Origin of the sequence: Tessaracoccus sp. (genome assembly GCF_016714275.1) — a bacterium.
Taxonomy (GTDB): Bacteria; Actinomycetota; Actinomycetes; order Propionibacteriales; family Propionibacteriaceae; genus Arachnia.
This window is the reverse complement of the sequence record NZ_JADJNP010000004.1, coordinates 114,030-171,700: the sequence shown is the minus strand read 5'-3', so window position 1 is coordinate 171,700 and position 57,671 is coordinate 114,030. Positions and strand designations below refer to the sequence as shown.

Annotated in this window: 44 protein-coding genes (2 of these 44 cut by a window edge); 14 read left to right on the top strand and 30 right to left on the bottom strand. The window is 68.5% G+C overall.

Features of this window, described 5'->3' with window-relative positions; all coding sequences use genetic code 11:
• The 9 genes from IPJ61_RS14985 to IPJ61_RS14940 all read right to left on the bottom strand — a co-directional run.
• Nucleotides 1-956, bottom strand: partial view of an Hsp70 family protein gene (locus IPJ61_RS14985; protein ID WP_297109253.1) — the 5' portion only. Its footprint begins 796 nt before the window's first position; the window shows 956 of its 1,752 coding nt (coding positions 1-956); it begins with the start codon at nucleotides 954-956; its stop codon lies off the left edge, out of view.
• A gap of 42 nt (nucleotides 957-998) precedes the next feature.
• Nucleotides 999-1,658, bottom strand: coding sequence for a 4'-phosphopantetheinyl transferase family protein (locus tag IPJ61_RS14980; protein ID WP_297109250.1), 660 nt, complete (start codon nucleotides 1,656-1,658; stop codon nucleotides 999-1,001).
• Entirely contained in the window at nucleotides 1,655-5,446 is a 3,792-nt protein-coding gene (locus tag IPJ61_RS14975) for an amino acid adenylation domain-containing protein (protein WP_297109247.1), read from the bottom strand. Before IPJ61_RS14975 ends, IPJ61_RS14980 begins: the two co-directional genes overlap by 4 nt.
• A complete protein-coding gene (locus IPJ61_RS14970) occupies nucleotides 5,443-5,721 on the bottom strand; it encodes a phosphopantetheine-binding protein (protein ID WP_297109244.1) in 279 nt (92 codons plus the stop codon). Before IPJ61_RS14970 ends, IPJ61_RS14975 begins: the two co-directional genes overlap by 4 nt.
• 4 nt (nucleotides 5,722-5,725) lie before the next feature.
• A complete protein-coding gene (locus IPJ61_RS14965; RefSeq protein ID WP_297109241.1) occupies nucleotides 5,726-7,408 on the bottom strand; it encodes a (2,3-dihydroxybenzoyl)adenylate synthase in 1,683 nt (560 codons plus the stop codon).
• Between the two features lie 105 nt (nucleotides 7,409-7,513).
• The gene (locus IPJ61_RS22300) at nucleotides 7,514-9,721 is read right to left on the bottom strand and encodes an ATP-dependent DNA ligase (RefSeq protein ID WP_366505730.1); all 2,208 of its coding nucleotides are present in this window, start codon (nucleotides 9,719-9,721) and stop codon (nucleotides 7,514-7,516) included.
• Between the two features lie 223 nt (nucleotides 9,722-9,944).
• Nucleotides 9,945-10,742: an AAC(3) family N-acetyltransferase gene (locus IPJ61_RS14950; RefSeq protein WP_297109238.1), complete on the bottom strand. Its 798-nt coding sequence runs from the start codon at nucleotides 10,740-10,742 to the stop codon at nucleotides 9,945-9,947.
• Nucleotides 10,743-10,756: 14 nt separating this feature from the next.
• A complete protein-coding gene (locus IPJ61_RS14945) occupies nucleotides 10,757-12,457 on the bottom strand; it encodes a glycoside hydrolase family 13 protein (protein WP_297109235.1) in 1,701 nt (566 codons plus the stop codon).
• Between the two features lie 147 nt (nucleotides 12,458-12,604).
• A complete protein-coding gene (locus IPJ61_RS14940; protein WP_297109232.1) occupies nucleotides 12,605-13,684 on the bottom strand; it encodes an ROK family protein in 1,080 nt (359 codons plus the stop codon).
• A 111-nt stretch (nucleotides 13,685-13,795) separates the two neighbouring features.
• On the opposite strand from IPJ61_RS14940, the gene IPJ61_RS14935 reads away from it, so the two are divergent.
• Nucleotides 13,796-15,985, top strand: coding sequence for an alpha-galactosidase (locus IPJ61_RS14935; RefSeq protein WP_297109229.1), 2,190 nt, complete (start codon nucleotides 13,796-13,798; stop codon nucleotides 15,983-15,985).
• Here IPJ61_RS14935 and IPJ61_RS14930 read toward each other — a convergent pair.
• Nucleotides 15,933-17,195, bottom strand: a complete 1,263-nt coding sequence (locus IPJ61_RS14930; protein ID WP_297109226.1) for an ROK family transcriptional regulator — start codon at nucleotides 17,193-17,195, stop codon at nucleotides 15,933-15,935. The genes IPJ61_RS14935 and IPJ61_RS14930 overlap by 53 nt on opposite strands.
• A gap of 105 nt (nucleotides 17,196-17,300) precedes the next feature.
• Between IPJ61_RS14930 and IPJ61_RS14925 the strand changes: the two genes are divergently transcribed.
• From IPJ61_RS14925 to IPJ61_RS14895, 7 genes are all read left to right on the top strand, one after another.
• Nucleotides 17,301-18,590, top strand: coding sequence for an ABC transporter substrate-binding protein (locus IPJ61_RS14925; RefSeq protein WP_297109223.1), 1,290 nt, complete (start codon nucleotides 17,301-17,303; stop codon nucleotides 18,588-18,590).
• Nucleotide 18,591: 1 nt separating this feature from the next.
• Complete coding sequence (locus IPJ61_RS14920) at nucleotides 18,592-19,500, top strand: carbohydrate ABC transporter permease (RefSeq protein ID WP_297109220.1); 909 nt, start codon at nucleotides 18,592-18,594, stop codon at nucleotides 19,498-19,500.
• Nucleotides 19,500-20,360, top strand: a complete 861-nt coding sequence (locus IPJ61_RS14915; RefSeq protein ID WP_297109218.1) for a carbohydrate ABC transporter permease — start codon at nucleotides 19,500-19,502, stop codon at nucleotides 20,358-20,360. Before IPJ61_RS14920 ends, IPJ61_RS14915 begins: the two co-directional genes overlap by 1 nt.
• 198 nt (nucleotides 20,361-20,558) lie before the next feature.
• The gene (locus IPJ61_RS14910; RefSeq protein WP_297109215.1) at nucleotides 20,559-22,277 is read left to right on the top strand and encodes a glycoside hydrolase family 13 protein; all 1,719 of its coding nucleotides are present in this window, start codon (nucleotides 20,559-20,561) and stop codon (nucleotides 22,275-22,277) included.
• Nucleotides 22,278-22,394: 117 nt separating this feature from the next.
• Entirely contained in the window at nucleotides 22,395-24,836 is a 2,442-nt protein-coding gene (locus tag IPJ61_RS14905; RefSeq protein ID WP_297109212.1) for a glycoside hydrolase family 31 protein, read from the top strand.
• A gap of 70 nt (nucleotides 24,837-24,906) precedes the next feature.
• A complete protein-coding gene (locus IPJ61_RS14900; RefSeq protein WP_297109209.1) occupies nucleotides 24,907-25,569 on the top strand; it encodes an ATP-binding cassette domain-containing protein in 663 nt (220 codons plus the stop codon).
• Nucleotides 25,562-27,502, top strand: a complete 1,941-nt coding sequence (locus IPJ61_RS14895; protein WP_297109206.1) for a YhgE/Pip domain-containing protein — start codon at nucleotides 25,562-25,564, stop codon at nucleotides 27,500-27,502. The genes IPJ61_RS14900 and IPJ61_RS14895 overlap by 8 nt, the downstream gene beginning before the upstream one ends.
• 108 nt (nucleotides 27,503-27,610) lie before the next feature.
• Here IPJ61_RS14895 and IPJ61_RS14890 read toward each other — a convergent pair whose 3' ends face one another.
• Both IPJ61_RS14890 and IPJ61_RS14885 read right to left on the bottom strand, forming a co-directional pair.
• Complete coding sequence (locus tag IPJ61_RS14890; protein WP_297109203.1) at nucleotides 27,611-28,222, bottom strand: TrmB family transcriptional regulator; 612 nt, start codon at nucleotides 28,220-28,222, stop codon at nucleotides 27,611-27,613.
• Between the two features lie 103 nt (nucleotides 28,223-28,325).
• Nucleotides 28,326-28,823 carry an Lrp/AsnC family transcriptional regulator gene (locus tag IPJ61_RS14885; protein ID WP_297109200.1) on the bottom strand — a complete coding sequence of 166 codons (498 nt, stop codon included), beginning with the start codon at nucleotides 28,821-28,823 and terminating at the stop codon, nucleotides 28,326-28,328.
• Nucleotides 28,824-28,899: 76 nt separating this feature from the next.
• Between IPJ61_RS14885 and IPJ61_RS14880 the strand changes: the two genes are divergently transcribed.
• Nucleotides 28,900-29,523: a YitT family protein gene (locus tag IPJ61_RS14880; RefSeq protein ID WP_297109198.1), complete on the top strand. Its 624-nt coding sequence runs from the start codon at nucleotides 28,900-28,902 to the stop codon at nucleotides 29,521-29,523.
• Nucleotides 29,524-29,805: 282 nt separating this feature from the next.
• Here the strand turns inward: IPJ61_RS14880 and IPJ61_RS14875 are convergent, their stop codons facing one another.
• From IPJ61_RS14875 to IPJ61_RS14805, 15 genes are all read right to left on the bottom strand, one after another.
• Entirely contained in the window at nucleotides 29,806-30,267 is a 462-nt protein-coding gene (locus IPJ61_RS14875) for an RrF2 family transcriptional regulator (protein WP_297109196.1), read from the bottom strand.
• A 14-nt stretch (nucleotides 30,268-30,281) separates the two neighbouring features.
• On the bottom strand, nucleotides 30,282-31,289 hold the full coding sequence (locus IPJ61_RS14870; protein WP_297109193.1) for a sulfate/molybdate ABC transporter ATP-binding protein: 1,008 nt from the start codon (nucleotides 31,287-31,289) through the stop codon (nucleotides 30,282-30,284).
• The gene (cysW, locus tag IPJ61_RS14865; RefSeq protein ID WP_297109190.1) at nucleotides 31,286-32,122 is read right to left on the bottom strand and encodes a sulfate ABC transporter permease subunit CysW; all 837 of its coding nucleotides are present in this window, start codon (nucleotides 32,120-32,122) and stop codon (nucleotides 31,286-31,288) included. The genes IPJ61_RS14870 and cysW overlap by 4 nt, the downstream gene beginning before the upstream one ends.
• Entirely contained in the window at nucleotides 32,119-33,000 is an 882-nt protein-coding gene (gene cysT / locus IPJ61_RS14860) for a sulfate ABC transporter permease subunit CysT (RefSeq protein WP_297109187.1), read from the bottom strand. Before cysT ends, cysW begins: the two co-directional genes overlap by 4 nt.
• Complete coding sequence (locus IPJ61_RS14855; protein WP_297109184.1) at nucleotides 32,997-34,040, bottom strand: sulfate ABC transporter substrate-binding protein; 1,044 nt, start codon at nucleotides 34,038-34,040, stop codon at nucleotides 32,997-32,999. The genes cysT and IPJ61_RS14855 overlap by 4 nt, the downstream gene beginning before the upstream one ends.
• Before the next feature lie 172 nt (nucleotides 34,041-34,212).
• On the bottom strand, nucleotides 34,213-36,615 hold the full coding sequence (locus IPJ61_RS14850) for a beta-glucosidase (protein ID WP_297109181.1): 2,403 nt from the start codon (nucleotides 36,613-36,615) through the stop codon (nucleotides 34,213-34,215).
• Between the two features lie 121 nt (nucleotides 36,616-36,736).
• Nucleotides 36,737-37,399, bottom strand: coding sequence for an RraA family protein (locus IPJ61_RS14845; RefSeq protein WP_297109178.1), 663 nt, complete (start codon nucleotides 37,397-37,399; stop codon nucleotides 36,737-36,739).
• An 18-nt stretch (nucleotides 37,400-37,417) separates the two neighbouring features.
• Complete coding sequence (locus IPJ61_RS14840; protein ID WP_297109175.1) at nucleotides 37,418-38,800, bottom strand: alpha-amylase family glycosyl hydrolase; 1,383 nt, start codon at nucleotides 38,798-38,800, stop codon at nucleotides 37,418-37,420.
• 16 nt (nucleotides 38,801-38,816) lie between these two features.
• Nucleotides 38,817-40,058, bottom strand: coding sequence for a mandelate racemase/muconate lactonizing enzyme family protein (locus tag IPJ61_RS14835; RefSeq protein ID WP_297109172.1), 1,242 nt, complete (start codon nucleotides 40,056-40,058; stop codon nucleotides 38,817-38,819).
• A 36-nt stretch (nucleotides 40,059-40,094) separates the two neighbouring features.
• Nucleotides 40,095-40,913 (bottom strand): SDR family NAD(P)-dependent oxidoreductase, encoded by an 819-nt coding sequence (locus IPJ61_RS14830; RefSeq protein ID WP_297109169.1) that lies wholly within the window; start codon nucleotides 40,911-40,913, stop codon nucleotides 40,095-40,097.
• Nucleotides 40,910-42,634 (bottom strand): glycoside hydrolase family 13 protein, encoded by a 1,725-nt coding sequence (locus IPJ61_RS14825; protein ID WP_297109166.1) that lies wholly within the window; start codon nucleotides 42,632-42,634, stop codon nucleotides 40,910-40,912. The genes IPJ61_RS14830 and IPJ61_RS14825 overlap by 4 nt, the downstream gene beginning before the upstream one ends.
• A gap of 49 nt (nucleotides 42,635-42,683) precedes the next feature.
• Nucleotides 42,684-43,343: a YesL family protein gene (locus tag IPJ61_RS14820; protein ID WP_297109163.1), complete on the bottom strand. Its 660-nt coding sequence runs from the start codon at nucleotides 43,341-43,343 to the stop codon at nucleotides 42,684-42,686.
• 19 nt (nucleotides 43,344-43,362) lie between these two features.
• Entirely contained in the window at nucleotides 43,363-44,322 is a 960-nt protein-coding gene (locus IPJ61_RS14815; RefSeq protein WP_297109160.1) for a carbohydrate ABC transporter permease, read from the bottom strand.
• A gap of 14 nt (nucleotides 44,323-44,336) precedes the next feature.
• A complete protein-coding gene (locus IPJ61_RS14810; RefSeq protein WP_297109157.1) occupies nucleotides 44,337-45,308 on the bottom strand; it encodes an ABC transporter permease in 972 nt (323 codons plus the stop codon).
• A 105-nt stretch (nucleotides 45,309-45,413) separates the two neighbouring features.
• The gene (locus IPJ61_RS14805; protein ID WP_297109154.1) at nucleotides 45,414-47,108 is read right to left on the bottom strand and encodes a type 2 periplasmic-binding domain-containing protein; all 1,695 of its coding nucleotides are present in this window, start codon (nucleotides 47,106-47,108) and stop codon (nucleotides 45,414-45,416) included.
• A 75-nt stretch (nucleotides 47,109-47,183) separates the two neighbouring features.
• Here IPJ61_RS14805 and IPJ61_RS14800 point away from each other — a divergent pair, with 75 nt between their 5' ends.
• Nucleotides 47,184-48,404 carry an ROK family protein gene (locus tag IPJ61_RS14800; protein WP_297109151.1) on the top strand — a complete coding sequence of 407 codons (1,221 nt, stop codon included), beginning with the start codon at nucleotides 47,184-47,186 and terminating at the stop codon, nucleotides 48,402-48,404.
• A gap of 27 nt (nucleotides 48,405-48,431) precedes the next feature.
• Here IPJ61_RS14800 and yddG read toward each other — a convergent pair whose 3' ends face one another.
• Both yddG and IPJ61_RS14790 read right to left on the bottom strand, forming a co-directional pair.
• Complete coding sequence (yddG, locus tag IPJ61_RS14795) at nucleotides 48,432-49,328, bottom strand: aromatic amino acid DMT transporter YddG (RefSeq protein ID WP_297109149.1); 897 nt, start codon at nucleotides 49,326-49,328, stop codon at nucleotides 48,432-48,434.
• A 60-nt stretch (nucleotides 49,329-49,388) separates the two neighbouring features.
• Entirely contained in the window at nucleotides 49,389-50,024 is a 636-nt protein-coding gene (locus IPJ61_RS14790; protein ID WP_297109146.1) for a LuxR C-terminal-related transcriptional regulator, read from the bottom strand.
• 129 nt (nucleotides 50,025-50,153) lie between these two features.
• Between IPJ61_RS14790 and cycA the strand changes: the two genes are divergently transcribed.
• Nucleotides 50,154-51,578 (top strand): D-serine/D-alanine/glycine transporter, encoded by a 1,425-nt coding sequence (cycA, locus tag IPJ61_RS14785; protein WP_297109143.1) that lies wholly within the window; start codon nucleotides 50,154-50,156, stop codon nucleotides 51,576-51,578.
• A 126-nt stretch (nucleotides 51,579-51,704) separates the two neighbouring features.
• Here the strand turns inward: cycA and IPJ61_RS14780 are convergent, their stop codons facing one another.
• Entirely contained in the window at nucleotides 51,705-54,314 is a 2,610-nt protein-coding gene (locus IPJ61_RS14780) for an alpha-L-fucosidase (protein ID WP_297109140.1), read from the bottom strand.
• Nucleotides 54,315-54,597: 283 nt separating this feature from the next.
• Between IPJ61_RS14780 and IPJ61_RS14775 the strand changes: the two genes are divergently transcribed.
• The 3 genes in view from IPJ61_RS14775 to IPJ61_RS14765 are tightly spaced (at most 41 nt apart) and all read left to right on the top strand, a layout consistent with a single transcriptional unit that may run on beyond the window.
• Complete coding sequence (locus IPJ61_RS14775; protein ID WP_297109137.1) at nucleotides 54,598-55,518, top strand: carbohydrate ABC transporter permease; 921 nt, start codon at nucleotides 54,598-54,600, stop codon at nucleotides 55,516-55,518.
• A gap of 5 nt (nucleotides 55,519-55,523) precedes the next feature.
• Nucleotides 55,524-56,483: an ABC transporter permease gene (locus IPJ61_RS14770; protein ID WP_297109135.1), complete on the top strand. Its 960-nt coding sequence runs from the start codon at nucleotides 55,524-55,526 to the stop codon at nucleotides 56,481-56,483.
• Between the two features lie 41 nt (nucleotides 56,484-56,524).
• Nucleotides 56,525-57,671, top strand: the 5' portion of a protein-coding gene (locus IPJ61_RS14765) for an extracellular solute-binding protein (RefSeq protein WP_297109131.1). The gene runs 617 nt beyond the window's last position; the window shows 1,147 of its 1,764 coding nt (coding positions 1-1,147); it begins with the start codon at nucleotides 56,525-56,527; its stop codon lies beyond the right edge, outside the window.

Here is a 57,671-nt window from a genome sequence, read left to right as displayed (position 1 = left end):
GCCCGGATCCACGATGACCCGCCGGTCAGGAACACGTCGTGGAGTTCGTGGGCGCCGACGCCAGCGTCGCGCAGCGTGGATTCGACGAGGCCGCGCACCCTCGCGATCTCACCGGCCGTCAGAGCCTCGAACTGCGCGAGGGTGACGGTCACCGTCGTCCCCAACACGCCGATGTCCGCGTCCTGGTAGTGGCTGAGTGCCTCTTTGGCGGCGCGGACCTGGTCGCGGAGCGTGTGCTGGGCCTGCGTGTCGCCCTGCAAGGCCGCCGCGAGATCGGGGTGAGAGACGGCCAGCTGGTCGCGCGCCCAGGCCTGGAGGATCTCGTCGATCCTGATGCCGCCCAGGTCGTCCTTGCCCCTGGAGGCGACTACCCGGTAGGGCATCTCCGGTTCGCCCGTGACCCTGAGGACGGCGACGTCGCAGGTGCCGCCGCCGTAATCGACGACGGCGAGCATCGCGCCCTCCGGCGCCTCGCTCGCCCGGGCGAGGCGCGACACGGCCGCGATGGGCTCGCTGACCAACCGGGGTTCGACGGGCACGCCCGCGTGCGCCCACGCCTCCCGCAGCGCGACGAGCTTGCCCCCCTTCCACGCAGCCGGGTGGGTCAGGATCACCTCCGTCGGAGGCGTCCCGCCCGCCACGCGCTTGGCCACGTCGACGACATGCATGAACACCCTGCCCACGAGCTCGGTGCCGGGAACCTCGACGTCACCGAGCAGCCGCGGTCGGTCACCGAGGTCCTTCTTCGGCGAGCCGACGAACAGCCAGGGCTTGACGGCGCGCGAGTTCCGCGCCGCCTCGCCCACCTTCATGCCCGCGGGATCGGCTAGCACGCAGGAGGGCAGTTGGTCGGCATTGGGAGAGAGCTTCACCGTCGTCGGCGCGCCGCCGACGGGCGCCCATGCCGCTGCCGTGTTCGATGTCCCGAAATCGATCGAAAGAACCCAGTCCCGCATCACCCGCTCCATCCCCCTGACCACTCCTTCGTGCCCTTAGAGTCATCTACCGACTCCCTTGTTCCCGACAGATGCGGTCCGCGTCGCGAACCCGACGGTGAAAGCACCGACGGCGTAGGCACCGGCCCAGTCCGTGACGGGCACGGGCGGGGCGAGGGTGTCGAGGGAGCGCGGGTCGTCGAGGGTACCGAAACCGGCCTTTACCAGGGCTTCCTTGCGGACCCAGAGCCGAAGGAAGCTCGCCGACAGGTCGGGCTGGTCCGCCAGCCAGGCCTGCTCCGGTGCCGTGAGCACCCGGGCGATCGGAGAGATCGAGCACCGGGGTTCGACGTCGATCCCGCACGGCGACCACGCCGCCGCCGCGGCCACCACGCCCCGGGAATGGCTCAGGCTCACGTGAGCCTCCGGAAATCCTGCCACCGTCGGCCGGCCGTGCGGGCCGCCGCAGTCCGTGCAGCGCTGCACGACAACAACCTCCCGGACGCCGACCCCGAGCAGCTCGGCCGCGCACTCCCGCACCAGCACGCGGGCAGCGACGAACGCGGCCCTGTCGTCCGCGCGGTGGAGACGGTCGCGTCGTTCGATCTCCAGGTCCGTGAGCAGCGCCGCGTCCTCCGCTCCCGTCACCGGGAGGAACCGGACGACTCGCGCAGGCCATCCTGGTCGCGCCGAAAGGTCCGTCTCGCAGGCCGGAGCGCTCATCGCAACAGCCCGGCCAGGATCGCTCCCACATGGTCGGCGACCGGACGGCGCACCAGGTCGCCGTGCGTGGCGTCGACCGGGTGGACGGTGACCGTTCCCGAGACGTAGGGATGCCAGCCGTCGGCGTCGAGCCAGCGCTCCGGGCGCGGGGCCGTCGCGACGACGACATCCAGGTCGCCGTCGACGATCCCGTGGCGCGAGGTCCGCACGATCCGGCTGGCCTCGATCACGCTCGCGATGCACCCGTCGAGCACCGGCTCGGGCACGGCGGCGAGCGCGCTGCCGCCGCGGCGCAGGACATCCGCGACCGTCGCGCGGTCCACCGCCGCGTCGTCGGGCAGCAGGCCCTCGACGCCGCCGAGCCGCAAGATGCCGACGAGCGCCTCCTCCTCGGTGGGCTCGGCCAGGTGCTGCCACTGGTCGGAGGGATAGGCGTCGAGCAGCACGACCCGGCCGACCTCCTGGCCGTCCTCGCGGGCCAGCCGCGCGACGGCGTGCGCGGCCATGCCGCCCAGAGACCAGCCGGCGACGTGGAACGGCCGCCGGCCCAGCACGCCGCGGATGGCCGCCAGTTGGCGCGCGGCGAGCGCGTCGAGGTCGGCAACCGGTTCGGGCGCGCCGTCGGCGATCCCGGGCGCCTGGACGGTGAGCACACCCTGGTCGATGGGCAGCGCGCGCAGCAGGCTCGCGTAGCACCAGCCGAGCCCGCCCGCGGGAGGCAGCAGCACCAAGGGTGGCCTGTCCCCGATCGGCCGGAGAACGAGGGCCTCCGCGAGGTCCGCGCGCTCCCGGTCAGCGCCGGCCAGCGCCGCGAGGCCCGCGGGCGTCGGGTGGGCGAAGACGTCGGCGAGGGTCAGTTCCAGCCCGAGCTGCGCCTCAGCCTCGGCGATCAGCCGCAACACGCGCAGCGAGTCGCCGCCGAGCGCGAAGAAGTCGTCGTCGGCGCCGACCGCCTCCGCGCCGACGACGTCGGCCACAAGCGCGCACAGCCGCTGCTCGAGGAGGTCGTGCGGCGTCCCGGCCCCGGCGGCGACAGGGCGCGGCGGCGCGATCTCGGCCAGGCGGCGCCGGTCGGTCTTGCCGCTCGTGCCCAGGGGGATCTCGGGCACGGCGACCCAGTGCGCGGGCACGAACGACGCCGGCAGCCGCGCCGCCGCTGCCGTCCGGAGCGCGGACTCGACGGCGTCGCCGTCGGCTCCGTCCGCGACGGCGTACCAGCATACCAGGGCCTCGTCGATGACGCCAGCCGCCGCGGCGACAAGCCCGGACACCCCGGCGACCGCGGCCTCCACCTCGCCCAGCTCGACGCGTTGACCACGAATCTTGACCTGGTCGTCGGTGCGGCCGAGATAGCAGAGCGCGCCGTCGGGACGCCACGCGGCGAGGTCGCCTGTCCGGTAGAGGCGACCGAACGCCGTCTCGACGAACCGCTCGGCCGTCAGGTCCGGCCGGCCGACATACCCGTCGGCGAGCTGGACCCCGCCCAACCACAGTTCGCCGGCCGCGCCGATCGGCACCGGCCGGAGATCCCCGTCGAGGACGAAGCACCTCGTGTTCCACACCGGCCGTCCGATGGGCACGACCTCCTCCCCGGGCACGCAGTCCCAGTAGGTGACGTCGACGGCGGCCTCCGTCGGCCCATAGAGGTTGAGCGGCGGCACCCCGAACCAGCGAACGGTCCCCTCGACGAGGTCGGGCGTGAGGGCCTCGCCGCTGGTGACGACGTAAGCCACCTCGCCGGTCGCGACGCGCTCCCGGGCGCGCGGGTCCGCGAGCAGCGCCCGCAGCATCGAGGGCACGAAGTGGAGCACATCGACGCCCTCGCCAACGACGATGTCGGCGATGGCGCGCGGGTCGCGGTGCGCCCCAGGCTCGGCGATGACGACGGCGGCGCCCACCTGCAACGGCCAGAACAACTCCCAGACGGACACGTCGAAGGAGATCGGCGTCTTGTGCAGCACCCGGTCGCCGAGGCCCAGCGGGACGTGGTGCTGCATCCAGGAGAGCCGGTTGTCAATGGCGCGATGGCCGACGAGCACGCCCTTGGGCCGCCCCGTCGAGCCGGAGGTGAAGAGCAGGTAGGCGGGTGCGTCGACGTCGTCGAAAACGATCGGATCGTCGGGGTCGGCAGCCAGATCATCGCCTGGACGGAGGACCAGCGTGGCCCGGGCATCCTGCAGCATGCCCTCGATGCGGGCGTCCGGGAGATCGGCATCGAGGGGGAGGTAGACGGCGCCGAGAAGCGCGAGCGCATGCACGGCCTCGTACAGCGCGAAGCCGCGTTCGAGAGCGACGCCGACGACGTCGCCGGGGCGCACGCCGCTCGCGATCAGCCCCGCAGCGAGCCGGCGCGAGGCATCGAGGAGCTGTGCGTAGGTTCGGGTCTCGCCGCGGAAGACGAGCGCGGTCGCGTCCGGGGTCCGGGCGGCCTGCGCCGCGAACCGCTCGCCGAGCGTCGCCGCCTCACGCTCGACCATCGTGTCGTTGAAAGCCCCTGTCACCAGGTCCAGCTCCACGTGTGGCAGGAGTGGGAGACCCGGGACGAAGGCCTCAGCGGCCGCGCCCGCGTACACGGCCAGCCATGCGGTGAGCCGCGCGAGGTGCAGGTCCACCTCTTCGGCGGTGTACAGCTCCGGGTTGGCGTCGATCTCCAACCGGACGACGCGCCCACGGCCGGGCGTGCCGCGCAGGCACACGGTCATGTCCTCGACCGGCCCGGCGGTGAGGTTGCGGACGACACCGACGGCGCTACCCAGGCGCAGCTCCAGCTCGAAGGGCACGACGTTGACCTGAGCGCCGAAGAGCTGGCCGCCGGTCAGCTGGCCGAGGCGACGGGCGAGGACCTCCTGCCGCACGAACGGGTGGGCGCGAACCGCCGCTTGGTCGGCGGTGGTCGCCGCGAGGGCGCCCGCGACCGTGTCGTCGGCAGGCACCGTCACCGGCAGGACGTTCATGGCGGTGCACACGGTCCGCGCCGACGGCAGCGCTCCCACGCCGGGAACCGTGCGGTTCATCAGCGGCACGCCGATCCGCGCCGACGCCGCGCCCGCCATCCGCGCAACGTATCCGCCGACGGCCGCCGCGAAAAGGTCCGGCCAGCCGGCACGCTGCCGCCGCGCGCTCTGCACCAGCAGGGTCTGGGTCGCGGGATCGAGTTCGAGGCTGCGCTTGATCGCCGACGGCGCGGGCATCGCGACGCGCTCGGCCAGCGACGCCGCGCCGCCCATCGCGCGCAGGCGGTCGTCCCAGAACGCGGCGGCCCCGTCGTCGTCCACGCGGACGAGGTCGTCGGCAACCAGCTCGGCGAGGGTCACCGCGGGCTCGGCGGGAGGGGCGCCGTCGTACAACTCGCAGACCCGCCGCAGCAGCTGCTGCACGCCGTAACCGTCGAGGACGACGTGGTGGGCCGCGTGAAACCACCACGTCCGGCCGTCGGGGAAGCTCAGCAGCGCGGCCCGGACGACGTCGCCTGCCGACAGCCGCATCGGCCGGGAGAGTTCCGTGCGCATCCACGCCTCGGCCGCCGCGTCGTCGGGCACCGGAACGCGCCGCACGGCGGGGACGCGGTCTCCCGCCTGTTGCTCCGGGCCCTCCGGGGTCGTCCGGAACTCGGCGCGGAGCTGCGGGAACTCGCGGTAGGCCTGGGTATGCGCGGCGGACAGCCTGTCGAGGTCGATCGCGCCGTCGATCTCGACGACCTCCGCGGTGGTGTAGCACGGGTTCTCCGGCGCCAGCTCGTGCGCGAAGTACAGCCCGCGCTGCGCGGAGGTCAGCGGAAGCCAGGTCATGGCTGGATCTGCAGGCCCTGCTCGCGAAGGTAGGAAACGGTGGGGCGGCGGGTGAACTCGCCGAAGTCGATGTCCGCGCCGGCGTCGAGGAGGCGGTCGAGCAGCTCGAAGGCGCGCACGGAGTCGAGGCCGAGCGCGAAGACGTCGGAGTCCGGGGCGGCGAACGCGGCGGCCAGCGCGTCGTCGGCGAGCAGGCCGTCGAGCGCGGAACGCAGCTCGGCGTCCCAGGCGTCCTGAGTCGTCACCGATGTGATGTCGGGCGTGGGGAGGGTCATCGTTCTACCTCGGGAGGTCGGCGGGCGGGGTGGGGACGAGGTGCTCGGTGAGCAGCTGACGCAGCTCTCGACGGCTGTTCTTGCCGACGTGGGTCTCGGGGAAGGCATCCAGGAACTCGATCCTGTCCGGGAGCTTGTGGGAGGCGAGTCCGGCGGCCGCGAGGCGCGCGGCAAGGTCGGTGGGGCGGGGACGACCGGGCTCGGTCCGCACGACGAGGCAGATGCTCTCCCCCAGGTAAGGGTCGGGAAGGCCGACGGCTACGGCGTCGAGGACGTCCGGGTGCGCGAGGACGAGGCCCTCGATCTCGTCGGTGGCGACCTTCTCGCCCGCGCGGTTGATCTGATCCTTGTCGCGGCCGGTGACGATGAGGTGTCCGGTGGGCAGGCGCCGCACCCGGTCTCCTGTGCGGTAGAAGCCGTCGGAGGTGAACGAGTCGCGGTTGGGGCCGCCGTCGGGGTCGCCCGGGCGGTAGTAGCCGCGGATCGTGTAGGGGCCGCGGGTCAGGAGGCTGCCCTCGACGCCGTCGGGGACGGGATTGTCGTCCTCATCGACGATCAGGATCTCGTCAGCCGCGCTGATCGGGCGGCCCTGGGTGGTGTTCACGATCTCGTCCGGGTCGCCCAGCCGGGTGTAGTTGACGAGGCCCTCGGCCATGCCGAACACCTGCTGCAGGCGCGCGCCGAGCACCGGGCCGATCTCGGCGGCGACGGAGTCGGCGAGCTTCGCGCCGCCCACCTGAATGGTGCGGAGCGTCGACAGGTCAGGGGTCCGGCGCCGCGCGGCAGAGACCCAGGCCTGGGCGAGCGGAGGGACGAGCGAGGCGTCGGTCACCCCCTCGCTCTCGATCAGCGCGAACGCGGTGCGCGGGCTGGGATCGGGCGCGAGGACGACCCTTCCCCCGACGTGCAGCACGCCGAGGATGCCGGGCGAGCTCATCGGGAAGTTGTGCGCGGCGGGCAGCACGACGAGCAGGGCGCTCTCCTCCGTCAGCCCGCAGATCGTTGCGGACTCGCGCACGGAGTACAGGTAGTCGGCGGCGGTGCGTGGGATGAGCTTCGCCACGCCTGTCGTCCCGCCGGAGAGCTGGAGGAACGCCACGTCCTCCGGGCCACGGTCCGGGGCGGGGACCGGCGGGAGTTCGTCATCGCCCCAGCTGCGGACGTCGATCAGCGCGGGCGGATGGACGCCCTGTTCGCGGACGCGTTCCGCGACGACGGCGTGCAGTTCCGCGAGGTCGTCGGTGGCGACGACCATCGCGGCGGCGTCGGCCGTGACGCAGAACTGGGCCAGCTCGAGCTCGCGGTGGGAGGGCAGGGCGAAGATCGGTAGCGCGCCCAGCCGGAACAGGCCGAAGATTACTGCGACGAAGTCCGCGATGTTGGGCAGCGCGACGACGACGCGGTCGCCGGGCGCGACACCCGCCGCCGCGATGTGCGCCGCGGCCCGTTCCGCCGCCGCGGCGAGGTCGGCGTAGGTCCACCGGATGTCCCGGCCCTGGGCGTCGCGGCCTACGACCGCGATGTTGCCCGCGAACCGCTCACAGCGGTCGGCGACGAATGCCGGGAACGTCTCGTCGGTCCAGTAGCCGAGGGAGCGGTAGCGGCGTCGGACGCTGTCGGGCCAGGTCGGGAAGGGAGCGACGGCGCTTCTGGCGTGCAGGGGTGCCTCGGGGGGACGAGCAAGCATGCGAAGATATTAGGGGAGCCTTACCTTACGTAATAAATCGCGCCACCATTCGAGCCCGCGCCCGCCTGGTGCGCCGCAGCCGGTGCCCGATCGATCAGTGCTTCCCTAGGGGAGCAGGACCTTTGCGAGGTCGTAGCTCACGGGCTCCTCGAGCTGGGCATAGGTGCACGACGCCGGGTCGCGGTCATCGCGCCAGCGCACGAACTGCGCGGTGTGCCGGAACCGGTTGCCCTCCATGTGGTCGTAGCGCACCTCGACGACGCGCTCGGGCCGCAGCGGCACGAATGACAGGTCCTTCTTCGCGTTCCACCGCGAGTGCGCGGCGGCGGTCGGCGTGCGCGGGAAGGACTGGTCGCGGTTGTCGGGCTCGTCCTGAGCGAGCATGTCCCTTGAGCCGGGTGCGTCGACGGAGTCGACCGCGACCGTGTCGAACGGCCCCGCCCACGACCAGGGATGGCCTTCGAACGTCGTCACCAGCGGCTGCAACTCTTCGAAGAGTTCCTTGCGTCGCGCCATTGGGAAGGCGCCGATCACGCCGACGGAGTTGAGCTGCCCGTCGTCGGTGTACAGGCCGAGGAGCAGCGAGCCGATGGCGTCGGTCTCGTTCCGGTACAGCCGGTAGCCGGCGACGACACAATCGGCGGTGCGCTCGTGCTTCAGCTTGTACATCACGCGCTTGTCCTCGGCGTAGGGCTCGTCGAGCGGCTTGGCTATCACGCCGTCGAGACCCGCGCCCTCGAACTGTGCGAACCACTCCATGGCGAGCTTCTCGTCGTGCGTGGCCTTTGTCAGGAAGACGGGGCTTTCAGCGTCGGCCAGCGCCTTCTCCAGCGCGGCGCGACGCTCGCGGAACGGCTTCTCCACGAAGTTCTCCTGGCCCAACGCGAGGAGATCGAAGGCGACGAAGCAGGCGGGCGTCTCGGCGCTCAGCTTGGCGATCCGCGACGCCGCCGGGTGGATGCGCTGCTGGAGCAGGTCGAAGTTCAGCCGGTCGCCGCTCTCGGGGTCGATCATGATGATCTCGCCGTCGATGACCGAGTGGTCGGGGAAGTTCGCGACGATCGCCTCGACCAGCTCCGGGAAGTAACGCGTCATCGGGCGCGAGTTGCGCGATCCGATCTCCACCTCGTCGCCGGAGCGCCAGATGATCGAACGGAATCCGTCCCACTTCGGCTCGAACAGGTACTCCCCCGCGGGCAGCTTCTTCACGGGCTTGGCCAGCATCGGGCCGTACGGCGGGGCGATCGCGGTGCCCCACTCGGCATCCCGCTCGGCCTTGGGCGCCATGTAGTCCTCGTCCGCACGATCCGCCTTGCGCTTGCTCGGCGGGACGCGCGGCGGCTCGCCGGGCATCTTGGGGTAGTCGGGAGGAAAGTTCAGTTCGCCGAGGCCGCGCTCGAGATCGGCCTCCCACAGCTTCAGCGCGCCCTCGACGTCGCCGGAGTGCGCGTCGATGTCGGCCCAGGGACACCGCCGCTGCTCCAGCAGCGCGGGCACCGTGTAGACGGTGAACTCGCGCGGGTCGACGTCCGGGAGCTCCTCCCACGACACCGGCGTCGACACCGGCGCCCACGGCAGCGGGCGCGGCGAGTAGGCGGCGGCGATGGTGCGGTCGCGGTTGGCCTGGTTGAAGTCGACGAAGACGCGCGTCCCGCGCTCCTCCTTCCACCACGATGTGGTGACGAGGTCGGGCAGCCGGCGCTCCAGCTCCCGGGCGACGCCGATGACGCCGTGACGCACGTCCTGGAACTCGTGCGTCGGCGCGATGCGGGCGTAGACGTGGATACCGCGGTTGCCGGAGGTCTTGGCGTAAGCAGTCAGCCCCACCTCCGCCATCACGTCGCGCAGCGCGAGGGCGGCCTCGACGGCGTCGCGGAAGTCCCGGCCGGGCTGCGGGTCGAGGTCTATGCGGAACTCGTCCGGGTTGTCGAGGTTCGCCGTGCGGACCGGCCACGGGTGGAACGTGATGGTTCCCATCTGCGCGGCCCAGGCGAGCGCGGCGGGCTCGTCGAACACGAGTTGGTCGTGGCGCCGTCGCGAGGGGTAGGTGCAGGTTACGGTACGCAGGAACGACGGCGCTCCCCGCGGCGGCCGCTTGGAGAAGAACTCCTCACCGTCGACACCATCGGGGAACCGCTGCAGCGTCATCGGCCGGTCGCTGTTCAGCCGCAGGAAGGGGTCGGCGACCGCGATCAGGTAGTCGGCGAGGCCGTGCTTCGTGATCGGCCCGCCGGGCGCGTCGGGCCAGAGTACCTTGTCGGGGCTGCTGAGCTTCACCGTGCGCGGGGGCACCTCGAGAATGACGTCGGCCATTCCCCCACGCTAGTCGCGCGCCCCGGTGCCGGAAAAGTGCTGCGAGATAGGCGTTCTCCCCGGTTTTGGGGTCAGAACGCCCATCTCGCAGCACTTTTCCGTCAACTCAGCTGTCCATACTCGACGGCGGCGCCGCGGGCTTCGAGTCTGCGCAGCGACCGCACCCACCAAGACTGGGCACAACTACGGATTTAGTCCCCGCCTGCGTCGCGTACGACCATAACTATGCATAACTATGGTTCTGGCGATGTGATGTGAACCATTCGGTGGCGAAGTCGACCAAGGGGCGCGCGGGGAGCAGCTGCGCGGGCGCCGCTCCCACCAGCCCGGCGCGGGCGAGGCCGGTCTCCGCGACGAAGGCGTCGGCGACCTCCTCGAAGTCCTCGTCGTGGACGTCGAGCTCCTGCCAGGAGAGCCACTCCCGGCGGCCGTCGACGACGGCGGCGACGCCGTTGGCGACCGTCCGCTTCCCGGGGAAGTCGGCGCGGTGCTCGGCCAGGTGCAGGGCCGTGATCTTCGCGCCCGTCACGCCCAGGAGCAGGACGCTGGCGTCCAAGTCGACGAGCGCGCGGAGCGGGGACTCCTCGCCCGTGGGCGCGTCGAGCCGGTGCCGCGCCGCGACGCGCTCCGCCTGCGGACCGACCGCTGTGACCGACCGATGCGGGTGCGGACTGCGGATCGCCCCGGGCGTGGTCCGGAAGAGCTCGGCGACGATGCCCATCGTCTGGCTGGGCGTGAGGGCCGGGTCGTAGAGCGGGAGGTGCGCACGGATCGTCGGCCACCACGCCGACGGCGCCTCCTGCAGGAAGGCGGGATCGCACAGCTGCCACGACTGGGTCGGCATCACGAGGGTGCCCTCAGGACCGACGGCGTCACGCAACGCCGCCAGCACCGTCTGAGCTCCGCCGACGACCCAGCCGAGCGACCGCAGCGAGGTGTGCACCATGACGGTCCCGCCGTCGGGCACGCCGAGGCCGCGCAGGTCGGCGGCAAGCCGCCCGCGCGTGATCGGCGTGCCCATGGGGTCCGGCATGGCTAGCCGCGCAGCCAGACGGTGGTCTCGCCCGGGAGCTCGCCGTCGGCTAGCGGGGCGCTGGAAAGCAGCACGTCGCCGGCGGGCAGCGCGACGGGGTCGGTGCCGAAGTTCATTACCGCACGCCACCCGTTCGGGCGCTCAATGCCCAGCACCGATTCGGTGACCTCGATCCACTCCATCGACTCGGCGCACTCCAGCTCGTGGCGCAGCGCCAGCCCCCGGCGGTACAGGTTCAGCGTCGACGCCGGGTCGGATGACTCCGCCTCGACGGCATACGTCCCGAACCACCCGGGCTGCGGCAGATGCGACTCGCCCTCGCCGAACCCGAAGGACGCGCCGTCGGCGGTCCACGGCAGCGGCACGCGGCAGCCATCCCGGCCGATCTCCGCGCCCTCCGTGCGGAAGAAAGACGGGTCCTGGCGCTCTGCGGCCGGGATCTGGCCGACCTCCTGCAGGCCAAGCTCCTCGCCCTGGTAAAGGTAGGCCGAGCCGGGCAGCGCCAGCATGAACAACGTCGCGGCCCGCGCGCGACGAAGACCCTGCACCTCGTCGACGTCCGCGGGGTCGCCGCCGTCGCGCAGCCACTGCTTGCCGTCGTTGCCGCCGACCGTCGCTCCGCCGCCGGGTGCGGCGACGGCGATGCCCCCGCCGGGCAGACCGTAGCGGGTGGCGTGGCGGACGACGTCGTGGTTGGAGAACACCCACGTCGTCGACCCGCCGAGCTCGGCGGCAGCCGTGAGGTTGCGGTCGATGATCTCGTGGAAGTCGCCGGCGTCGAAACGCGCACGCAGCAGGTCGAAGTTGAACGTCTGGCCGAGGCCCAGCGGCGACGAGTAGCGCGCCTGGCGGTGCGGCGCCACCCAGGCCTCCGCGACGGCTGTGCGCGGCGGGTCGTACTCATTGAAGACGGCGCGCCACTCGGCATACACGTCCTGAACCTCGTCGCGGTCCCACAGCGGGTGCTGGCCATCGCCGAACAGCTCAGTGCCCTCGAGGATCCTGTTGATGGCGTCGAACGCCGGGTCCAGGTTCTTCTTCAGGCCGTGCGCGACGTCGACGCGGAACCCGTCGACGCCCCGGTCGCTCCAGAACCGCAACGTCTTCAGGAAGTCCTCATGCACCTCAGGGTTGTCCCAGTTGAAGTCCGGCTGTTCCTTCGCGAACAGGTGCAGGTACCACTGGCCCGGCGCCCCGTCCGGCTCCACGACCCGCTCCCACGCGCCACCGCCGAAGATCGACGGCCAGTTGTTCGGCGGCAGCTCCCCGTCGACACCCTTGCCGTCGCGGAAGATGTAGCGATCGCGCTCCGGCGACCCCTTCCCCGCGGCGAGCGCCGCCTGGAACCACTCGTGGCGGTCCGAGGAGTGGTTGGGGACGATGTCGACGACGACCTTGATGTGCGCGCCGTGCAGGGCCGCGACCATCTCGTCGAACTCCTCGAGCGTGCCGATCTTCGGGTCGACGTCGCGGTAGTCATCGACGTCGTAGCCGCCGTCGGCGAGCGCCGACGGGTAGAACGGGCTCAACCACACGGCATCCACCCCCAGCTCCTTCAGATACGGAACCTTGGAGGTGATGCCCAACAGGTCGCCGATGCCGTCGCCATTGGCGTCGGCGAAGCTGCGCGGATAGATCTGGTAGACGACGGCCTGGCGCCACCAATCGGGGGCGGAGAAGACATCGTGGGCGGAGAGCGTCATGAGGCGCGCCGGTCCTTCCTGGACGTGTGCGGTGACAGCGGAAAACGCTGGTCGGGAGAGATTGTGGGCACTAGTTTCGATCGTTGGATCAACTAGTGGGGCACCAGCCTAACAGCGCACGCGCTCACGTCAACACCCATCGACCGGCTACCGCAGCACCTGACGAATGGCCACTGCCGCGCCGCCCCGGGCCCAGTCGTAAAAACCGAGCCCCTCACCGAGCACCAGCTCGGGGAGCTGATCGTCCTCGTAGGCGTGCCGGGCCATGCCCCGCCGGATCGCGGCCTCACGGAGGACGAACGGCGGGACGCCCTCGCCCGCGATCAGAACCCGCTCCGGCCCGTAGGCGATCATCGCGAGCGCAACCAACTCCCCCAGGCCCTCCGCGGCGGCGTCGAGGACCTCGCCGATGGCGCGGTCCCCACTCAGAAGGTCGGCGGGTCCCACGGCGCGCCCCACGGCAGCGGCGGCGCGCGCGAGCAGCGGAGCGGTGGAGAGCACCTCGCTTGCACCCTGGCCGTCGCGCAGCCAGGCACGGCCGAGCAACGCGGCGAAGCCCAGGTGCCCGCCGAGCAGGGTGTCGTCGACGACGGCGCCGGAGCCCACCCCCTCGCCAACCGTCAGGACGACGAAGTTGCGGGTGCCGCGACCGTGCCCGAACCAGTGCTCGGCCAGGGTCAGCGCGTCGACGTCCTTGATCGCCGCGCAGGGCAATCCCGCGGCCTCCTCGACCGCGCGCACGATGTTGCCGCGCTTCCAGCCGAGGAGGCCCGCGGCCCGGGTGTTGCCTTCCGCATCGACGGCGGCCGCGAGCGAGACGCCGATGGCCTCGGGCGCCCAGCCGGGCGCGTTCTCCTCCAGGAGGCCTGCGATGGCGGCCGCTGTCGTCTCGGCCGAGCTCGTGTCGGCGACGGCCTCACGCGTGGAGTGCACGATGCCACTCAGACCGACAAGCGTGGCGTAGAACCGTCCGGGCACGACCTTCACGCCCAGGAACCGCGCGGCGTCGTCCACGACCTCGAGAGGTTGCCGCGGGCGGCCGATCGACATCGCGCGCGCCTCTCCCTCACGCAGTATCCCCGCCGCGATCAGAGGCCCCGTCAGGCGCGTGAGCGACCCCGAACTCAGCCCGAGACGCTCGACCATGGCAGCCCGCGACAACGGACCGAACCTCAGCACCATCTCGACGATCCTCCGCGAGGACACGTCGAACTGGGAGAGGAGCACCCCCCGATTATGGCAGGGAGGGAACGCCGGACCCCTATTATCTTTGCGACAGAGTTATTAGGTAAGCTTGCCCCCACTGCTCTTGGCAGCACGACGAAAAGGGACGAAACCATGACCCATCACGCGGCAACGGAACCCACGGAAGCGCGCCAGCTTCACCTGCGCGCAGGCGGGACGTCAGTCGTCGTCAACTGCCCCGGCTCGTCGCTGGCGGAGATCCTGTACTGGGGAGCCGACCTCGGACACCAGTCTCTCGCCACCCTCGCGGCCTGGGCGGAGACGCGCGTCGGCGTCGTCTCCGGCTGCGCCGACGTCCCCCCACGGCTCTCCCTCGTCCCCTCCCAGGCAGAGGGCTGGCTCGGAACGCCGGGCCTCGTCGGCTCGCGCGGGGGCCTGGGCCAGTTCTCGGCCTTTCGCCCCGTCGGAATCGAGGTGCTCGCCGCCGACGGTACGGAAGGAGCGCCGTCGGACGTCCGGCTCACGGCCCACGACGACGAGGCCGACCTCGACCTCGTGATCGAACTGCGCCTCGCTGCCTCCGGCCTGCTGCGAGCCCGCACCGAGCTCACCAACCGTGGTGCGGGCGGCTACGCCGTCGACTCCCTCCTGCTCGCCCTCCCCGTGCCGGCGGCCGAGACACAGATCATCGACCAGTCCGGGCACCACCTGCGCGAGCGGGCCATCGCGTTCCACGAGTTCACGATCGGCGCGCACGAGCAGTCCGTCCGCGTGGCGCGCGCCCACGCCGGGTCGACCATCCACGGCACGTGCACGCCGGGAACCGGCTGGAACCGCGGCTCTGCGCACTACGTACACGTGGCATGGTCGGGCAACACCCGCACCATCGCGGAGCGCAACGTCCTCGGCCAGAACGCGCTGATCGGCGGCGAACTGCTGATGCCCGGAGAGGTCGTCCTCGCCCATGGCGAGTCCTACGCGACCCCCTGGCTCATCGCAACCTGGGGCGAAGGACTCGACGGCGCCGCCGCCCGTGTCCACGACTACGTGCGCACCAGGCCGAACCATCCGACGACGCCGCGGCCCGTAACCTTCAACGCGTGGGAGGCCGTCTACTTCGACCACTCGCTCGACCGGCTCCTGCAACTCGCCGACGTCGCGGCCGAGTCCGGCGCGGAGCGCTTCGTGCTGGACGACGGCTGGTACGGGTCACGGCGCAGCGACACCTCCGGCCTTGGCGACTGGGTCGTCTCGGACGAGGTCTGGCCCCACGGCCTGGCCCCGCTCGCCGACGCGGTGCACGCACGCGGGATGGAGTTCGGCCTCTGGTTCGAGCCGGAGATGATCAACCTCGACTCCGACGCGGCCCGCGCGCATCCCGAGTGGATCCTGTCGCCGCGCTCGCACCGCCCCCAGGAGGCGCGCACCCAGCACGTGCTCGACCTGACCAACCCGGCGGCGTTCGCGCACGTGCTCGGGCAGATGCGGCGCGTGCTCGCCGACACGAAGATCGACTTCATCAAGTGGGACTTCAACCGGGACCTCTACGAGGCGGTGTCTCCACTGACCGGCCGGCCCGCGTATCACGCCCAGACCCTCGCCACCTACCGTCTGATGGGGACGCTCCTCGCGGAGCATCCCGGCCTGGAGATCGAGTCGTGCGCAGGCGGCGGCGCCCGGATCGACCTCGGGATCATGGAGCTGGCGGTCCGGGTCTGGGCCTCAGACTGCATCGACCCGATCGAGCGCCAGCAGATCGAGGCCGGCACGTCGCTCCTCCTGCCTCCCGAGCTGGTCGGATCTCACATCGCCTCCACGGAGTCGCACACCACGGGCCGTACGCTCAACCTCGCCGTCCGCGCGTCCACCGCGCTGTTCAGCCACATGGGCGTCGAGTGGAATCTGCTCGAGGCCTCCGCTCAGGAACGAGCCGATCTCGCGTCGTGGATCGCGCTGCACAAGGAGCTTCGCCCGCTGCTGCACACCGGCCGGGTCGTCCACGTGGATCACCCCGACGCGGGCTGGAGCGTCCACGGCGTGGTCTCCTCGGACAAGGACGACGCCGTGTTCAGTCTCATGCGGGTGGCGACATCGCCGGTGCGCCCCGGCCCCGCCGTCGTGCTGCCCGGCCTGGCCCCGGAGGCCGATTACCGTCTCACGGAGCTCCTCCCCGACGGCATCCCGTCCGCCGAGATCGCGTCGCCGTTCCCGGGGTCGTGGGGGTGGTGGCCGGAGGGCGTCACGCTGCCCGGACGGGTGCTCAGCGACGTCGGCCTCCGCTTCCCCGACCTCATGCCCGAGCGAGTGATCCTGGTCCGCCTGCGCCGTTGCGACGGGCGGTGAGCAGCGGGAGCACGACCTCGAGCGCGGCCTCCCGAGCCGCGGACACCGCGCCGAGCGAAACGACGTCGCCGCCCAGCTGCGAAGCGACCATCTCCGGCGGTGGCAACTCCGACTCGCGGTCCACGTGGCGCTGCGCGATCTCGATGACCTCGCCGAGGGCGGGCGCGACAGCGCCGCACACGATGATCCGCTCCGGATCGTAGAAGTATCCGACGACCCGACTGATCCGCCCGAGCCTCAAGCCCAGGTCCTCGATCAGGGGTCGGGTAACGGGGTCGGAGAGACTGGCATGCGCGAGCAGCACCTCGGCGGTGAGTCCCTCCCCTGTCGGCAGCATCGCCCAGGGATGATCGGCGGGAATCAGCCCGCCTTCCAGCGCATCTCGGACCCACTTCTCCGCCAGGTAGCCCAAACCCCACGAGCCCCCGACGTCTGTGATGTAGGTCAGTCCTCCGAGCTCGCCGACGGCGCCCCGGGCGCCGCGGACGAGCCGACCTTCCATGAACACCCCGGAGCCGAGTCGTCGGCCACCCAGCACGGCGACGAAGTCGTCGCAGCCGCGCGCCTCACCGAGGCTGCTCTCCGCGATTGCCGCCAGCGCGGCGTCGTTCTCCACCCGCACGGCGGGGAACTCCTCGGCGAGGAGGCGCCGTAGCCCCGCGTTCATGTACTGCCAGAACCCCGACTCGTGCGGCGGCGACTCGCCGTCGCCGTCGACCGGGGCCGGTATCCCCACCCCGACCCCGACGACGTCCGTCCGGGTCCTCCTCGTCGCGGCCAGCACCGCGTCGATGACCCGCAGGGCGGCCGCCAGGCGCTCCTCCGGATCGGCGTCGGGATAGGGCAGGTCGTCGGCGTTCAGATAGCCACGGATGTCGAGGTGCTCCTCCGCGAGGACACGGCCGGTGAGGTCTGCGGCGATCGCCGTGAAGCGACGGTTTCCTGCGTCGATCCCGATCACGACGCCCGCGTCGCCGTTGAGCTCGAAACGGCGCGCGGGCCGTCCCATCCGATTGCGCTCGGTGGCGGAGTTCGGCAGCTCGGTGACAAGGCCGATGTCGATGAGCGCGTCGAGCGCGGAGAGCGCGGTCGAGCGAGTGAGCCCGAGGGCGGCCATGACGTGGTCGGCACGGAAGACGTCTGTGTTCCAGGCGAACCCGAGAACATCCGCGGTGCTCGCGCGGTGCCGCGTGTGGTGCTCGTACTCCACGTCCACCCCCTTGACCACATAGCGGACTTTGAGGCACTATAACCCGAGTCGGATTTTCTCCGGCGGCTCAATTTAGTGAGCGTATTCTCCAACGAGGGGACAAAGGTGTCTGTCAAAGCAAAAAAGGTGGCGCGCCTCGTCGCGGGCTCCTTGGCGCTGACACTCGTCAGCGCAGGCCTTGCGGGCTGCTCCGTGGGCGACGGGCGTGAGCCCGTGCGGTTCACGTTCAGCAAGCGCGAGGCCATCGAGTTCATGACCGATGTGGTCGCGAAGTACAACGCCTCGCAGGACAAGGTTCAGGTCAACATCGACACCTCGGGTGTCGATGTCGTCTCGGCCAGCTTCGTGCGTGGCAACCCGCCGGATCTCATGCTGGCGAACTACAACATGGAGGTCGCGCGCTTCGTCGATCGCTGCACGCTGACCGACCTCGGCGACACGACCGCCGCGTCGCAGATGAAAGAGTCGTACCAGCCGCTCCTCGACCAGTACGGCGTCTGCGAGGGGCGTCAGAGCGCCCTGCCGTATTCGGTCATGGCCGCGTCGGTGATCTACAACAAGGAGATCTTCGAGGCCAACGGCCTCGCGGTCCCGAAGACGTGGGACGAGCTCCTCGCTGTCTGTAAGAAGCTCCAGGACGCGGGGATCACGCCGTTCTACGCCACGCTGAAGGATGACTGGACGGTCGGCCAGGGCTGGTTCGACTACACGGTCGGCGGCTCGATCGACGTGCTCGACTTCTTTGACAACCTCGCGGCGCAGGGTGCCGACGTCGGCCCCAACTCGGCGACATCGTTCCAGAAGGACTTCGCGGACCCGATGGACAAGATGCAGGAGCTGCTGGGTTCCTACATCAACAAGGACGCGGCCAGCCGCGGCTACAACGACGGCAACCTGGCCTTCGCCAAGGGCCAGGCCGCCATGTACCTGCAGGGTCCGTGGGCCTTCAGCGAGATCGCGAAGACCTCGCCGGACCTCGAACTCGGCACCTTCCCGCTGCCGATGACCGGCAGCGACGCCGACCTCAAGGTGCGCGTCAACCTCGACCTCGCCGCGATGATCCCCGAGGGCTCGAAGCACCAGGAGGCCGCGCGCGACTTCCTTGAGTACCTCTTCCTGCCCGAGAACATCGAGGCGTACAACGCGTCGCAGCTCGGGTTCACCCCCACCACGACCGCCCCCGCGCCGAACGACCCGCGGATCGAGGGAATGATCGAGTACATCGACGCCGGCCGGATCTATCAAGGCCCTTCCGTGCTCGTCCCCAAGACGATCCCGGTGTTCAACTACGCGCAGGCCATTGCGCTCGGCGGCAACGCCGGAACGTACCTCGCGACGATGGACGCCGACTGGGCCCGTCTCGCGTTCCGCGCCCCGGTGAGGAAGGACTCCTGACATGAGCACGACAACGACTGAGGTCGTCGGCGGCCAGAAGGTGCGCCGCGCCAAGCGCCGCGTCGAGCCGATCTATTACCTGTTCCTGGTGCCGAGCCTGATCCTCTTCACGCTCGCCATCACGATCCCGGGCATCATCGGCATCTTCTTCAGCTTCACCGACTCGATCGGCATCGGCACCTGGAGCTTCAACGGGCTGACCAACTACGTCGCCGCCTTCAGCGACCCCGCCATCCTGCAGAGCTACCTGTTCACCTTCGGCTTCTCGATCGCCACGGTGATCGTGGTGAACGCGATCGCGTTCATGCTGGCGGTGGGGTTGACGTCCCGCGTCCGGTTCAAGACGGGGTTGCGGACCATCTTCGTGATCCCGATGGTGATCTCCGGCATCATCATCGCCTACGTCTTCAACTTCCTGTTCTCCAACTCGCTCCCCGCCGTGGGGACGGCGCTGGGGATCGAGTTCCTGCAGACCAGCATCCTCGCCAACCCTGACCTGGCCTGGACCGCGATCGTCGCCGTCACCGCATGGCAGGCGATCCCCGGCACGCTGCTGATCTACATCGCCGGCCTGCTCTCCGTGCCCGGCGACGTGTACGAGGCGGCCGACATCGACGGCGCCACGAAGTTCCAGCAGCTCACCCGCATCACCGTTCCGCTGGTGGCCGGGTACGTGGTGATCAACTTCATCCTCGGCTTCAAGGGCTTCCTGAACGCCTACGACATCATCGTCGGCCTCACCAACGGCGGCCCGGGTACCGCAACCCGAAGCGTCGCGATGACGATCATCACGGGCTTCAACGGCGGCGACTACGCCTACCAGATGGCGAACGCGACGATCTTCTTCATCGTGGCCATCCTCATCTCTGTCCTCCAGCTGTCGCTGACGCGTGGAAGGAACGCATTCTGATGTCGACGCAGACACTTCCCACGAAGCTCAACATGAAGATGGAGCGGGTCAACTGGTCCGGCACCATCATCCTGATCCTGTGCGCGGTCACGGTGCTGCTCCCGCTGTACGTGACCATCTCGATGGCATTCAAGACGACGTCGCAGGCGGTCGACGGCAACGCGTTCTCGTTCCCATCGCCGATCTCCATCGACGGCTTCATCGAGGCCTGGAACCTCACCAAGTTCCCGGTCGGCGCGGGCATCTCACTGTTCGTCACCGCGGGCACCGTGGTGTTCACGATCTTCCTCGCCGCGTTCGCGTCCTATGCGATCGTGCGCAACTGGGATCGTCGGCTCTTCCGCTGGTCGTTCTTCTACCTGCTGGCCGCGATGTTCATCCCGTTCCCCGTCGTGGCGCTCCCGCAGATCCAGCTGACCGGCCGGTTCGGGCTCGACAACCCCTTCGGGGTGGTCATCCTGGCGACGATGTTCCAGCTCAGCTTCAGCGTGCTGCTGTTCACCGCGTTCCTGCGCTCGATTCCCCTGGAGCTGGAGGAGTCGGCCCGCATGGACGGCGCGACGACGTGGCAGACGTTCTGGAAGCTGATCTTCCCGCTCCTCGCCCCGATGAGCGCCACGGTGGGCATCTTCGCGTTCCTCTATGCGTGGAACGACTTCATGATGCCGTCGCTGATCATCTCGGATCCTGCCCTGCAGACCCTCCCGGTGCGGCAGAACCTGTTCCAGACGCAGTTCAGCAACAACTACAACGTGAGCTTCGCGTCGTACCTGATGGCGATGGCGCCGGCCATCGTCGCCTACCTCTTCACCCAGCGATGGGTGATGGAAGGCGTCACCCAGGGCGCGGTCAAGGGCTGACCCAATAGGCTGAGCCTCACCGCTGGTTGAGCCTCACCGTTCCTTGAGCCAGGCCACGGCGACGAAGGAGCCGCAGTCCGCGAAAGAAAGCTCCGAGACCTCGATCGGCGACCTACGGCAGTAGCGACCCGCTCCCGGTTCCTGTGCTGTTCCACAGCGCAGGAGCCGGGTGGCAGACCACAACATGAAGGAAAACCCATGACCGCAGACCGCACCCAGTCGTCCCTGTCTCATCGACCCGACGGCTGGTGGCGGTCTGCGGTCGTGTATCAGATCTATCCGCGATCGTTCCAGGACTCGAACGGCGACGGCGTCGGCGACATCCCCGGCATCACGTCCCGGCTGGACTACCTGTCCGAGTTGGGTGTCGACGTGTTGTGGCTGTCGCCGGTGTATCGCTCGCCGCAGGTCGACAACGGGTACGACATCTCCGACTACCGCGACGTCGATCCGCTGTTCGGTACGCTCGAGGATCTCGACGAGCTGATCGCCCAGACGCATGCCCGGGGGATGAAGCTGGTCATGGATCTCGTGGTGAACCACACCTCGGACCAGCACGCGTGGTTCCAGGAGTCCCGCGACCCGGCTTCGCCGAAGCGCGACTGGTACTACTGGCGCCCCGCCCGCCCCGGTGCTGAGCCCGGCACTCCCGGCGCGGAACCCGACGACAAGCCCGCGGCGTTCGCGCCGTCGGCCTGGACCTACGATCCGGCAAGCGGCGAGTACTACCTCGGGATCTTCAGCCCCGGTCAGCCGGACCTGAACTGGGAGAACCCCGAGGTGCGTCAGGCTGTGTACGAGATGATGCGCTGGTGGGTCGACCGGGGCGTCGACGGCTTCCGGATGGACGTCATCAACCTCATCTCGAAGCCCGCCGAACTGGTCTCGGGTAGCGCGATGGACCCCAACTCGGCCAGCTTCGGGGAGATCGCCAACGGCCCCCGACTGGACGAGTTCCTGGCCGAGATGAACCGCGAGGTCGGCCTCGACGAACGCAACCTCATCACCGTCGGCGAGACACCAGGCGCGACCATCGAGGTCGCCCAGCGCATCACGGATCCTGCCCGCCACGAGCTGAACATGGTGTTCACCTTCGAACACATGCACCTCGACCAGGTCCCCGGGGCGGCGAAGTGGGACATCGCCCCGCTTCCCCTTCCTGCGTTGAAGGGCAACCTGGCCGACTGGCAGGAAGGGCTGGCCGAGGCCGGCTGGAACTCGCTGTACTGGGATAACCACGACCAGCCCCGCGCGGTGTCCCGGTTCGGCGACACCTCTCCGGAGCATCGCGTGAACTCCGCGAAGACCCTTGCCACAGTGCTGCACCTGCACAAAGGCACCCCGTACGTGTACCAGGGCGAAGAGTTCGGGATGACGAACTCCCCGTTCACCGAGATCGGCCACTACCAGGATGTCGAGTCGCTCAACTACCACCGGCTGGCCACCGCCCGCGGCATTCCCGAAGAGGACATCCTGCGCTCGCTCGCCGCGAAGTCCCGCGACCACGCCCGCACCCCGGTGCACTGGGACGCGACCGACCACGCAGGCTTCACCACCGGCACACCTTGGTACGCGGCAAACCCGAACTACACCGAGATCAACGCCCAGGCCGCGCTCGCCGACCCCGGCTCCGTGTTCGCGCACTACCAGGCCCTGATCCGGCTGCGTCACGAAGACAAGACAGTCCAGGAGGGCCGGTTCGAGCTGCTCCTCCCGGACCACGACCAGATCTGGGCCTTTACCCGGACCCTCGACGACGACACGCTCCTGGTCCTGGCGAACTGCTCCTCGACCCCCGCGGGGGTCCCCGACGGCCTCCCGGACCTCGCCGGCGCGGACCTCGTCCTCAGCACCCACCCGGAGCCGGACCCGTCGGTCCTTGCCCCCTGGGAATCCCGCATCCTCCGCCTCGCCTGACCCAGACCCGAACACAGATCTCTCTCTATACGGCCAGCCAGGCCCTCTATACGGCCTGGCTCCCCGTATAGATAGATCTGTGTCGGAGACTCGACCCAAGGAGCAATCTTGTTCTCCATGTCCGACGGCCGACCCGCCCCGGCGCATCTCGACGCCGTCGTCGCCGGCCCCACCTACCGCTTCACCGTGCTCACCTCGCGTCTGCTCCGGATGGAATGGAACGAGCGCGGGGAGTTCGTCGATAGGCCGACCCAGCTCGTCGTCTCGCGTGACTTCCCCATACCGGAGTTCACCATCGCGCATCTTCCCGATGGCGGGTTGGAGATCCTGACCGACGACCTCCAGGTCGTCTACGACGGCAAGGAGTTCAGCGAGGCGGGGCTCACGGTGCGGTTGCTGCGCGGCACCTCCGACGGGCACTACTCGACGTGGCGGCCCGGCGTCGCCTATCCGCAGCAACCGCCGTTCCGCGGCAACCTGCTCGGCACGACGCGGACCTTGGACGAGGTCGACGGTGCGACCGAGCTCGACTTCGGCATCCTGTCCACCTACGGGTTCGCCGTCGTCGACGACTCGGGCTCGGTGCTGCTGTCCGAGGACGGCTGGATCGAGCCGCGGCCCGAGGGCGGCCCGCGTGGGAGGCAGGACCTCTACCTCTTCGCGCACGGCCGCGACTTCGCCGGCGCGCTGCGCGACTACCACCGCCTCACCGGCCCGACGCCGCTCGTGCCGCGGTATGTGCTCGGCAACTGGTGGAGCCGGTACTGGCGGTACGACGAGGACGGGTACCTGGCGCTGATGGACCGCTTCGCGGCGGAGCGGATCCCGCTGTCGGTGTCGGTGATCGACATGGACTGGCACCTCGTCGACATCGACCCGGATATCGGCACGGGCTGGACGGGATACACGTGGGACCGGGAGCTGTTCCCGGACCCCGCGCGTTTCCTGAGCGAGCTGCGTGACCGCGGCCTCGCGGTCACGCTCAATGTGCACCCCGCCGACGGCGTACGCCGCCACGAGGACGCATACCCGCAGGTGGCCGAGGCGATGGGCATCGACCCGGAGAGCGGGCTTCCCGTCGCGTTCGATGTCACGTCCCGGGAGTTCGTCGACGCCTACCTGACGCATCTGCATCACCCTCTGGAGGAGGAGGGTGTCGACTTCTGGTGGCTCGACTGGCAGTCGGGCAGCACGACGAGCATTCCGGGCCTCGACCCGTTGTGGATGCTGAACCACATCCACTTCCTTGACTCAGCACGCGGCGGTAGGCGCCCGCTCACCTTCTCGCGCTACGCCGGGCTCGGCAGCCACCGCTACCCCATCGGCTTCTCAGGCGACGCGATCATCACCTGGGACTCGCTCGACTTCCAGCCGTACTTCACCGCGACCGCAGCGAACGTCGGCTACACGTGGTGGTCGCACGACATCGGCGGGCACATGTGGGGCGCCAAGGACACCGAGCTCACCGTGCGGTGGTGCCAGTTCGGCGCCTTCTCGCCGGTGAACAGGCTCCACTCGTCGAACAGCCCGTTCACGACGAAGGAGCCGTGGACGTTCGGCCCGCGCGCCTTCGGTGTCATCTCGCGGTTCATGCGGCTGCGTCATCGCCTGATCCCGATGCTGTACACGGCTGCCTGGCGGGCGCACACCGACGCCGTCGCCGTCGTCCGGCCGATGTACCACGACCATGCCACAGCCGGCGAGGCCTTCTGGGCGCGGAACCAGTACCTGCTGGGAGAGCACCTGCTGGTCGCCCCGATCACGACGCCCGAGGACAAGACCTCGACGCTCGGCGCCGTCCGGGTGTGGCTGCCCGACGGCGCCTGGTTCGATCTGTTCACCGGCCAGCACTACGACGGCGGGCGCCATCTCTCGCTGCATCGCGGCCTGGAACAGGTTCCTGTCCTTGCCAAGGCCGGTTCGGTGCTGCCGCTGGCCGACGCCTTGGATCCGGTGACCGATGCCCCGTCGCGCCTCACTCTGCGCGTGTTCCCCGGCAACGGCGTCTCCCACCTGAGCGAGGACCATGGCGAGGGCGTCCCGTCCGAGCCCAATGTGACGAGGTTCTTGGCTAGCCTCACCGTCCGCGACGACGGCCTCGCCGACCTCCACCTCACCATCGAGCCGACGACCGGACCCAACCCGCTCACAGAGCGCAAGATCACACTAGAGATCGTGGGCGCCGACGCCGTAGAACGGATCGAGGGAGTCTCACAGCCGGCGGCTGCCGCGCTGCCTGACGCCGTCGGACGTGTCGCTCCCGCCGTCGCCACCGACGAGCTTCTCTCCCCGGCGCTGCGGGTCGAGCTGGGAACCGTCTCCTCCGACGGCGCCAACATCGTCCTGGTCGGCCTACGGCCCGCCGCGTCGGACCTGATCGGCGACACGTTCGCCCTCCTCGACGCCGCCGAGATCGAATTCTCGACCAAGGAAGCCGCCTGGAGCGCGATCAAGCGACTGAACGGCCTCGACCTGGCCCAGGAACTGACCACCATCGACCTACCGCCCTCGCTCCGCGACGCCCTCCTCGAACGTGCCTCCGCCGCCCGCCCCTGGTAACACCGGGCGAGCCGGAGCTATTGCCGGGATAGGGATTGCCTGAGGGACCACGCGCTCGTAGATTGCCCACGTGTCAGATTACTCCGCCCTCAGTCCGGTGATCGTCGCAAAGGGCCTCAGCTTGTGCACCCCGCGCGGCCACGTCTTCAACCCGGTCACGGCGACCATCGCTCACCGGTCTGTCGTCGCGGTCGCCGGCGCCGACGGCTCGGGCAAGTCCGCGCTGCTGCTCGCGCTCGCCGGGCGCATGCGCGGCATCGCCGGCGAGCTGATCGTTGACGGGATCGACGCCGTCGCTCACCCCGGGCGGGTGCGCAAGGTCACGTCCGTCGCGCGGATCGCCGACCTCGTCGCGGCCGAGCCGAAGCTGTCGCTGGAGGACTGCATCACGGAGCGCACGCTGGCCGACGGCGCCTCCGCCCGCGAGCGGCACGCGAACTACCTGCACGCCGCGCTGCTGCTTGGCCTCGACGAGCCCCGCGACACCCTTTTCGGACAGCTATCCCCCGCCGATCAGACCCGGGCCGCGATCGCCCTGGCAGCGATCCGGCCCGCCCGCCTGGTCGTGGTCGATGACATCGACCGCGAGACGACCCTCACCGACCAGGCTGCGCTCTGGGCCGGCCTCCTCGCGCTCGCCGACGACGGCGTCACCGTCGTGGCCTCCACCTCCGAGCGGGCCGCGGTGCCGCCGGAGGCCCTCACCGTAGAGATGGATCCTCGCCATGCCTGACAGCTCCCGCAACCCCCTCACGCTCGCCCGCTTCGAACTGCGCCGGTTCAAAGGCCCGCTGCCGCGCCTGGCCCTCGCCTTCATCCTCGTCGTCCCCATGCTGTACGGCTGCATCTACCTCGCGGGCAACTGGGACCCGTACGGCCGCCTCAACCAGGTGCCGGTGGCCGTCGTCAATCACGACGTCCCGACCGCCGTGAACGGCAAGGAGGTCTCTGCCGGCCGAGACTTCGTCGACAGCCTCCACCGATCCGGAACCTTCGCCTTCGCGGACGCCTCGTCCGCCGATGCCGAGGCGGGTCTCGAACGCGGCGACTTCTATCTCGTCATCACCGTGCCGGAGAGCTTCTCCCGTGACCTCGTCAGCGCAAAAGACCTCGACCCCCGGCGCGCCAGCATCGAGTTGCGCCGCAACGACGCCAACGGCTTTGTGATCGGCACCATCACCAACTCGGCGCAGAACTCCATCGCACGCGCCATTGACGAGACCGCGGTGCGCAGCTACTTCGAGGCGGTGTTCGCGAACCTCGACACGATCCGGGGTGGCATGCAGAAGGCGGCCGACGGTGCGGCGCGACTCGATGAGGGTCTCGCCACGGCGCACGACGGCAGCTCCGCCCTTGTCTCGGGGCTCCACACGCTCCGCTCCGGGGCCGCGAAGCTGTCCGAGGGAGCCGGTCAGGTGGCCGACGGCACCGCCCAACTGGCCGACGTCGTCGATCCGGTCCTGAGCGCGGCGGCCGAACGCCTCCCCGAGGCGCAGAAGAAGGTGCAGGATGCGGCCGACCGCGCGGCAGACCTGACAGCCGCCGTCGCCGACGACGCGGCGCGGCTCGATGACGTGTCCTCCTCCCTTTCAGACGACCTCGATGCGCTGCTCGCCGACCATCCGGAGCTGGCAGACGACCCCGTCGTCGCGCGGCTGTCGACCCACGCCGCGAAGCTCGGCGCGTTCACGTCGTCCGCGGCCGAAAAGGCCGCGAAGGTTGCCGACGACGTCGCTGCGGCAGACACGCGCCTACACAGCCTTGGTGACCTGTCGGCCAAGGCGACCTCGGCGAAGGAGAAGGTGGACGCGCTGCGCGACGGTGCCGCGAAGGTGTCCGACGGCGCGGCCACGCTCAGAGACGGGATCGCGGAAGCCGCGGAGGGCGGCGACGCACTCGATGACGGTCTCGCACAGCTCTCCGAGGGTGCGCACACGCTCGCCACGGAGCTGGCGGCCGGAGCCGCCCGGATCCCTGTCCTGACCGCGGCCGAACAGGACGACGCCGTCACGGTCATGTCGGCCCCGGTAGACGTGACCATGCAGGTCGACAACCCTGCCCATGTGAACGGCCGCGGCCTCGCCCCGATGTTCTTCTCCATCGCTTTGTGGATGTTCGGCATCTCGGCGTTCTTCCTCCTCAGACCTATCACCGGACGCGTGCTTGCTGCGCGCGGCTCCGATCTCCGCATCGGGCTCACCGCGTGGGGGACGCTCGCCGCCACGTCGGTCGTCGCCAGCTGGATCATGCTGGCCGTCGCCTGGATCGGCCTCGGGATCGCCCCGGTCCATCCTTGGCTGCTCATCGCGCTCACGACGCTGGTCGCGCTGGCCTTCTCCGCCATCGCGCACCTCCTGCGCACCTGGCTGGGTCTCGTCGCGACGGCGGGGATGCTGTTACTGCTGATCCTCCAGCTCACCGCTGCGGGCGGGACCTACCCACCGGAGATGCTGCCGCCCTTCTTCGCGTCGCTCGGCAGGTTCATGCCGATGCGGTACAGCATTGAGGCGTTCCGGATCGCGATCTCCGGAGGTCTGATGAGCCGGTTCGTGCTCGACGTCGCGCTGCTCGCCCTCGTGCTGCTGTCGAGCGTCGTCCTGCTGCTGGTCGTCGTTCACCGGCGGCGACGGTTCTCGATGAAGGACCTTCATCCGCCGTTCGGATGAGCGTCAGCGTTTCGCTCATCGAGTTGTCCCCCGCTCCGGCATGTCTCGGCGACAAGGCTCGCCAATCCGATCCAGGTATCGCTCGTCATTCGCGAGTTGTAGACCCGCCTACAGATCGACCATGTCGGTCAGCAGGGGCCCAGTGTCGAGGGTGGCCACCAGGGCCGTCCGGAAGTCGACGGCCAACAGCAGCAGGTGCCCGCCGACCGTACCGTCCGGGCTCTCGTGACGGAACACCTCGCCGACGTCGAGATCACCGTCGCCGAAGACGTTGACCACCACCCGGCAGTCGGAGTTAGCGGCGGCGCGCAGGGCGTCAGCGAGCCAGCCGAGATCATCCGACCAGCAGCACAACGCCACGCGCTCCCGAGCGGCGTCGATCAGAGCAAGCACCCGATCGGCCACGGCGTCGTGACCCTGCACCGCGGTGATGGCCGTTGTCGGTTGGGGTGCGGTCCAGGCGGCGAGATCGGCGACCAGCGCGTCGACACGGCGGGCCGTCTGCCGCTTGAGCCGCCCCAGGGTCTCTGCCGGCGGCACTGCGACATGCCGCGCCGGCGAGTCGGTCGTCGTGCGGCTGGCGAACCCCTTCTCACACAGGGACTCAAGAGCCGGGTAGGTGTTGGCCCGCTGCAGGCCTGCGGACTTGGCGAGCTCATACCCCGTCGCCTCAGGGTGCTGCAGGAGAGCGAGGTAGCACCGCCAGTACAGCTTCGCCACCCTTCTCGGTGGGAGGTTTTCGTTCAGTTCTGGACAAAAACCTCCCACCTAAGGACAAGGACCCTACGACCGTCCAGGTCGGTCACAAGCAGCGCATAGCTGCCTAACCGCCCTCGGCGAGGCGCTCGAGCAGGGGGCGGGACCGGTACGGCATGACCGGGTTCACGGAGATCATGGTGTTGGTGCGCTGGATGCCGTCGATTTCCAGGATCCGGTTGGTGATCCGATGCAGATCCAGGGTGTCCTTCGCGACGACACGGGTCAGCAGGTCGGCGTCGCCGGTGGTGAAGTGCACCTCCATCACCTCGGGGATGGCGTACAACTCCTCCGCGGCCTCGGGGCCGTCGCGCTGGCTGAGCGCGAGCGCGACGAACGCGACCAACGGGTAGCCGAGCGACGTCGGGGTCACCCGGTAGCTGAACCCCTCGAGCACCTGGTCGCGTTCGAGGCGCTGCATCCTGGCGTGGACGGTGTTGCGGGAGATGCCCAGCTTCTGGGCAACCTGCAGGATCGAGGAGTTCGGGTCGTCGTCCAGCGCCAGCAGGATCCGGGCATCCAGCACGTCGAGCTGCCTGACACTTGGCATATTTTCGCTGTTCACGGCAGACATTATGCATCCATCCCAGCGACATCCCCTTCGCTTGCACATCCCCGACCAGCTCTCCGAAGATCGGAGCGTGCTCAAGACTCACTCGAAGGCCCGCGTGTCCGCAGCCCACTCCCCCGTCGAAGACATCGCGGCCCTGGTGACGGCCGCCGCGGTGATCTCGCTCGGGCTGTTCTTGCTGAAGTCGGCCGGCGCCGCGACCGGCGGCACCGAGGGCATCGCGCTCTTGCTCACCAACACCCTGGGCGTCGACCTCGGCCTCGCGATCTTCCTCCTCGCCATCCCCTTCTACGGCCTCGGTCTCTGGCAAAAGGGCTGGCGCTTCGCCCTGCGCAGCGCAGTCGCCGTCACGCTGATCTCCGCCATGTCGACGGTCAGCGGCCTCGCGCTGGGCGCGGTCGACGTCAACCCCGTCTACGGGGCGCTCGTGGGAAACGCGCTGCTCGGCATCGGGTTCCTGATCCTGTTCCGCCACGACGCCAGCCCGGCAGGCTTCAGCATCGTTTCCCTGATCGCGCAGGACAAGCTGGGCTGGCGCGCCGGCCACGTGCAGTTGGCGTTCGACACGCTGATCGTCACCAGCGCGCTGGTCTTCGCCCCGCCGTCGACGGTGCTGCTGTCGGCCTGCGGCGTGGCGATGCTCAGCCTGGTCCTGATCCTCAACCACCGCCCAGGTCGGTACCTGGCGACCTGACAGCGCATCACCCTTGTCTGGCGACTGGCCGTGCCTGCCCTGCGTCGCCCGCGTTCCGTAGCGCAACACCTGCCTTCACCCGTGACGCCTGCGCTGCGCAGCGCGACGCCAGCGTCGTGATGAAGGGGCCTGTGTTAGGTCGTGACGCCTGCGCTAGAAGGGCCGATAGGGCTGGCGTCACGACGCAACGCTGGCGGCACCAGTGGAAGGCTGGCGCCACGACGCCGCCCAGGTGGCGCGGCAGTAGGCAGGCGCGCGCCCGGCCCCCTCGGGTAGCCCCGCTCAGCGGTTCTCCCAGGCGTCGGGGAGGTCGGCAAGAACACGCACCTGGTCGGGGAAACCGCCGGTGAGGAGCGCATCGAGGGACGTGTCGTCGAGGACCTGGCGCAGGCTCGCGCGGACCGCGACCCACAGCACGGGCAGGTGCTTGGCGACGCCGTCGTAGGTGGTGTCCTGGGGGCGACGGCCCCTCACCTCGGCGAGGGGGCCGTCGACGGCCCGGATGATCGCGCCGACGGAGATCTCGGTGGCCGGGCTCGTCAACCGATAGCCGCCACGCGCTCCCTGCGCGCTGCGCACAAGGCCCGCCCTGCGGAGGTCTGCCAGGATGTTCTCAAGGAACTTGCGGGGCAACGCCTGCGCCTGGGCGAGGGCATCCGCGGGCACCGGCCGGTCGTCGCCGGCCGCCTCCGCCAACTGCAGCATGGCCCGCACGGCGTATTCGGTCTTCGCGGAGATCTCCATCCGCTCATTGTGTCTCAACTCGCCAGCGCCGGGGGCCGCTCCGCCGACGACAGCGTGCGGGTCGGGAGCACCCAGACCCTGTCGCCGACCCTCAGGTCGAGCCCAGTGGCCTCGTCGCGGGTGAGCTGGGCGAAGAAAGCATCGCCAGACGCGGGTTCCCTGAGCTCGACGCGCACCTCGAAGCCCAACCGGACGAGGCGGTCCACCTCCGCCTCGACGACGGGAAGCCCTTCGGCCTGGGCGGCGCTGTGCGCGCGGTGGGCGTCGCGCTCAACCCTCAGGTCATGCGGTCGGGCCAGCGCCCCGCCGAGCCGCGACACCGAGCCGAGGAAGGACATCACGAACGCGTTGTCCGGCCGCTCGTACAGCTCGTCGGGACTGCCCACCTGCTCGACCCGGCCGGCGTTGAGCACGGCGATCCGGTCCGCGACGTCGAGCGCCTCCTCCTGGTCGTGGGTGACCAGCACGGTGGTGACGTGGACCTCGTCGTGCAGCCGACGCAACCAGCGCCGCAGGTCGTCGCGGACCTTTGCGTCGAGGGCGCCGAAGGGCTCATCGAGCAGCAGCACCTGAGGATCGACGGCGAGCGCGCGGGCCAGCGCCATCCGCTGCCGCTGGCCACCGGACAGCTGCGCGGGGTAGCGGTGCTGGAACCCGGCAAGGCCCACCACCTCGAGCAAGTCGTCGACGCGGCGTCGGATCTCCTGCTTTGGCCGCTTGCGGATGGTGAGGCCGAACGCGACGTTGTCGCGCACCGTCATGTGCTTGAACGCGGCGTAGTGCTGGAACACGAAGCCGATCCCCCGCTTCTGCGGGGGCTGGCTGGTCACGTCGGCGCCGGCGATCAGCACCGCGCCGGAGTCGAGGTCCTCCAACCCGGCGATGGAACGCAGCAGCGTCGACTTCCCAGACCCGCTGGGGCCGAGCAGGGCGGTGAGGCTGCCGGCCGGGATGTCGAGGGAGACGTCGTCGAGGGCGGTGAAGCTCCCGTAGGACTTGGTGGCGCGGACGACTCGGATCATGGCTTGCTCCTGACGGTGGTGGGTGCGTGTTCGTGGGGGCGCCGGCTGTCGATGACGGTCATCAACAGCAGGATGACGAGCGCGATCATCATCAGCAGCGTGGCCGCGGCGTAGGCGCCATGGGTGTTGTGGTCGTCGATATAGCGAGCGTGGACCAGCAGCGTGAGGGTCTGTGAGACGCCGGGGAAGCCCGAGCTGACCATGATCACCGCGCCGAACTCGCCGAGCGCGCGGGCCGCGGTGAGGACGACGCCGTAGGTGAGGCCCCAGCGGATGGCGGGCAGCGTGATGCGCGTGAACGTCTGCCAGGTGGAAGCGCCGAGCGTGGCGGCGGCCTGCTCCTGCTCGGTGCCGATCTCGCGCAGCACCGGCTCGACCTCACGAACAACGAAGGGAAGGGTGACGAACAGCGTCGCGATCACCATGCCGGGCAGGCCGAAGATGACCTTGACGCCGAGGGTCTCCAGCCCGCCGAACCACCCGTCGATGCCCCAGAGCATGATCAGGGCGACGCCGACGACGATCGGCGAGACCGCGAACGGGAGGTCGACGATGCCGGAAAGCAGCCGCCGGCCGGGGAATCGTCCGCGGACGAGAACCAGCGCAGTGACGACGCCGAACACCACGTTGAGCGGCACGACGATGGCGACGATCAGCAGCGAGAGGTTGAGCGCGGAGATGGCCGCGGGCGTGCGGATCGAGTCCCAGAACGCGCCGAGGCCCGGCTGGAAGGTGCGCCACAAGATGGTGATGATCGGGAAGGCGAGGAGCACGGCGAGATAGGCGAGCGCGAGCGTGCGCAGCGTGACGCGACTGGCGCGGGAGACCCTCATCGGGCCACCTCCTGCCGGTCGAGGGCGCGGCTCGCGAAGACCCGCAGCACGAGCAGCGTGGCGAACGAGACGAGCAGCAGCGCCACGGACACCGCGGCCGCCGCCACCGGGCGGTCAGTCTCGATCTGCTGCTGGATGTACTGCGAGGCCACCTGGGTCTCGCGGGGGATGTTGCCGCCGATCAGCACGACGGACCCGTACTCGCCGATGGCACGCGCGACGGCCAGGCCTCCGCCTGAGACGATCGCCGGCGTGAGCGCAGGCAGCACGACCCGGCGGAAGGTCGTCCAGTTGCCGGCGCCGAGCGACGCCGCGGCCTGTTCGACGTCGGTGTCCAGCTCGATCAGCACCGGCTGCACCGAGCGCACGACGAACGGCAGCGTGACGAAGGCCAGCGCGATGCCCACGCCCCAGCGGGTGGCGTTCAGCTCGACCCCGATGGGACTCGACGGCCCGTACAACGACAGCAGCACGATGCTCGCGACGATGGTGGGCAGGGCGAACGGCAGATCGATCAGAGCATCGACGATGCGCTTTCCGGGGAACTGGTCGCGCACGAGCACCCAGGCGATCAGCGTCCCCGCGACGACGTTCACCCACGCGACGCCCGCGGAGATCAGGATCGTGGTTCCCAGCGCGGCCAGCGCCGAGGGGGCGGTGACGGCGTCCCAGAAGCCGGCCCATCCGTCGTCGAACGCCGCGACGGTCAACGCGGCCAGCGGCAGCAGGACGATGATGCTCAGCCACAGCGTCACGACGCCGAACGTCAGCCCGTTCACCCGCCCGGCGCGGTGCCTCCGCGCCGCCGGTTTCGGTGGAGGACCGCCCGACGGGGCCGCCTCCTCGGCGGCCCCGGGGGCAAGGGTGGGCGCGGTCACGACGTCGCCTCGTCGTAGATCGTGGCGATCTTTCCGGTCTCCTTGGCGAACAGCTCCGGGTCGACGACGCCCCAGCCGCCGAGGTCGTCGATGGTCCACAGCTTCTCCGGAGTCGGGAACTTGTCGGCGAACTCCGCCGCGACGCTCGCGTCGGTGGGCCGGAAGCCCGCCTCCGCCCATAGCCGCTGCGCCTCGGGCGTGAAGAGGTAGTCGCGGAACGCCGTCGCCACCTCGAGGTTGGGGCTGTCCTTCAGAACCGCGACCGGGTTGTCGATGCGGAAGGTTATCGGCGGGGTCACATGGTCGACCGGCTCGCCCTGCTCCTCGATGAAGAGCGCCTCGTTCTCGTAGCTCAGCAGCACGTCGCCGGTGCCTTGGAGGAACGTCTCCGTGGCCTCGCGGCCCGACTTCGGTTGCACATGGATGTGGTCGTTGACCAGCACCGCCACGTAGGCGAGGCCGGCCTCGGGGTCCTTTCCGCCGTCGCTCTTCGCCGAATACGGCGCGAGCAGGTTCCACTTCGCGGATCCCGAGGAGAACGGGTTCGGCGTGACCACCTCGATGCCGGGGGCGAGCAGGTCGTCCCAATCCCGTATCCTCTTCGGGTTTCCCTCTCGGACGACGATGGTCACCACCGACCCGAACGCCACGCCACCGTCGCCGACGGAGCTCCAGTCGTCGGCGACGAGGCCCGCGTCGACGAGCCGGGTGATGTCAGGCGCGACGGAGAAGTTCACGAAGTCCGCCTCCGCGCCGGCCGCGACCTTGCGCGACTGGTCGCCGGACGCGCCGTAGGACTGACGGAACTCGACACCCTTGCCCGCCTCCGTGGCGGTGAAGGCGGGGATGACCTTGTCAAAGCCGACCTTTGGCACCGCGTAGGCGTACAGGTTGATCACCGACGACTCGCCAGCGCCCGCCTGGGCGGGCTCGGCTCCGCCGCTGACATCGTCACTGGCGCCGCCTCCGGTGCAGGCCATGAGACCCGACGCGACGACGGCCGCGGTGACGGCGAGTACTGCTCTGCGGGGATAGCTCATGGGAATGCTCCTTGTTACTGCCCGGCCTCAGCCGGGAGGGCGCCCGGACCATCCGGCCGCCCTTCGGGAGCAATATAGTGTTAATCCCATGGAATTAGTAGGAGTTTAGCTGAGGGCGGACGTCGTCCTGCCCGGACCCGCCCTCGGGCGAGCGCGGTTCAGGGTCTGAGCATCACCCGCCCAGGCGGATCCCGCGCCTAGGTTGGTCGGGAACGACCACCTCGCGCGCCTGCGCCGGCGCGTTCGCCAGCACCTGGCGGAGCACGTTACGCGCCGTGCGCTGCACCTCACCGAGGGTAAGAACGCCGTCGGCGAGGCCGTCGACGACACCTGTGTCGAGTTCATCGGTGAACGGGGTCTTGCCGCCGGGCATCAGCACATCGACCTGCGCCCGCACCCGGTAGCCGCCGTCGCGCAGGCCGGGGAAGAGCGGGGCGTCGGCCATGAACGTCCACCAGTCGGTGACGATGTTGCCCTCGTAGCTCCACTCCCCGCGCAGGATCGTGGTCACCAGGTCGTAGTGGTAGTAGGCCCACACACCGTTGACCTTGTTGTACGACGTCATGATGTTCTTCGGCGCAGCCTCGCCGACGACGATCTCGAACCCGCGCAGGTACACCTCGCGGAGCGCGCGCTCGGAGACGCGCGAGTCGTTGGTGATGCGCGTGAACTCCTGGTTGTTGGCGGCGAAGTGCTTCGGGCACGCCGACGCCCCGGACGCCTGCACGCCTCGGACGACGGCGCCCGCGGCACGGCCGCTGACCAGCGGATCCTCGGAGAAGTACTCGAAGTTGCGCCCGCACAGCGGGTCGCGCTGGATGTTCATGCCGGGACTGAGCAGGACGTCGGAACCCTTGCGGAGCATCTCCTCGCCGAGGCGCGCCGACAGCGCCTCGACCAGGTCAACATCCCAGGTCGATGCCAGCGCCGAGCCGCAGGGCAGCAGGGATGCGTACGAGCTGAGCCGCAGTCCGGACGGGCCGTCGGTCGTGATCACCGGCGGCACGCCGCGGCGTCGCAGCCCCTCATCGACGCCGCCCAGCGCGCCAGCGTTGCCCGGGGCCCCCAGCGGGCTGTCCATGGTGCGGTCGCCGTAGCACAGCGCCACGAGTTCCTCGACGGGAAGATCGCGGATGAACGCGTCGAGAGAGACCTGTCCAGAGACGACATCGCTCCAGATCAGGCCGAATGACGTCGGCTCCAGCGCCACGGGCAGGCGGGAGAGGATGCGCCCGCGCAGATCGACGGTCGCCGTCGGGACAGCCTCCCAGTTCAGTTCTCCCGAGGTGTTGGTGATCCGCGGGAACGACACGACGGGCGCTGCGGCCTCCTCCAGTTGACGGACGACGACGAGCTCCGGCACCTCGACCGACCCCGCGGGCGCGGCGCTGCGCACATCCGTGCCGACGAAGAAGCGGTACTCGCCGGGCTCGAGGACGTAGGCGCTGCGGTGCCCGGTGGCGCCCGAGTCGTCGTAGGACGGGAGCAGGTCGAACGCGAGCTCGACGTCGGCCGACTCGCCGGGCTGCAGGACGCCGGTCTTGGCGAACGCGACCAACTGCCGTGCGGGCTGCGACAGCGCACCGACGGGGCTGGCCTGGTAGGCCTGCACCACCTGCCGCCCCGCCCGCGTTCCGGTGTTCGTGACCGTAACTGCGACAGCCCGGCTCTCCGCGCAGCGACCCGGCTCAACCGGCGTGAGATCGAACGACGTGTAGGACAAGCCGAAGCCGAAGGGGTAGAGCACCTTGTCGGGCGCGAACGTCTCGAAGTAGCGGTAGCCGACGAAGATGTCCTCGGAGTAGTTGTTGAACGCGGGGCTGCCGAAGTTGGCGGCGCTCGGGTAGTCGACGTACTCCCGTGCGATGGTGGCCGCGAGGCGGCCGGTGGGCTCGGCGGCGCCGGTCAGGACGTCGGCGACGGCGGCGCCGCCCTCCATGCCACCCAGCCAGGCGAGTAGCATGGCGCTGGGGGCGTACTCCTCGATCCACGCGAAGTCCATCAGGTTGCCCGTGTTGATCACCACGACGGTGCGCGCGAACGCCGACGTCACGGTCGACAGCAACGCACGCTCGTCGGTGGTCAGGTAGTAGGAGCCGGGGTCGAGCGTGTTGTCACGATCCTCGCCTGCCGCCCTGCCCAGCACGACGACGGCGGTCTCCGACGACGCCGCCTCCTCCGCGGCCAGCTCTGCCGACACGTCCATCTCCGGGTAGGACCGCGGCCATGCGCCCCACGTGCCGTGCTCGACAGGGTGTGCGGCGCACCATTGGCGGTAGACCTCGGCCAGCTCCCCGTTCACCTGCACGCCGTCGGCCCGCTCGAGACAGTCGAGAAGCACGGTGGTGTAGGCGGCGTTGACGTCGCCTCCGGAGCCGTAGCCGACCGTCATCCAGTCGACCTGACCGCGCCCGAACACGCTCACGCGCCCCTCGAGCGGGAGCGCACCGTCGTTGCGCAGCAGCACGACGCCGTCGACCGCGGCCTGGTAGGCGAGCGTCTTCAGCGCGGGGTCGACGTGGCGGTCGTCGTCGAGGACGGTGGTCGAGCCTTGGGAGAGAAGGGCGTCAGTCATGCCCGGCATTTTTCCATCTCGTGACCGTGGTCGCTGCCGCACCAGCGAGTTCCGTAGAGCACCCTTCCGAGTGAGCAAGCAGGCCCGAATGGTGAGCGGTGCTCGGGGTCCCTGCGTCGACTCAGAGGACGCCGAATGTCGCGTACGCCTCGGTGCTGCTCATCCCGCCCTCGATCGCGCGGCGCGTCGTGGACTCAGCAGACACCTTCAGGAACGCCCTCTCCAACACCTCGTCCTCCAGCTCAGGTGGAATGACCGCGACGCCGTCGATATCGCCGATCATCAGGCTCCTGGGTTGGACCAGGACCGACCCGATCTCGACAGTGACCCGGTAGTCGCGAACCGAAGATCGCGCGCCGGCGTCCTGCGCGTAGGAGCCTCGGCTGAACACGGGCCAGTTCTGCGCCATGACTTGGTGCGTGTCCCGGTGGTACCCGTCGATGACGGCACCCACCGCTCCCCTCCTCTTTGCCGTCGCAGTGAGGATCTCGCCCCACGCGGCGCATGGGATGCTGCCACCGCGCGCGACATAGATCTCACCGTCTTCCAGGGCGTCAAGAGCCTCGGTCAGTCGACCGAACGGACGCGCAGGGATGCCAAACTCGTCGTCGATCAGCACGGGCATGGCACGACCGACCAGCATCATCGACGGTGCCAGCGGACGGATCTCCGGCGGGAGGAACTGGTGGCGGCGGCCGAGCTGATCAAGGACGTCACAGATGACAGGCGTGTAGAGCCGCTCCCGGATGCGCTGGAACAGCGGCTGCTCGTCAGTAGAATTCATGTGGGTCTCCGGTTCCTCTCAGCGGCCGTTCGGTAGTTCGGCGCGCACGGGCATCTGGTCGTCGGCAAGAGTCACGTGGAGCGCCCGGTAGCCACCCCTCGGCTCGTAGTCGGCCGCGACGTCAACCTGGCAGCGGTCGTCGAGACCGAGTTCAACGGACTCTCCCGAGAGCAGGTCCACCACCCGCAGCCGCGCGTCCACCGCAACACCGAGATCCCCGCGCGGCACTTGGATCTGCGCACTGACAGGCTCGCTGGTGTTGTTCACGGCGACGATGATCGCCTCGGTCCCATTGCCGAGAGCAAACGGCGCGTGGGAGAGGCGGCCGTCATAGGGAACCGCCGCGATCGCCATGGTCGAGGAGTCACCGTTGATCAGGTGCAAGAATCGACGACGCAGGGACAGCATCTCCGTGACATCGTCGAGCATCGCCTTCTTGCTGGGATCATCCAGGCCGACCCAATCGACACGGTTGCCGTACATCCACCCGCCCGGGCCGCCGTCCCCGAACAGACCCTGCGTCAGGTTGGGCACCGGGGCCGGATCGGCGTCGAATTCCTCGCCTGCGAGGAAGATCGGGATGCGCGGCGCGAGCAGCGCCCCGTGGGCGGCGAGGGCACGGCTGCCCTTCAGGTAGTAGTGGTTGCCCGGCAGTCCCTGCCACCCGTAGTCGTGACAGCTGAGCTGCGCGGCCGCGAGGCCCCGGGGCTCCTTCAGGAAGTCGCGTACGTGCAGAGCGCGAACCGGGTTGAACTCGGCGCCCATGATCTCCTGCTGGGAGAAGTGGAAGCGCTCGTTCTCCGGGAAGACGACGAGTTCCTTGCCCGCCTCGCGGGCCGCGAGGACGATCTCCGCCCAGAGCGAGGGATCCCCCATGTCGACGTCGATCCGGAACCCGTCGACGTCGTACTCGAGGGCGTAGGTGAGCCAGAGGTCCTTCCACCACGCCCGGAACTCCGGGTTCGCATAGTCGTAGTCCGCCATGCCCCAACTCGACGACGGAAACCAGTCGGGATGCTCGGCGACCAGGGGCGACTCGTGGAGGACGCCGTGGGCGATGACGTCGAGGAAGAGGCGGATGCCCTGCGCGTGGCAAGCCCGCACGAGCTCCCTGAACTCGTCGGGCGTGCCGAGCACAGGGTCGATGGTCTGCGGCTCAAGCGCCGCGTACACCGACCAGATGCCGTAGAAGTGGGCCGTGGCCAGGTGATGCCCGGCCATCCAGATGCCGTTGACGCCCACTCTCCGCAGATACGGTAGCCGCTCCCGCATACTGGCGAAGGTGCCGCTGCCGTCACCTGCTCCGGCGCCATCGGGGGACGTAAAGGTCCTCGGGTTCAGCTGGTACATGACGAGGTCCTTCGCCCATGCGGGCGCTTCGGGGATCGCGACAGGGGGCATCGGCTTCCTTTCGATTTCAGGCGGCTTCGAAGATCGGCTCGCCGGGCTTGGCGTGACGTCGGACCTGATCGACGTCCACGTCCACACCGATACCTGGGCGATCAGTCATCCGAATGAAGCCATTCTCGATGATCTGCCGATCGACGATGTCATCGAAGAACGGTACGTCCTGCGCGTGGTACTCAAGAGCAAGGAAGTTAGGCCAGGTGGAAGAGACCTGAGCGGCGAACGCCGTCCCGACCGGACCCGCGATGTTGTGCGGCGCGATCGACATCCCGCGGTCATCGGCAGCCTCGGCAATCCGCCTGGCCTCCCTCACGCCGCCGACCTTACCCAGGTCCGGCGTCACGACAGAGAACGCCTGCGCCGCGATCAGGCGCTCGAAGCTACGGTGGCCGATGAGGTTCTCTCCGCCACCCAGCGGAACTGAGGTCCGCGCGGCGAGACTGATCAGCCCGTCCACATTCTCCGGCGGAAGAGGATCCTCGAGCCACATCAGCGGCGCGGCGGAGACGGCGTCTGCCAACCGCACAGCCGATGCCATGTCGTAGCGCCAATGCAGGTCGAAGGCGAGGTCAACGTCCGGCCCCGCGCCGCGGCGCACCGCATCGACCATCCCGGCGGCCAGCTCCTCACCACCCGCGGGCATGGTGCGCGAACCGGGCCGCGTCGGCACGAGGCCCGGCACATCGAGGTCAAACTTCAGCGCCGTGAAACCCTTCGCGACGGCCTCCTCGGCTCGCGCCTCGAGCAGGTCGAGGTCGATGGGCTCGGTCTCCGCCCCGGGGTCGAAGAGCATCGCCCCAACACTGCCCTCTGCGACCCCCTCGTCGACCCAACGCGGCTTCCGGATCTGGAGGAGCGGGCCAAGGCTCATCAGGCCCGCACCTCCATGGCAGTCTGCGTAGACGCGCACTGCGTCGTGATAGCGCCCGCCGAGCAGCCGCCAGAGGGGAATGCCGAGGGCGCGGGCGTTGAGGTCCCACAGCGCCGCGTCAATTCCCGACAGCGCGTTGTGGACCACGCCTCCGACCGACCCTGCCCCGGAGGCGGCGATCTGGAGCCGCCTGATCACGGCTTGGGGATTGCGGGCGTCATCACCTGCCACCAGCGAGGCCATCTCCGCGACGATGGCGGTGAGACCGGGCGCGAAAAACGACTCGCCCCATCCGACGAGGCCATCGTCGGTCTCAAGGCGGATCAGGGTCCAGTCGAAGTTAGCTTCGACGACAGCGGTGGTGATCGATCTGATTCTCATGAGGCTCCTGAGGATGCCGGGGCGGGGCCCGTTCAGCTAGCTGTGGTCTTCGAGCCCGCGGTAGCGGACAAGGTGATGGGAGTAGGCGCCGTCGACGACGAGGGTCGCGCCGCTGACGTACCCGGCTGCAGCCGAGGCGAGGAACACAGCCGCGCCGGCGACATCCTCCGGCGTTCCCACCCGACCGAGCGGGATCAGTTCCGCGAAATGGGCAGGCCCGACCTTCGCGATGATGTCCCGGTTGATGTCGGTAGCGATGGCGCCGGGCGCGATGGCGTTCACCCGCACTCCGGATGGACCTAGTTCGACGGCCATCGTCTCGGTCATCATCCGGAGCGCGGCCTTGGACGCGGCGTATGCGGCGTTCGAGTGCGAGGGCACCCGGTCGTGAATCGACGAGACATTGAGGATCGACCCGTTCCTGGACCGCGACAGGAGCGGCAGCAGCCGCCGCGCGACCTGGACCGGGGCGAAGGTGTTCACGGTGAACGTGGCGGCAAGTACCTCTCCGGTGAGGCTCGGTAAGGCGGCCGGGAACTCGATCCCAGCGTTGTTCACGATGATGTCCAGCCTGGTCTCGGAGTCCAGCAGACGGTCGCAGAGCCGGTCGATCTCCGAGGCGTCAGACAGATCGCAGGCGACGGCCCGCGCGCCGATCCGTCGTGCCGCGGCCTCGGCCTTCTCGGTCCCGCGCCCGTGCACATAGACGTCCGCTCCCGCGCGGACGAACGCCTCCGCGATGGCGTACCCGATCCCGGAGGTCGCACCGGTGACCAAAGCCGTCAACCCGTGAAGGTCGAACCTCGACCGCACGAAGTCGTCCGCGGCGCGTGGCGGTGCGACGGCGCCGCTCATGCGGTCGGGGAGAGGCGCAGGATGCGGGACTCCCAGGGGGCCAGGACCGACGGGTCCGGCTCCGGATGCGTGCCGAGGATGAGCTCCCCGCCGGTGAGGTCCGGGAGGTCGTCGACGGGGACCTCTGCCGGGGTCGAGGAGCAGTTCGCCAGGACCAGGAGCCTGCCGTCGAGGGTGCGGGTGAAGGCCCAGACCTGGTCGTGGTCCGGGAGGAGGAGCTCGAACCGGCCCTCGCGGACCGTCGCGTCGTCGTGGCGCAGCCGGATCAGGGCCTGATAATGCGCGAACACCGAGCCCGGATCGGCCACCGCCGCCTTCGCGTTGATCTCGACGTAGTTCGGGTTCGCCGCATACCAAGGGGTGCCGCTGGTGAAACCCGCATGCGCCGAGTCGTCCCAGTGCACGGGCGTGCGGGCATGGTCACGGCTCTTCGCCGCCAACGACGCCAGCACCTCCTCCTCGGCGATGCCATGAGCCGTGGCGAGCGTGTGGTAGTTCAGCGACTCGACGTCCTGGTAGTCATCGATCGACTGGAAAGGCGAGTTGGTCATGCCGAACTCCTCGCCCTGGTAGATGTATGGCGTTCCCCTGTGGAGATGCAACACCGCCGCGAGCGTTTTCGCAGAGTTCACGCGATGCTCCGGGGAGTCGTCGCCGAACCGGGACACCGCGCGTGGCTGGTCGTGGTTGTCCCAGTACAAGGAGTTCCAGCCCGCCTCCGCCAGCCCGTCCTGCCAGGTCGCAAGGTTGCCCTTCAGCACCGGAAGCGGGAGTTCGGCAAGGTCCCACTTGGACCAAGACCCCTGATCCAGACTGACGTGCTCGAAGGTGAACACCATGTTCAGCTCGTGGCGCGCGGGGTCTGTGACGAACTGAGCCAGCTCGATCGTCGCCCCGGGCATCTCGCCGACGGTAAGGAGGTTGCGTTCGTCGAGGCCTACCTCGCGGTTCATCTCGGCCAGGAACTCGTGTAGGCGGGGCCCCCAGGGTCGGTACTCGCGCCGGCTCGTGTCAGGGTCGAGCGGGGCGCCGGAGGTCAACTCATCCGGCTTGGAGATCAGGTTGATGACGTCCATCCGGAACCCATCGACACCCCGGTCGACCCACCAGCGCATCATCTCGTACACAGCCGCGCGGACGTCGTCGTTCTCCCAGTTCAGGTCCGGCTGCCCCGGGCTGAACATACCGTAGTAATACACGCCACTGGCCGGGTCATAGGTCCACGCAGACGGCGCGAAAGCTGCACCGCTGTCGTCGGGCTCGGCGCCTGGGGCGCCTGGCTCGGCCCCAGTGCGCGCGGGTCGCCAGAAGTACCAGTCCCGCTTCGGGGAGGCCGGGTCGCGGGATTCCTGGAACCAGGCGTGCTGATCAGAAGTGTGGTTGACCACCAGATCCATCACCAGCTTGATCCCGCGGGCGTGAGCCTGAGCGATCAACTCGTCCAGGTCCTCGAGAGTGCCGAACAGGGGGTCGACGTCCTGGTAGTCGGAGATGTCATAGCCGTTGTCGACCTGCGGCGACCGATACGCCGGAGACAGCCAGAGCACGTCCACGCCGAGCGTCGCGAGATAGTCCAGACGTGAAGTGATGCCCGGGATGTCGCCGATCCCATCGCCGTTCGAGTCCTGGAACGACCGCGGATAGATCTGGTAGACGACCGCGGACCGCCACCAGCCTTCCGGACGAGAGGCGATGTCGGTGTGGGTGCTGTGCGTTGTCACGAGTGCCTTCCAAAAGTGGCTGTCAGCAGGTCAGATAATTATATGGAGTCTATATGTATTGCCGGGTGGCCCCGACAGCGGCTCGCGCGTCCATGCCCGGCAGGCGACCGAACGAATACACAGCCATGACGACGGCGAAGATGGGCACGGCGAAGCCGAAGGTCATCAGGATTCCCGGCCATTGGCTCCAGGCCCAGACGGTAGCCACGAGGAGCGCGACGATCATGGCGCTGCACAGGGGCCGCGCGATGACCATCTGCAGCGACGTGCGAACGACCCACCACGGGCGCTCGTCGAAGTTGGACCGCACCACCCACGAGGCAAGGACGAACAGGCCATAGAAGACGTTGATCAGCAGCAAAAACCCGGAGACGGCGAAGCCGGCGACGCCCATGTCATTCCAGTTGGCGAGGTAGTAGTCCCACACCAGCAGGAGACCGACGAGCAGCTGCGGCCAGCCGAAGGCATTAGCGGCCCCCAGGTCAATCTTCCACGCGCGATGGAAGGTGACCCAGGTCTGCTTCACCGTCCAGCCACGCTCCTCCGACAGCATCCAGGTTCGGAACGTGCCGTACGAGGCCGCCACCGCCGGGAAGAACCCGGCGATGACGACCCCCATAAGGACATGGACAACGAACGCAACGTTGACGACGAATACCATCATCACGACACGCGCGGCCCGCTCGTAGCCGAGCGCCACTCCCCTCATGCGTATGCCTCCGTCACGGTCAGCCCTTGACGGCGCCGATCATGACGCCCTTATCGAAGAACCGCTGCAGGAGCGGGTACGCGATCATCAGCGGCAACGTCGAGACAATGATGACGCCGAACTTGATCTGGTCGGCGAACTCCTGCGCCTCACCCGCACCCTGGCCCACCGATCCTCCCGCCTGGCCGGCGGACTGATTCGCCATGAGGATCTGCTGCAATACGTTCTGGAGCGGCAGCAGGTTCTGCTCCCGGATGAAGATCAGGCCCGTGAAGAAGTTGTTCCAGTGCCCGACGAAGTAGTACAGGCCGATCACGGCGATGATGGCACCGGAGAGCGGCAGCACCACCTTCGTGAAGTAGCCGAAGTACGTCAGGCCGTCGATCTGGGCCGCGTCGTACATCTCCTCAGGGATGGAGGACTCGAAGAACGACCGGGCGATGATCATGTTGAACACCGAGAACGCGCCCGGGAGGACGAACACCCACATACTGTTCAGTAGCCCGAGGCTCTTGATCAACAGGAACATCGGGATGAGGCCGCCGCTGAAGAACATCGTGAAGGCGAACAGGAACATGATGATGCGACGCGGACGAAACTCCCTGCGCGACATCGCGAACGCCGCCGGCAGGGTCACCAACAGGTTGATAGCGGTGCCGACAACGGCGTAGATGATCGTGTTCCGATAGCCGGTCCAGATGCGGGCGTCGCTGAGGATCAGCTCGTATCCTGCCCAACCGAACCCCTTGGGCAAGAGCGTCACCTGCCCGGTGGCCACCGCCTTCGGCGCCGAGACCGAGGCGATGATGATGAACCATACGGGGTAGGTGACCGCAGCGATGATCAGGACGACGATGATCGCGAGGCAGATATCCACCAGCCGGTCCATCGGCTGCTTCTCCTCCTTGCCGCGCTTCCGCGGGACGAAGGCCGGATCCAGCTTCGGCGCGAGCGAACCTGTCTGTTGTGTGTTGCTCATGGTTCAGCCCCCTCTCAGAAGATGCTCGTGTTGCTGGCCCGCCTGGCCACGGCGTTGGCGGCGATCAGGAAGGCGAAGTTGACAACGGAGTTGAACAATCCGATGGCCGTCGAGTACGAGAACTGGTTCCCGAGGATGCCGACGCGGTAGGTGTACGTCGAGATGACCTCCGAGGCAGTGATATTCAGCGTGTTCTGCATCAGGTAGACCTTCTCGAACCCGACTCCGAGGACAGCGCCCATATTCATGATGAGCAGGATCCCCGCCGTCGGCAGGATGGCGGGAATGTCGATGTGGCGGATCAGCCGCAGCCGACCCGCGCCGTCCATCCGCGCCGCCTCGTACAGCGAGGTGTCAACCGAGGACAACGCGGCGAGGTAGATGATGCAGTTCCACCCGGTGTGCTGCCAGATTTCCGAGATCCAGTAGATGTGAACGAAGGCGCTCGGCTCGCCCATCAGGCTCGTGTCGCCGAAGAAGCGGCCGAGGATGCCGCTGCCTGGGGCGAGGAAGATTTGGATGATCGCGACCATGACCACGGTCGAGATGAAGTGCGGCATGTAGGTGATGGTCTGGGTGAAGCTCTTGATCTTCTTGTTCCCGATCTGATTCAGCACCAACGCGAGGATGATCGGGGCGATGAACCCCATCACCAGCGTCCACAGGCTGACCGTGATCGTGTTGATCATGATCTGGCCGAACTGCGGGTTGTTGAAGAACTGCTCGAAGTACTTGAACCCGACGAACGTGCCACCAGTCAGACCCTTCGTGGGGTCGAACTCGCGGAAGGCAAGCTGGATGCCGTACATCGGGACGTACGAGAAGATGATGATGAAGACGATGGCGGGTGAGGCCATGAGCCAGAGCTGCCAGTACCTGCCCATGTGCTCGGCGAGGCGCCTGCCCGCCGACTTCTTGGGGTGCTTGCGTAGGCCCTTCACCGCCGCCGCAACGACCGCCTCTTCAGTTTGCGCCACGACGCTCATGCCGCACCCCTTCCCATATTGCGTGAATGTGACATTGCGATCTCCTTCGATCGCCCGGAGGGGGCCGCGCTCACACGGGAACGCGGCCCCTTCAGCGGCTACTGATCAGCGCGACACCGTCGCCGTGCCGTCGGCGTTCTCGGTGAACTGCAGGTTGGGATCGTTCAACTCGGTGTTGAGATCGACGTTGTTGGTCTTCATCAACTCGCGGTAGCGGTCGTAGGCACCTTGAGTGATCCGAACCTGATCGGCCAGCTTGTTCCTCTCCAAGTCCGCGACGTAACCGTCCCAGTCCTGGTCGATAGTGCCCTTCGTGACCCACTCGGCGAACTTCGCCATCGCGGTCTGCGAGATGCCGGTGTTGTTGAGCGAGTACTCTCGGCTTTCGTCCGCGGTCATCGTCACACCGCCGTAGATAACATCGCCGTTCAGGTCGATGTTGGCGAAGTCGTGCTCGTAGACGGCGTCCACACCGCGCACCTCGAACTGCTCCTTGGGAAGGGTCAGCTTCACTCCAGGTTGCACGAACCAGCCGGGGGCGCCGTCGGATAGCGAGTTCTGGAACTGCCAGTCGGAGGCGTTGATGTTCGGATCGTCTGACGCGATAACGGTGTAGTCCTTCTCGCCGTTCTTCTTCACACCGATGTCGAATGAGCCGAAACGTGCCTGGATGCTGATGTCAGGCGTGTAGAAGGCGTCGACGATCTTGAGTGCCGCCTCCTTGTTCTTGGCGGCAGAGGCCACGGAGATCCTGTTGGTAATGAAGTTCAGCCCGTCGCCGTTGAAGAACCAGGTCCGCTTCGCGTCGGGAGCGTTGTCTGCAATGAGCGACGGGAGCGTGATGTACTGGCCACCCAGTTGCGAGCCGAACGCATCGGACGGGGTCCACCAGAGCGTCGCGCCGACGAGTGCAGTCTCACCCTCGCCCTTGAGGCGGGAGATGTACTGCGAGAAGTCGTGCGTGAAGACGTCCTTCGCGACCACGTCGGCGTCCCAGAGCTCGTTCATGTATGAGATGAAGTCCTTGTAAGCCGGATCGGTCAGGTAGTTCTTAACGACCCCGTCCTTGACGTACATGCCGTTGCCCGCACCGCCGGAAACAGTGATGCCGTGGCTGCCCAGCAGCACGTTCGGGTTGAACCAGCCCCAGCCGTCGGCTGACGGCGCAAGGAAGTCGAACGGTACCTCGTCGGCCTTGCCGTTCCCGTTCGGGTCACCCGTCTTGAATGCCTCGAGGACCGCCTTGAACTCGCTCCAGCTCGTGGGCTCCGTGAGGCCCAGCTTGTCGAGCCACTGCTTGTTGATGAAGAGGTGAGCGCTTGAGTTCGCCACAATGCCGGTGTTGACACCCGGCGCGCCGAGGACCTTGCCCTCCCAGGTCGACACCACACGCGAGTAGGGGCTGCCCTCGAAGGTGGCCTTCAGGTTCGGCATAGCCTCCAGTTCCGTGGCCAGGTCGACGAAGTAGGTGTTGTAGTCGCCCCAGTCGCCGCCGCCGTAGCCGCCGATGGTGACGTCGGCGATCTCGCCGGCCGCGAGCGAGGCCTGCTTCTGCTGCTGCCACGACGAGGCCGCCGTCTCCTGCCACGTGATCGTGCAGCCGCACGCCTCCTCGAGGCCCTTGGTCCACGGCATCTCGGCCATCGGCTTCGCCCGGGCGTCCTTGATGACCTGGACCGTGACGGTTGGCTTCTCGCCGTCGGGGCTCTTCTCGCCGTCGCTTCCGCAGGCCGTCAGCACCAGCGATCCCGTCACGGCGACGGCCGCACCAGCACGCCACCAGGAACGTCGTGTCTTCATGCATCCTCCTTGATGAAACTTATCTACACTCTAAATCTATAGAGAGTAAATGAAAGGTACGGCAGACTATGGGCCATGTCAAGCATCCTCAGAAGCCAGTTGCCGTCGCTGCGCCGCGACCAGGTGGCGGCGACCTCGCCGCAAGCGATGCGCGAACAGAACCTCCACGCTCTCCTCGACGTCTTCTGGGACAACGCCGGCCAGACCCTGACCGCCAACCAACTCATGGAGGCCTCGGGACTCACCAGGGCCAGCGTCCTCGACATCTGCCGCGGACTTGAGGAGCGCGGCTGGGTCATCGAAGGTCCCGGTACTCGATCGGCAACCCCGGGACGCCGGGCTCGGCAGTTCGCCTTCAACCACACCCGATCCCTCGTCGTCGGAGCCGACATTGCGTACACCTCCGTCTCCGCGGTCGTCGCAGACCTGGCGGGCCAGGTGCTCGGACAGGCACGCCGAGACTTCGCGGCGGAGTTTCCGCGCGAGTCCCGCAGCGAGCACCTCGGAGTCACCATCGCCGCCGCCCTCGCCGACGGCGGCATCTCCCCGGATCGGATAGAGACCGCCTGTGTAGGGATCGGCGCCCCGCTGGACGACGCCGGTGTTCCCCCGCGGAGGAACCCGCTGTGGGACGCCGTGAAGCTCGACGCCAAGAGCTTCCTCCCGGAACAGGCCAGCTGGCGCATCCTCGTAGAGAACGACGCGAACCTCGCCGCCTGGGCCGAGCGCAGCAGCGGTGATGTCGACCCGGACTCCACGTTCGTCACCCTGCTCGCGGATGAGCTGCTCGGAGGGGGAATCGTGTTCGAAGGCCAGCTCCAGCGCGGCGCCCACGGCACCGCGGGCGAGATGGACTACCTCCGGAACGTCCGCGGCGTGGAGCACGTCGGCGGAATCGGGTCGGTGTGGGGGTACTACCGAGACGAACTCCGTCGACAAGGCGAAACGATTCAGCAGGGCGTCACCGCTCTGGACATCCTCCTCGCCGCCCAACGCGGGGACCAGCGGGCGGCCGCCGCGGTTCGGCAGACTGCGGAGCGGCTAGCCCGCGCGATCGCCACTATCTCCAACATCATCGACCCCGGCGTCGTGGTCCTCGCCGGTCAGTTGGCCAAGTTCGCGGGACCGGTCGTCGAAGAGATCAACTGGCGGCTGCCGGAGATCGCCTACTCGCCACCCGCCGTCGTCGCCTCGACACTCGGCGACGACGTCGTCCTCCGCGGCGCTCTGGAAATGGCGATCGACGATGTACGCACGAACATCGTCTTCCTCCCGAACGGCGCCGGCTCGGACTGACGAGTTGGACGACTGGCGAGCCGGCCATCAGCGATGGGCTGTGGCGCGCCAGCCGAGGAGAGAACCTACGGTCACCAGCACGACCCCTTGCCAGAACGACGCCGACAGCGCAGCCCCGAGAAGCAACGACGCCGTTGCCGCGGACAGCACAGGGGTCGCGTACGAGGCGGAGGCCAGCAGCGGGAGGTTTCCGCGCAGCACTCCGGTGTTCCAGAAGGCGTAGCCGGCGGCGATCACGACCGAAGCGACGCCCAACGCCACGATCCCACCCGCCGTTGGGACCCTGGCGAGAGAACCACCTCCGACGAGATGCAGGGCCCACCCCGCCACTGCGGAGGCCGTCATGAACAGGGTGATCCCGTCCGCGCCACGGGCGAGGCGCGGGGTGAGCGTCGAGTAGAACGCCCAGGACAACGCGCCCGCGAGCGCAAGGGCGTACGGCACGGGGTTGCCTGCCAGGTTGGTCGCCATCCGGCCTGGATCCAGCCCGGCGTCGCCACCGATCACCCACACCACGCCGGCGACCGCCAGAAGCACGCCGGGCGCGAAGACCCACCCGACCTTGGTCTTCGGAGGCAACGCGACGGCCAGGAGCACCGTGAACGTCGGCCACAGGTAGTTGACGATGCTCACCTCGATCGCCTGATGCGCGTCGCGCGCAAACCCCACGGACAGACCCATGCAGATCTGGTAGAGGACGAAAAGGCCACCGCAGACCACCAGGTAGCGAAGAGGAAGGTCCCGCAGCCTCCCCGGTCTGCGCGTCGCCCACAGCGCCACCGATGCGAAGGTGCAGATCAACGCGTTCCCGAGTGTCGCTCCGAAGCTCTCTGTCACCAGCCGGGTCAGGCCTACCACGGTTGCCCACAGCACGATCGCAAGAAGCCCGCTCAACGTCGCTCTGCGGTCGGATGCCACGGTCATGGCGCTCACCCTAGATGGACATGCCGTCAGCCTTCGTCCCTGCCGACGGAGGTCCCACCCTCAGTCGTCGGTGGCGAGGATGCCGTCTTCCACAGCGCGGCGGTACAGGTCGACCTTCGTCCGCGCCGGCCGGTCCATGGCCGCGTACTTGGCCCGGATCCGCCGCACGTGGTCCAGCACGGTCTCGCGGGAGATATATAGCTGCTCGCCGACCCGCTCGGCCGTCTCCCCCGACGCGTACAGCGCCAACACCTCCGCCTCGCGATCCGACAGCACGGTGCGCACGAAGGCGGTGTCCAGATCGAGAGCCGCGGCCCACTCCGCGGAGGCGACGACCTCGCCGCGCACGGCGGCGCGCACGGCGTCGACCATCACGGCGGCCGGCGCGGACTTGCGGATCATGCCGATGGCGCCGGCGCGGCTCGCCTCGCGCACGAGTTGCGGCCGATCTCCCGTGGTGTACACCAGGACGCGTGCGCCAGTGGGAACGAGAGCGCGCAGGTTCTCGGTCGGCGTCGACTGGTCGCCGAGGCTGAGGTCGAGCAGCACGACGTCGAAGGCGGTGCGCCGGGAGAGCAGCTCGGCAACGGTGGCACCCGTGGCGGCGACGAGAAGGCCCGGCTGGGCACCGAGCAACGTCGCGACCCCGAGAACGACAGCGGGGTGATCGTCGACGATCCCCACAACCGCCCTCATCGGCACGCCCTTCATCGGTCCAGTTCTTGGGGCTGAGCCTACCGCCCATCGCAAGAGGGAACCCGCCTCTCCCGCGGCCATGGGCCGCGGATACAGTTTCGCGCAGGCGTTCCGCCGAGGAGGACCCACATGCATCAACGTTCCGCCGCCCCGCGGGAGGATCACGCGCGACTCAAGCGAGGGCTGGGCAATCGGCATCTGCAGCTCATCGCGATCGGCGGCGCCATCGGGACGGGCCTGTTCATGGGTTCCGGCAAGACCATCTCGCTGGCCGGGCCTTCGGTGCTGCTCGTCTACGCGACGGTGGGCCTCATGCTCTTCTTCGTCATGCGCGCGATGGGCGAGCTGCTGCTGTCGAACCTCGGCTACAAGTCGTTCCGCGACGCCGTCTCCGACCTGCTCGGCCCCGCCGCGGGCTTCGCGATCGGCTGGACCTACTGGTTCTGCTGGATCGTCACGGGCATCGCCGACGTCGTCGTCATCGCCGGCTACGTCCGGTTCTGGTGGGCGGACCTGCCGGCATGGATCCCCGCGCTGCTCACCGTCGGGCTCCTGCTGGGTCTGAACCTGCTCGCCGTGAAGGCGTTCGGCGAGACCGAGTTCTGGTTCGCGATCGTCAAGATCGTGGCGATCGTCGCGCTGATCGTCGTCGGCGTCGTCATGGTCGCCGTGCAGTTCCGCGAGCCGAGCGGTGCGCATGCCGCCATCGCCAACCTCTGGAACGACGGCGGCATCTTCCCGAACGGCTTCATGGGCTTCCTCGCGGGCTTCCAGATCGCGCTGTTCGCGTTCGTCGGCATCGAGCTCGCCGGCACCGCGGCCGCCGAGACCAAGGATCCGATGACGACGCTGCCGCGCGCGATCAACACGATCCCGGTGCGCATCGTCGTGTTCTACGTCGCCTCACTGGCGATCATCATGATGGTGACTCCTTGGCGTCTGGTCTCCCCCGACGAGAGCCCCTTCGTGTCGATGTTCGCACTCGCCGGGTTGCCCGCGGCGGCGAGCATCATCAACTTCGTGGTGCTGACGTCGGCCGCGTCGTCGGCCAACTCAGGGATCTACTCGACGTCGCGGATGATGTACGGCCTTGCACTGGAGGGCTCCGCCCCGAAGGCCTGGGCGCGGCTCTCGAGGAACTCGGTCCCCGCCCGAGGACTGTTGTTCTCGGTGCTCTGCCTGCTCCCTGGCATCGTCCTGCTCTACGCGGGGTCGTCGGTGATGGAGGCGTTCACGCTCGTGACAACGGTTTCGGCGGTGATGTTCATGGTCGTGTGGGCCATGATCCTGATCGCCTACCTCGTCTATCGCCGTCGCCGGCCCCAGCTGCACGCCACCTCCACGTTCAAGATGCCGGCGGGCGTCGCGATGAGCTGGGTCGTGCTCGGCTTCTTCGCGACCATGGTCGTCGTGCTGCTGCTCGAGGCCGACACGCGTGCCGCGCTGCTGGTCACGCCCGTCTGGTTCGTGGCCCTCGGTGCCGTCTGGCACCTCCGCGTCGGCGTGCGCCGCGCCGACTCCGACCCGGAGGAGTCGATCGACGCCGCTCGTTGAGCAGGATCCGCCGATCACCCCTCTCGTTTGAGCAGGATCCGCTGGTCATTGACCGCGTCTCGGCATCGTCAGCAGGCAACGCGGAGACGCACAAATGACCAGCGGATCACGCTCAACGAACGGCGGCTACCCAGCGGCGGTCACGATCCAGCCCTGGGCGGCGTACCGGGCGAACCGCTCGGAGAGCGGCGCGCCGCCGATGGTCGGCTCGGGGCCATCGCCCCAGGGCACGACCCGGATCGGCGCGTCGTCGGTGCCGTAGCCCCAGAAGACCGCGTCAGCGTCCGGATGGTCCTGCCCCGCGCGGAAGTGGAGCGTCGCGCCCGGCGCGAGCTCCAGCTGGCGGAACTGCTCCAGGGACGTGAACGGCCGCTGCTCGGACCCGTCGCCCGCCGCCGGCGCGGAGCTGTCGATGTACACGTCCACGGCGCGGCCCGGGTCGGTCTCGAGTTCCTCCCACAGGTTCAGCGCCGCGATGACATACGGGCCGCGGGCGTCGGTCACGGTCACGCGCCAGACCCGCGCGGCCACCGGGTTCGCGAGCTTCAGGAAGCGCTGCGAGCCGACGACACCCGCGCTCGCGACCTCCACCCACTCCTCCGCGACCAGTGCCTCGACCCTGAACGAGGCTACGGTCATACCGGCGCCCAGGATCTCCTCGCGCAGGCCGATCCGAGCGATGGTCCGTTCCTCGCCCAGGTCGACCACGACTGGCGTCCGGTCCTCCGCGGCGAAAAGATGCCCGTCGCGCAGGTTGCCGTTGGTGATCGACGTCACGACCTCGCCGCCGACGGTGACCGGGGCCCCCAGCGCGTGGTCGAGCGTGAAGGCCCGACGGCGCTCGGCCGCGAAGTCCCGCAGCGACGCCACCGACGCCGGCGCGAACCGGCCCGTGGTCGTCGGCGGCACGTTGAGCAGCAGCACGGAGTTCCGCGCCACGGTCTGCTCGAAGAACTCCAGCAGGCGCGGGCCGCTCTTCGGCACGTCGCCCGGGTGCGCGAACCAGCCCTCGGTGATCCGCATGTCGGTCTCGGTCACCCACCAGTGCAGCTTGTTCGCCTCGCCACTGCCCACCACCGCGGCAAGCTGTGCGTCCGAGCCCAGATTCTCGTTGAACGGCCCCCGGGGCTGAATCTCGCGGATCACGCCGGGACCGTCGTCGGCGATCGGAATGACCGACGGCTCGTTCCACCGGGACACGCCCGCCTCGTTGCCGACCCACCGCACGTCACGGCCACCGGCGGCGACATTCGCGTTGGGCTGCAGGTGATCGATCAGGTCGTAGTACGCGTCGTAGTCGAAGGTCTCCGCCGACTCCGTGTTGCCTGCGGCACCGTCGAACCAGACCTCCGCGATGTCGCCGTACTGCGTCAGCACCTCATACAGGGTGTTCAGGAAGTACTGGCCGTAGTCGGTGGCCTCGTAGGTGAAGGTGGGCAGGTCCTTGCCTTCACGATCGTCGCCGGGGAGCAGCGTCGGGATGGTGCGCGGAGACCGGGCGGACCCGTTGCCGTAGACCCCGCGGATCTCCGCGGCGGAGTCCGCGGGCGACACGTAGAAGCCGACCCGCAGGCCGTAGCGCCGGGCGGCCGCGGCGAACTCGGCTGCGATGTCGCCCTTGCCCGCACGCCAGGGCGAGGCGGCGACGGTGTGATCGGTGTACCTCGAGGGCCACAGGGCGAAACCGTCGTGGTGCTTGAGGGTGAGGATGGCGAGGCGGAACCCGGCGTCGCGGAGCTCACGGACCCAGGAGTCGGGGTCGATGTCCTCGGTCGGGTCGAACCGCGCGGGATCCTCGGTGCCGTGGCCCCACTCCTGCCCGTAGAACGTGTTCGGCCCGAAGTGGACGAACGCGGTCATCAGCTCCTGCTGAAAATCCGCCTGGCGAAGCGTCGGCCGGACCATCGCCGCCTTCGCGATGATCTCGGAGTCCGAGTCCTCAGGGGAGACGTCCTGGTAGTTGCCGGGCGTGAGCCCTTCGAGCGCGGCGTAGGTCTCTTCGCGCGTGCCCGCGAAGGACGCGGCCGCCTGGGCTGCGGCGGCGGCACGCTGAATGAGGAAATCGGCGCCGCCCCACGCGCCGTCGGAACCCGCGACGCGGACGGCGGCGATCTCGCCGACGAAGCCGTCCTCGGGATCGCCGTAGTGGACATCGTTGGCGAACGCGACCGTCACACCTGCGTCCGCACCGATGCGCTGCTCGGCGGTCGCCTTCACGTAGGGGAGCAGCTCACCGTCCAGCTCGGACTCAAGAACGACAAGGCCGTCGTGCGTGAGGATCTGGTGCAGGGAGAAGATGTGCTCCTCGCCGGGCGCAGGGAGGGGCACGGAGGCGCAGTCGCTCCAGGCGCCGTCGGCGAGGCTCCTGAACCCGACGACCAGCTCGCCGTCGCAGAACCCGGCCGCTACGTGGCGGGTGGCGAGGAGGTAGGACGTGCCGGCCGCGGTCGCGCCGTCGGCGGTGAAGACGACCTCGGCGACGAAGCTCGCCGCCACGAGACCGTCGGCATCGGCGATGGTGAGGCCCGCGGCGTCGAACCGCAGCCCCTGGGTACCGCCGGCGAAGGCCACGCCCCTGCCAGGGCGTTGATCCTCGGCACCGTCGAGGCGGCGCAGCGAACCGTGCATGACCTCGCCCTCGGTCGTGGTGTAGGCGGTCGTGCCGACGAGCGATCCGCCGAACCTCACGTCGAGGGCGACCAGCCCACCGACCGCCGGGGAATCCAGTTCTTGCATGCGCCAAGGTCCTCTCTCAATCGCCGGGCGGCGTTCGGCCGGCACTCTACCGGACCGGCTGCGGGCCCATCATCACAGGGCTCAGCGCCGCTGAGCGTTCCCCGCAACCTCAACCAGACCGCGCATTTCTCGTGCGCATACGTAACGATTAAGCTGCGATGCTTGCCAAGACCTGGGAGCCTGTGTCAGGCTCAACGCGGGACAGCGGGGGACGACCTGCTCCGCGACGCATCCCGTCATTGTGAGTACGGCAGTGCTGCCGTCGGGAGAGGAGAGTGTCGTAGTGGCCTCAAGCAAAGAAGCACGCATACGCGAGTTGAAGGAGCCGGCGGGCGACCGGAGCCTCAACGCCTTGCTCGTCGTCATCCTCGGGCTGTTCTCGCTAACCATCATCTATCCGCTGATCTACGTGGCGAGCGCCTCCGTGTCCTCCGTGGCGGCGGTCAACTCCGGAGAGGTGTGGCTCTGGCCCGTCGGCTTCTCCACGAACGCCTACGACGCCGTCTTCAACTCACCGTTGCTGTTCCGAAGCATCCTGAACTCGCTGTTCTATTCCCTGATGGTGATCCTCATCGGCACGTTCGCCACGATGGCGGGCGGCTATGCGCTGTCGCGCAAGGACATGCCCGGACGCAACCTGTTCACCTTCCTGTTCATGGTGACGATGCTGTTCAGCGGCGGCATGATTCCGACCTACCTGGTCGTGCGCGACCTCGGCCTGCTCAACACCGTCTGGGCCATGATCCTGCCCGGCGTGGTGAGCGTGTGGCAGCTGATCATCACGCGCACGTTCTTCGCTCAGACCATCCCCCACGAGCTTCTCGAGAGTGCTCGGATGGATGGCGCCCGCGACTTCACGTTCTTCTTCAGGATCGCCCTGCCGCTGTCCGTCCCCATCATCGCCGTCAACATGCTGCTCTACGGCGTTGGCACCTGGAACTCGTGGTTCAACGGCCTGATCTACCTGACCGACGAGAACCTCTATCCCCTGCAGCTCGCGATGCGCAACATCCTGGTGACCAACACGTTCGACCCTGCCCGCATGGCCGGCGTCGACCCCACCCGCATCGCCGAGATGCAGGAGCTGGCAGGCAAGCTCAAGTACGCGCTCATCGTGATCGCCTCCATCCCGCCGTTGATCGCCTACCCATTTGTTCAGAAGCACTTCGTCAAGGGAATGATGATCGGCTCGGTGAAGGGATGATGTCCATGAAGAAGAAGACCCTCGCGGCCCTCGGCGGCGCAACCCCGAACCCCGAGGTACCGATGTATCGTCGGATCCTCAGGTCCTGGCAGCTGTACGCACTGCTAATCCCCAGCCTCGTCTGGCTCATCCTGTTCGCCTACCTGCCCATGTACGGCCTGCAGATTGCCTTCAAGGAGTTCTCTCCCGTCCAGGGCATCACGGGCAGCCCGTGGATCGGGTTCGCCCAGTTCGAACGCTTCTTCTCGGCGAACAACTTCTGGCCGCTGATGTGGAACACCATCGCGCTGGCCCTCTACGAGATGATCGCCGGGTTCCCCGTCCCGATCATCCTGGCGCTGGCTCTGAACGCGCTGCGCCAGAAGTACCTCAGCCGGTCGGTGCAGCTGATCACCTACGCTCCCAACTTCCTCTCCGTGGTGGTCGTCGTCGGCATCGTGTTCATGATGCTCGACCCGCAGATGGGCATCGTCATCAACGTCCTCAAGGCCATGGGCATCGACCCGCCGAACTTCCTCACCGATCCGGGCTGGTTCCGGCACATCTATGTCTGGTCCGGCATCTGGCAGACGGCGGGTTTCTCCGCGATCTTGTACCTGGCGGCGCTGAGCTCCGTCCCGCCGGAGTTCCACGAGGCCGCGAAGGTCGACGGCGCGTCGCTGTTCAAGCGCATCGTCCACATCGACCTTCCTTCGATCATGCCGATCGCCGTCATCCTTCTGATCCTGAGCGTCGGCAGCATCCTGAGCACGGGCTTCGAGAAGGTCCTCCTCCTCCAGAATCCGCTGAACCTGACCGTCTCCCAGGTCATCGACACCTACGTCTACGAGGTAGGCCTGAAATCGCCCATCCCGCAGTTCAGTTACGCGACGGCCATCGGCCTCTTCAAGAGCGTCGTCGGCCTGGTCCTCCTGCTCATCGTCAACTGGTTCGCGAACCGCACCACCAAGAGCGGCCTCTTCTGAGACTCAGGCACCTCCGCCACAACCACTGAAAGGAACCCATCGTGTTCAACAATCCCCTGGCGCAGACCAGAGTCGGCCGCCGCTCCTTCCTCCTCGGCGGCGTAGCCGTCGCAGGCGTCGCCGGGCTCAGCGCCTGTGGCGGCAACACCCCTACCCCCGGCCCGGGCGGCGGCACCTCGGGTGCCCCTGCCCCCGGCGAGTACGTGCCCGGCTCCGCCCAGTTGAAGATCCAACTCGGCCCCGAGGTCGAGGGCGTCCTCTACCCCGATGGCTACGTCGGACCCCTCGCCCGTCAGTTCGAGAAGTTCGGCGACGGCTCCACCGAGTACCGCATCGTCACCCGCAGCTTCCCGAACCAGAACGTCGACGGCGACAACACCTTCTCGAAGCACCTCGAAGAGGTCACCGGCGTCAAGGTGAAGTACGAGATCGTGCCGGCCGGCGACGACGGCGCACCGAAGATCAACGCGATGATGTCGTCCGGCGACCTGCCCGACGCCTTCATGCTCGGCCCCCTCTGGATGGGCGGCTTCTCCCGCTCGCAGATCTGGGCGTACGGCTCGCAGGGCATGTTCATGCCTCTGGATGAGCTCGTCGACACCTACGCACCGGAACTGATGAACCTGTTCTCGCAGTACCCGGACCTGCGCAAGGTCATGACGGCCCCTGACGGCAAGATGTACATGTTCCCGGCGGTCAACCAGTGCTACCACTGCAAGTCGGCGGAGCAGCGCACCTGGATCCACGGACCGACGCTCGAGAAGACCGGCATCAAGCTCGAGAGCGTCAAGACGCTCGACGACCTAGAGGCCATGATGAGGGAGCTGAAGGCGGCCGGCGTCACGCCGATGAGCGGCTACATCGACTACCCGCCGCTGGGTCTCCTCTCGGCCGCACACCTCAACATCGGCACCGACTTCCTGCGTCGCAAGGACGGAGCCATCTCGTACACCGCCATCGAGGACGGATACCGGGAGACGCTGAAGGTGGCCAATCGGTTCGTGAAGGAGGGGCTGATCGACAAGAACGGCTTCTCTCAGAACGCCGATCAGCTCAAGCGCGTGGGCATGGCCCCGGGCGCCCCGACGGCCGCGATCCTTCCCGGCGGCTCGCAGGGCACCTTCACCGACATCATCTACGAGCCCGGCGCCCGCTGGACGGAGTTCGAGCCGCTCCCGCCAGTGACCG

Bases quoted from the DNA above. Each gene is read 5' to 3' on its own strand.
- IPJ61_RS14980 (WP_297109250.1), bottom strand. From the start codon at position 1,658: ATGAGCGCTCCGGCCTGCGAGACGGACCTTTCGGCGCGACCAGGATGG.
- IPJ61_RS14975 (WP_297109247.1), bottom strand. From the start codon at position 5,446: ATGACCTGGCTTCCGCTGACCTCCGCGCAGCGCGGGCTGTACTTCGCG.
- IPJ61_RS14970 (WP_297109244.1), bottom strand. From the start codon at position 5,721: ATGACCCTCCCCACGCCCGACATCACATCGGTGACGACTCAGGACGCC.
- IPJ61_RS14965 (WP_297109241.1), bottom strand. From the start codon at position 7,408: ATGCTTGCTCGTCCCCCCGAGGCACCCCTGCACGCCAGAAGCGCCGTC.
- IPJ61_RS22300 (WP_366505730.1), bottom strand. From the start codon at position 9,721: ATGGCCGACGTCATTCTCGAGGTGCCCCCGCGCACGGTGAAGCTCAGC.
- IPJ61_RS14950 (WP_297109238.1), bottom strand. From the start codon at position 10,742: ATGGGCACGCCGATCACGCGCGGGCGGCTTGCCGCCGACCTGCGCGGC.
- IPJ61_RS14945 (WP_297109235.1), bottom strand. From the start codon at position 12,457: ATGACGCTCTCCGCCCACGATGTCTTCTCCGCCCCCGATTGGTGGCGC.
- IPJ61_RS14935 (WP_297109229.1), top strand. From the start codon at position 13,796: ATGACCCATCACGCGGCAACGGAACCCACGGAAGCGCGCCAGCTTCAC.
- IPJ61_RS14920 (WP_297109220.1), top strand. From the start codon at position 18,592: ATGAGCACGACAACGACTGAGGTCGTCGGCGGCCAGAAGGTGCGCCGC.
- IPJ61_RS14915 (WP_297109218.1), top strand. From the start codon at position 19,500: ATGTCGACGCAGACACTTCCCACGAAGCTCAACATGAAGATGGAGCGG.
- IPJ61_RS14910 (WP_297109215.1), top strand. From the start codon at position 20,559: ATGACCGCAGACCGCACCCAGTCGTCCCTGTCTCATCGACCCGACGGC.
- IPJ61_RS14905 (WP_297109212.1), top strand. From the start codon at position 22,395: ATGTCCGACGGCCGACCCGCCCCGGCGCATCTCGACGCCGTCGTCGCC.
- IPJ61_RS14895 (WP_297109206.1), top strand. From the start codon at position 25,562: ATGCCTGACAGCTCCCGCAACCCCCTCACGCTCGCCCGCTTCGAACTG.
- IPJ61_RS14875 (WP_297109196.1), bottom strand. From the start codon at position 30,267: ATGGAGATCTCCGCGAAGACCGAATACGCCGTGCGGGCCATGCTGCAG.
- IPJ61_RS14870 (WP_297109193.1), bottom strand. From the start codon at position 31,289: ATGATCCGAGTCGTCCGCGCCACCAAGTCCTACGGGAGCTTCACCGCC.
- cysW (WP_297109190.1), bottom strand. From the start codon at position 32,122: ATGAGGGTCTCCCGCGCCAGTCGCGTCACGCTGCGCACGCTCGCGCTC.
- IPJ61_RS14855 (WP_297109184.1), bottom strand. From the start codon at position 34,040: ATGAGCTATCCCCGCAGAGCAGTACTCGCCGTCACCGCGGCCGTCGTC.
- IPJ61_RS14850 (WP_297109181.1), bottom strand. From the start codon at position 36,615: ATGACTGACGCCCTTCTCTCCCAAGGCTCGACCACCGTCCTCGACGAC.
- IPJ61_RS14845 (WP_297109178.1), bottom strand. From the start codon at position 37,399: ATGAATTCTACTGACGAGCAGCCGCTGTTCCAGCGCATCCGGGAGCGG.
- IPJ61_RS14840 (WP_297109175.1), bottom strand. From the start codon at position 38,800: ATGCCCCCTGTCGCGATCCCCGAAGCGCCCGCATGGGCGAAGGACCTC.
- IPJ61_RS14835 (WP_297109172.1), bottom strand. From the start codon at position 40,058: ATGAGAATCAGATCGATCACCACCGCTGTCGTCGAAGCTAACTTCGAC.
- IPJ61_RS14830 (WP_297109169.1), bottom strand. From the start codon at position 40,913: ATGAGCGGCGCCGTCGCACCGCCACGCGCCGCGGACGACTTCGTGCGG.
- IPJ61_RS14820 (WP_297109163.1), bottom strand. From the start codon at position 43,343: ATGAGGGGAGTGGCGCTCGGCTACGAGCGGGCCGCGCGTGTCGTGATG.
- IPJ61_RS14815 (WP_297109160.1), bottom strand. From the start codon at position 44,322: ATGAGCAACACACAACAGACAGGTTCGCTCGCGCCGAAGCTGGATCCG.
- IPJ61_RS14810 (WP_297109157.1), bottom strand. From the start codon at position 45,308: ATGAGCGTCGTGGCGCAAACTGAAGAGGCGGTCGTTGCGGCGGCGGTG.
- IPJ61_RS14805 (WP_297109154.1), bottom strand. From the start codon at position 47,108: ATGAAGACACGACGTTCCTGGTGGCGTGCTGGTGCGGCCGTCGCCGTG.
- IPJ61_RS14800 (WP_297109151.1), top strand. From the start codon at position 47,184: ATGTCAAGCATCCTCAGAAGCCAGTTGCCGTCGCTGCGCCGCGACCAG.
- yddG (WP_297109149.1), bottom strand. From the start codon at position 49,328: ATGACCGTGGCATCCGACCGCAGAGCGACGTTGAGCGGGCTTCTTGCG.
- IPJ61_RS14790 (WP_297109146.1), bottom strand. From the start codon at position 50,024: ATGAGGGCGGTTGTGGGGATCGTCGACGATCACCCCGCTGTCGTTCTC.
- cycA (WP_297109143.1), top strand. From the start codon at position 50,154: ATGCATCAACGTTCCGCCGCCCCGCGGGAGGATCACGCGCGACTCAAG.
- IPJ61_RS14780 (WP_297109140.1), bottom strand. From the start codon at position 54,314: ATGCAAGAACTGGATTCCCCGGCGGTCGGTGGGCTGGTCGCCCTCGAC.
- IPJ61_RS14770 (WP_297109135.1), top strand. From the start codon at position 55,524: ATGAAGAAGAAGACCCTCGCGGCCCTCGGCGGCGCAACCCCGAACCCC.